The organism is Photobacterium kasasachensis (assembly GCF_050336885.1).
Taxonomy (GTDB): domain Bacteria; phylum Pseudomonadota; class Gammaproteobacteria; order Enterobacterales; family Vibrionaceae; genus Photobacterium; species Photobacterium kasasachensis.
Genome location: NZ_JAKJSH010000009.1, coordinates 168670 through 223537, shown reverse-complemented (window position 1 = coordinate 223537; position 54868 = coordinate 168670). Strand labels below are relative to the sequence as shown.

Genomic DNA, 54868 nt, shown 5'->3' with positions numbered 1-54868 from the left:
GTCGCTTTGAGATGGCCGGAGCTGCGCGAGAGCAGTTTACGGCAGAGAAAGGCGCCGAGCGCGATCGTATGTTTGCCGACGCGTTTGCCTTTATCTAACGCCAGGGCAAAATCCCGTCACAAGAAAGGCGAGACAGGTGTCTCGCCTTTTTAGTGGGTGTTACTTAAACGAGGCGCTGAATACGGGCGCTAGATTCTCGCCAGCTCGACCTTGCGTTTTACCCAAGTCTCGTTGACCCATAGCGAGGCCATAATAATGAGCCCGCCGATGATCAGGCGCGGGTAGTCGACATCGCGGTTCCAGATGACGATATTGACGATAAGCCCGGCCGGAACCAGCGCATTGTTCATAATGGCCAGGGCACCGGCATTGACCAGGGTCGCTCCCTTGTTCCAGATGAAATACCCCAGACCGGACGCGATGATACCCAGGTAGATAAGAATGCCCCACTGGGTGTTGGTGGTCGGCAGCTTGTCGAGGTTGCCAAACAGCAGGAACATCGGCAGGGCAACGCAAATTGCCCCGAGGTAGAACAGCCCGAATACGGTATGTTGAGGCAGTTCGGCCTTTTCCTGCTCCATGGTGCGCTTGTAGCCGACCTGACCGATGGCAAAACACAGATTGGCGCCTTGTACGATGAAAAAGCCGATAATGAAGTTCTCGTTGATCCCTTCAAACTTGATGACTGCTGCGCCCAAAACGGCAATGGCGGCGGTGATCAGGTACCAGGCCGAGAACTGCCGATGCAGCAGATCATAGATCAGGGTGACATAAATAGGGGTAAAGATGGTAAACAGCAAGACTTCCGGCACGCTGAGGTACAGGAAGGACTGGTAGTAGAAGCAGTACATCAATCCGAGCTGGAAGGCTCCGACAACCATCAGCTTGACGGCCAGTTTTGGGTGGAGGTGCTGTTTGCGCAGAAATGGCAAAAAGACCAGTGCTGCGAGTGCTACCCGGGTTAAAACGGAAAACCAGGCATCGACTTGGCCAGCCAGGTAAACGCCGATCAGGCTAAAGGAAAATGCCCATAGCAGGGTGATAGCAGATAGATATCCCATATGAATAAGTAACGAAGTTGCATTGAATAATGCCGTTAGTGTAACTGATTGCAGCGGAATGAAATATCGCCAATTTGTGTGGGATTAGGTCCCGAGGGCCCACTCGCCGTGAGCACTCGGGTAAGGATAGGAAACGATGGCGTTTATTTTAGCGGTACCATCAACAGGTCGACCGGGGTGTGGTTGATCAGTTGTTTGGCAGAAGACAGTATCTTGCTCCAGAAATCCTGATGGTGGCCGCATACTACCAGCTCCACGTCGATATCATTGATGGCGTGGCAAATTTCGTCGCTCAGATCGCCGCTGCCAACCAGGGTATGCGATACCGGATAATTGGCTTTGGCAGCCAGGGAGTGCAGCTGCTTTTGGGCGTCATCGGCCATACGATGCTGGGCTTCGGACAGGTTGATATCGATGAGTCCGGTATAGAGCTCGGCATAGTTCACATCAATGTGGATAAGGGATAGTTTGGCATCAAGTGACTTGGCTAACTGGGCAGCCTTGCTTATCAGAGTGTAGCTGTCATCAGAGAGGTCGATTGCGACCAGAATATGTTTATACGCCATACAGTGAACTCCTTATCATATGTTTTTTTCCATGCTAGCACTGAGTATAACGGAAAAATATCGGCCAGATCCCATCCTGGCAGGCCTGGATACACGGTGGACGCGATAAATGGATTCCTTTGAGTTGCATTCTCAATTATGCATTGTGACAATGGGTTATCGGCGATTTCAAACCGATCGGTGAGATTGGTATACACTAGAATAGATAGGAGTAGTGCGATGTTAGCTCACGCTATGGTTGAAAAACTTAACGAGCAAATCAACTTGGAGTTCTTTTCCTCTAACCTTTACCTGCAGATGAGTGCCTGGTGTGAGGACAAGGGCTTTGAAGGTGCGGCTGAGTTTCTGCGCGCCCATGCTGTCGAAGAAATGGAACATATGCAGCGTCTATTCACTTACGTGAGTGAAACGGGTGCCATGCCAATCCTGGGTGCGATTGAAGCACCTAAGCACGAGTTCGCATCGTTGGGAGACGTATTCCGCGAAACCTATGAGCACGAGCAGCTAATCACTGACAAAATTAACAAACTGGCTCATGTCGCGTTTACGACCCAGGACTACTCAACCTTTAACTTCTTGCAGTGGTATGTTGCAGAACAACACGAAGAAGAAAAATTGTTTAAAGGTATTCTGGATAAGATTGAGCTGGTGGGTGAAGACGGTAAGGCATTGTTCTTCATCGATAAAGATCTTGCCGCGATGGCAAAAGCTGAGTCTACATCGGTAATGGATACTCAGGCTGGCTAACAATGGCCGAGGGCGTGCCTGACACGCCCTTGAATCGCCCGGCCAGCATCTGAGAAAGTTGTTCGGGGGTTATTATGATCATTAGTGGTGATGCACTTTTATTCGCTCTCTTTTTGGTCGCAGTCGTTAATGTGTCTCGCTATATCAGTACGTTACGTACTTTGCTGGCGGTGATGCGCGAGTGTGATCCTCTTCTCTACCAACAGGTAGACGGCCGGGGTTTTTTCTCCTCCCAGGGCAATGTCACCAAGCAAATTCGGCTGTTTCACTATATACGCAGCCAGCAATATCAGAATCATCATGATCCGGTATTCATGGAAAAATGCGTCAAAGTCCGCAAGCTTTTTATTCTGGCAAGTACCTATCTGATGGTATTTTTTATTGCCATTTTTGTGGTGGCCTATCTGGGGATCTAGCCGCCGCGTCAACAAGCGATACCACTCTGCAGTCCTTATGACGCGGAGCGTGGTTAACTGTACGACATAGATTCAATTTGGTATTCAGTACCGGGGTAGGTAGAATAGCACCGGTTTTGAGGGATGCAGGCTGCTTGGCTCTGGCATCCCTTTTTCATTGCTTTGCAGAAACTGCAAAGCGCAATAACGGGTGAGTGAAGAGCGGTACTGACATGGCAGACAAGTTTGATGTGGTGGTGATAGGGGCAGGCGCTGCAGGACTGATGTGCGCGGCAGAGGCCGGAAAGCGCGGTCGTTCGGTGCTGGTGGTGGACCATGGCAAAAAGCCGGGACGAAAAATCCTGATCTCCGGTGGCGGTCGCTGTAACTTTACCAACTACGATGTTGCAGCCAACAACTATGTCTGCCGTAATCCTCACTTTGTTAAGTCGGCGCTGTCGCAATATACCCAGTGGGACTTTATCGCTATGGTGGCCAAGCATGAGATTGCCTATGAAGAGCGCGATCACGGCCAGCTGTTCTGTGAAGACTCCGCCAAGGACATCGTCAATATGCTGCTGGCTGAGTGCGACCAGCCGACGATTGAACAGCGTTACCGTTGCGATGTCCACGATATTGCCAAGACCGAAACGGGCTTCAGCCTCAAGCTAAATACGACAACGGTAGAGTGTGAGTCGCTGGTGATTGCTACCGGTGGACTGTCGATGCCGAAGTTAGGGGCGACGCCGTTCGGCTATCAGGTGGCCGAGCAGTTTGGCCTTAAGATGGTGTCGACAACGGCCGGGCTGGTGCCGTTCACTTTGCACAAGGAAGAGAAGGAAGCCTATGCAGAGCTGTCGGGAATTGCGATCCCGGCGGTGGTCGAGGCCGAAGACGGAACCACCTTCAAAGAGAACCTGTTGTTTACCCACCGCGGCTTGTCTGGCCCGGTGATCCTTCAAATTTCTTCATACTGGACGCCGGGACAAAAGGTGACGGTTGACCTGTTGCCGGATCTGGAACTGGCTGACACCTTGGCGACCATGCGCGAGAAGCACCCGAACCAGAGCCTGAAGAATTCACTGTCCCGCCTGTTGCCAAAGCGCCTGATTGAGGTGCTGATTGAGCGCGGAGATATTCAGGACAAGCCGCTCAAGCAGTTCAACCCGAAAGAAATCGCCGCGATGGCAGTCTATTTCCACCAATGGCAGGTCGCACCGAACGGTACCGAAGGCTACCGTACTGCCGAAGTGACGCTCGGTGGGGTCGATACCGACGAGCTATCGTCAAAGACCATGGAAGCCAAGCAGGTTCCCGGGCTGTACTTTGTCGGCGAGGTGATGGACGTTAGCGGCTGGCTCGGTGGTTATAACTTCCAGTGGGCCTGGAGCTCGGGTTTTGTAGCCGGGCAATATGCCTGATTAAGAAATATTACTCGACTTATCAACGGCGCGTTCGCGCCGTTTATTATATCTACCCCACCAATAAAACAGTCCGCTCTAGCGGGGCAAACAAGTAACCGGTTACCCGGCGTTTACCTTTCCCTAACAGCCGAGAAATGTCGGTGATATTTTAGAAAAATTCAGCGAAAAAAACCTAGCCAGTGCAGAGAAAAAACCTATAATCCGCGAGCTTTTTTACCTGCACTAAATATCGGAGTTGATCGGAAATGAAAAAGACAGCATTTAAGGTTGTGGCGATGGCTGTACTGGCGACGTCGCTGACAGGGTGTATTGGCCAGATGGGCACATCCCAGTTGGTTACCAAGGCTAACCTGAGTGCCGTGGATAACCGTTATGGCCGTGCCGGGCTGTTTGTTCTGATGAGCCCGGTTTATGGCCTGGCGGCAACCGCCGACCTGTTTATCTTCAATACCATCGAGTTCTGGACCGGCAAAAACCCAATTACCGGCAAGTCGCCGGCGGTGGCGGATCAGCCTGTGGAGGCAATCTTCAAGGTGAACGGCAGTCTGGATCAGTCGATGACCTCGGCGCCGTTGGCGAGTGTTCATCACAGCAATATCGAAGCGGCGAGTTTGCGCCAGCTGGACGAAAAGACGCTTGAGATGAACGTGGTCTATAGCAATGGAGAGCGTGCGGTGCTGCGCGGCGAAAAAGCCGGTGAGGCAGTAAACTTTTATCTGGATGGTGAGTTTGTGGCAGCAGTCAGCATTGACGAGCTGAACCAGTATGCCCGAATTCAGGCATAGGATTTAGGTATACGCCTAGGGTAGGCTGGTATTGCTAGCTGGGTAGGGTGAATCATAAAACGGGATCTGGGATCCCGTTTTTAGTTTTTGCGGCGTTAAATTGGCTTAAGGCGCAATCGGTGCCAGTCCCCGCCATAAAATTTGAAAAGCACCCTCCTGATAGTCGGACTGGCTGGCGAAGTCCGGGCGTTCGGCAAACAGGTTGGCGGTTGCCAGAAAGTGGCTGTGACAGAAATTGAGGACCAGCTCCAGCGGCAGTGGTGCCAGTTGCTGCCTGGCTTGTGCTTGCTGAATATGCCCAATTAAAAAGCCCATTGATACAGCCATGAGCTCCTGATGCAGACTGATCTCAAACGCCGGGTCATGGGCGATTTGCTGCATGAACTGCAGTTTGTTGGGGTTGTCCTGTGCCCACTGCAAGGCTTGCTGCCAGAAGTGCCGGACCTGCGCCTGAATATCATCATGGTGGTGCTGAGGCTGCATAGCCTGGCCGAGTTCGGTCTTGATATTACTGTAGAGGGTAATGATCAGGGCCTGTTTGCTGGCAAAGTGGTGAAACAGGGTACCGGTGGCTACATTGGCCTGCTTGGCAATGCTGGCGGTCGAGGTTGCCTGGATGCCGTTGCGGACAAATAGGCTCAGGGCGGCATCGAGAATGTTCTGCTGTTTGGTTTTGGTCATACTGGGTTTACTTTAGGTTTAGCGATTCGCTAATTATTGTTTGTCACTGTACCAAGGATAGACCCGACCACCCGAGGCAGGTGGCCGGAAGGTAGGGGGTTAGCGCAGGAAGAAGGCCAGCATCAACTTCTGAATCCAGCCGCCATAGGGGGGCGTGGCGAGCTTGGTGGTGGTGAACTTGCCGCGGCTAAGTACCGTCTTGGCCTTGGAGAAGGTCAGGAAGCCTTCCTTGCCGTGGTAATGCCCCATGCCTGACGGACCGATACCGCCGAATGGAGCATCATCTGCGCCGACGTGCAGCACCGAGTCATTGATGCACATACCGCCGGAGTGGGTGGTGGTTTTGACCTCGTGTTGCAGCTCGGCATCGAAACTCATCAGGTACAGGGCCAGCGGGCGAGGGCGCTGGCGAATGTAGTCCAGTGCCTGGCTGACTTTCTGGTACGGGATCACCGGCAGCAGGGGACCAAAGATTTCCTCCTGCATCAGGGTCATGTCGTCTGTGGTGTTGAGCAGCAAATGGGTGATCATCCGGTGCTGCTGATCATCTCGGGACTGGTTGTGGCAGGGGATCACCTTGGCTCCCTGCTCCTTGGCCTCGTCCAGCCACTGGCTGAGGCGCTCATACTGGCGCGCGTTTACCACCGAGGTGAAGTCCCGGCTGGCCACGCCCTGCGGGTACATTTTGCCAAACTGCTTCTGGTACTCGGTGACAAAGTCATCGACTTTTTCCTCGGGAACCAGCACATAATCCGGCGCGACGCAGATCTGTCCGGCATTGAGGCTCTTGCCATAAATCATTCGCTCAATCGCCAGTTCTAAAGGCATATCCGGGGCGATCAGGGCGGGTGTTTTGCCGCCCAGCTCCAGAGTTACCGGGGTCAGGTTATTGGCTGCAGCATGCATAACATGGCGTCCGACCGTGGTTGAGCCGGTAAAGAGCAGGTGATCAAACGGCAGGGCGGTAAAGGCGGCAGCGGTGTCGGCCTCGCCTTCAAAGACGGCGACTTCATCGTGGCTGAAGGTGTCCGACAGCAGGCCTCGCAAGACCTTGTTGGTGTTCGGGGTGAATTCGCTCAGCTTGAGCATGGCCCGGTTGCCGGCTGCCAGTGCGGTGATCAGCGGGCCGAGGCTCAGCATGACCGGAAAGTTCCACGGCACCACTATTCCGACTACACCCAGGGGCTGATAAATGACCTCGACCTTGGCCGGGGCCAGCATCAGGCCGCTATGACGGCGGGAGGGCTTCATCCATTTCTTCAGGTGCTTGATTGTGTAGTTGATATTGGTCACGCACGGCAGGATATCGGCCATCAGGCTGTCGTGGGTACTGCGCTGGCCGTAGTCCTGGCAGAGTGCCTCGCACAGTGGCGTTTTTGCGCTGAGCAGGGCACGTTTCAGTGCGTTAAGTTTATCGAGGCGCTGCTTGAGAGACGGCATGGGATCGGCCAGGAATTTGTCTCGCTGAGACTGTAAGGTCTTTTCCATTACGGCACTATCTATGTGATGTGTCTTGATCTCTTCAATTGCTGTCATTGCCTCTCTCCCTCTTTTGTCCTGCAGGACGATCGATAATTATTTCAACAAAACCGACTAGTCAGTCGGTTTTAGTATAGCCGAAGAATCTGAACCGGGCGTAACCAGGAATGCCAATGGTTCGATTGGCGCTGATGACGAGCTCGGGAGCCAACTCTAGGTGTGTTTGGCATGGCCGCTTTTATCGGCATGAAAGGTATCGATAAAAGCTTGAAAATACTCGTTTAACTGTGCGGCCTGATCCACTTCGCCAAGAAGTTCTAGTAACGCGATACCGGCTTCACAGGTACAGAGGTTACCGGTCTGTTGGTTACGGCGAAGCTGGTAGGCGGAGGCCGATGTCGGGGTCAGGCTCAGGCGTGGCTGCTGGGAAAGCCAGGGGCTTTTTCGTACCATCTTTCTTGCTTCCTGCCAGGTGGCATCGAGCAGGATGAACAGCGGTTGTTTGTCGGATTCGGGCCGGTAGGCTGTGGCCGGGTGTTCTTCGTCACTGGGAAACAGCAGCCACGGCTGGCTGCCGGGTGCCCGGAGCTCATCAAGCAGTGCGGCGGGCGGGTTAACCCTGTCCCAGGTGTAGCGCTGGCTGTTAGGTAGGGTACGGAGCATAAGCTCGCCGGTATTGGTATCCTTGCCAAGCTCCTTGGGGTGGGTCAGCAGTATAAAGTGGGCCTTGCTGTTTAATCGGGGTTCGGCATGGCAGATGCAGTTGTGCTGAAAGCCGCAGCGGGAACAGGACATAGAGAGTACTCGTGGTTGTTTTGGCTGGCGGGAGTGTGACATATCCCTGCCGGCCAAAACAACCATGCCAAACAACTATGCCAAATAACTATGATAGCTAGCTTCGCGCCTGGTGATCCGGCTATTGCCTTTCCAGACTTAGCCCGTCACCGCCGAGGCTAAAAGTCTGACCGTTGACGGTCTCTTCCTTGACCGTGATCCGGTTGTCATCAAAGGTAAATACCCGCTCGCTGATCAGACGTCGTCCCTGATGCTGGGTCATGACAACCTGTACGGTATTGTCACTGGCCTGTTGCCAGAATCCAGTCTCATTGAGGCTGGGCTCGCCAGATGGGTAATCATAGCGGGTGGTCGCCGAGTGATCCGGGTTAAGGGTGACTGTGGTGGTCAGCACCGGGGTATTGTCGATATAGGATGTTCCCTGGTAACGACCGGACCAGCTCAGGGTAATATCGGTTGCCCCTAGTGTTGCGCAGCCTTTGTAACTGCTGCCTTGCCAGTTTAGCGTGGCCTGCCAGCCAAATAGCGAGTCGCTCATGGTGTCGTTGCATTGGCCCTTTGTTAGGATCAACGAGAAACCCTGCCCCTGATAATGCTGCCTGCCGGCAACAATCTCTTTGTTGGTAATTGTTTGCTGCTGGCGTTGCTGGCCGGGGCGGATCAGGTTGGCTTTGTCGCCGTCCAACTCGATCACCCAGCCTGGCTCGTTACCGAAGGCCCGTGTCGCATGCGGGGGCCGCTGGCAACCGCCGAGCATTTCGGCCGAGATTAGGTTAATTTGCTTGACCTGGAAGCGGCCGTCATAGGCGGCCGCGAAGCCTTCATCGGGAGCTGGCTCGAGATAGCCGATAAACTCCCCGTACATTGGCTCGTAGCCAGGACGGGTGATTTGGGCTATCGCCTGACGATCGGTTATCGGGGTATTGAGCCAGTATTGCTGGCTGCTGCCGCAGGGCTGGATGCTGTTGGATTCATGGCCAAGAACGACATTGCCTCGGAGCATAAAGGCCTGCACCTTTCCTTGCTCGGTGGTGGCTGTCGGGGTGCTGTCGTCAGGCGTGATCTCAATCGGCCCGGAAGTTGGCGAGGGTGATGAAGTGGTGCAGCCGGCTAGAGCTGCCAGTAGTGCTGCCGCAGGTAAAGCCTGTCTCAAGTGTGTCATTCGATTCCCTCGGTATGTTAGGCTGAGCCGTCGTAAAGTCATTATACCGCTGCTGGGACACCCGGTTTGTCCGTAATAGGATTTGGGTGATAGCGCAGCACAATAACTATAACGAGAACGATTATGGCCAATTGGTTATTTAAAACAGAGCCGGATACATTTTCGATAGACACTCTGAAACAGCAAAAAGTTTCCTGCTGGGAGGGTGTTCGTAACTATCAGGCCCGTAATATGATGCGGGACGAGATCAAAACCGGCGATCAGGTGTTTATTTATCACTCATCCTGCAAGGATGTCGGGGTGGTCGGTATTGCGACCGTAGTTAAGGAAGCCTACCCGGATCATTTCCAGTTTGATCCGGAGGGGCCGTATTTCGATCCCAAGTCCGATCCCGATAATCCGCGCTGGGTGATGGTTGATATTGAATATCAGCGCCACCTGCGTCTGGTGTCGCTCAAACGGATGAAAGCCAATCTGCTGCTGGCCGAGATGCCGCTGGTCAAGCGTGGCAACCGCCTGAGTATTATGCCAGTGACCGACGCGCAGTGGCAGGAAATCCTGCAGATGACGGGGCAGTTTTAAAGCGGGTGGTGATAGTAAGGCCGTGATAACAACAGGCTGCCAGGCAGCCTGTCGGATATACATTTGGTTTACAACAGGTTGTCGGCAAGATAGTGGGCTACGGCTTCTTCGCTGCAAGGACCGATAATTTCATGGTTCGGAAGAGCCTGCTTGACCCTGTCGTGCGCCGTTTCCATGATCACTCCCTTGCCAGCCATGCTGAGCATTTCGACATCATTCATGCCGTCGCCAAAGGCGAGGCAGTCTTTTAGCTCGTAGCCTTTTTCTTTTGCTACCGCTTCAAGCGCATGTCCCTTCGAGACATTGGCATCCATCACTTCCAGGCACCAAGGTGTCGAAAAGACGATATTGGTCTGCTGGCCGAAAGCGGCGTTGAAGCGCTCCTCCCACTCCACCATTTTTTCGTGATCCTGGTCGTCGCGGATAAAGAAGACTTTGGCGATGCCTTCTAATGGCGGATTGTCGACATCAAATAGTTGATACTGGAATGTCTCGTGAAAATCTTTCAGGTATTCGCAGTCGATATTTAGCAGCCAGTCATCGTTGCGGTAGATATGGATTTTCAGCTCGGGATCCTGCTTCGCCATGGCAACAATATCGCGGACTACACTCGGCTGCAGATCCTGCTTATAAATGACTTCACCCTTGCAGTTATGCACTCGTGCACCATTAGAGGTGATCATATATGCGGGGATCCCCAGTTGTTCGCGCATATCGGCGACATCAACATGGTGGCGGCCTGTGGCAAAGATGAAGGCTTTATCCTGACGATGAAGCTGGTTAATAACATCTTTGGTAAAAGGGGCAATTTTGTGCTCGGGGGTGAGTAAGGTACCGTCTAGATCTGAAGCAACTATCTTATACATGGAAACTCTCGGAACAATGAATAGGACTCTCACCACCCCAGGGGATAGGGAGTAATAAGATTCATATTAAACCAGATCGCCTGCGAAAAAAGGGGTTAATTTATCCTACAATCTCTTCCGCCTTCCAAAAATGGTTGATAATTGCCGCAAGAACGGGGTGGCGGTATTTGTCGACCTCGAACAGAAGTTCGTGGCGGGCTCCTTCGATAACGGTTAGCTGGCATGAGCGATTAGCTTGCTGCATCGCCTGACAAAACAAGTTATGCGCCTGGTTATCGACAATGTTGTCGTCACTTCCCTGCAGCAGCAGGATTGGGGTAGTGATATTGGGGGCCTGCTCGATGCACTGCTTGGCCGCTGCGATCCCCTGCCATACCCAACGGGCACTAGGTCCGCCGATTTTGAGCTCGGGTTTGTGCTCGTATAGATCGCGAAACCACTGATAGCGGATTTGGCTTTGGCAAAGCGGGTTGTCGACAAATGGCTTGGGATAATACGGGACTTGGCCGGGCGCGTAGTCTGGCTGGCGCTGGAGCTGTTCGACGACACGGGCCAGTGGTGAGGCGATGGGCTTCATCCAGTTGTTGATATTGATCCCGTGCATCGGGGCGCTGAGTACTGCACTGTCTATCAGGGAAGGGTGCTTGGCCATGAACAGGCTGCCGATAGTACCGCCCATTGAGTGGGCCAGCATAAAGTGTTGCTGGTAGCCTTTGGGAGCAATAACAGTATCAAAGAAGGTCTTGAGATCGCTGACGTAGTCGTCAAACTCTTCGATGTGGCCCAGTTCGGTGTCTTCGGCCAAACGGTCTGAGACGCCTTGACCGCGATGATCCAGGGCAAAAACATCATAGCCTTGTTGCACCAGATCATAAAAAAGCTCCTGGTATTTCCAGTAGCTTTCGATCCGGCCGTTGACCACGATAATAGCCTTGTCATGATTGTATCCGGTGAGGCTGACCCAGCCGACATTAAGCTGATCAACTCCCTGAAACATGCCCTCTAGGCGGTGTTGCCAGAGTTCGGCAACGGGACCTGCCATGGTATCGCAGAACTGAGATTCCTGTGAAAAATTAAAGTAGTGCGGTGGTTGAACAGTCATGGCTTTTCTCAGCGTAATGAAAATAGAAAATAGGGTGTTGCGTGCGGTCAGTCGCTAGGGCTTATGGCAAATCTAAGTTCAGTATAACGTAAAGTGGTCGCCTTCTTTAAGCGAGTGTGAGTTGCTTTAGTGATTGAACTACTGTTAACTTGTAGCCGTTTTATGCATTAGAGAAGAATAATGCCTGATTAACTGGGCAATTATTTTGCATAATAGGCGTTTCACAGGGTAGGGAGAGCAAGAGTGAGTATCGAAGTTTGGTTGGCTTATCTGGCGACAGCGATAGTATTTAGTTTGGCCCCGGGCTCAGGTACGGTCAATTCAATCAGCAACGGCATGGTTTACGGCTGGCGCAAGTCTCTGGCTTCAATTCTGGGGCTGCAGGTCGGCCTGGCGTTTCACCTCTTGCTGGTGGGTGTGGGATTGGGCGCGATTGTGGCCAAGTCTGCGACGGCATTCGCTCTGATCAAATGGATCGGGGTGGTTTATCTGGTCTGGCTCGGTATTCAGAAGTGGCGGGAGAAGGCATCGCTGAACGTTGAGGCGAATGTTGTCCAGGTCTCAGCTTGGCAGTTGTTTCGTCAGGCTGTCATGGTGAATTTGACCAACCCCAAAACGATTGTTTTTCTGGTTGCCCTGTTTCCTCAGTTCCTGAACCCGGCCGAGCCGCAGATGCTGCAGCTAACGGTGCTGGGGATCACAACCTTGGTGATTGATACTGTTGTAATGTTGTTTTATGTCACCCTGGCGTCAAAGCTCACAATGTATATTCGCTCAGCCAAAGTGATGGGCGGATTAAATCGTCTGTTTGGTTCGATGTTTATTGGCTGCGGCGCCTTGCTCGCTTCGGCGAAAGCGTGACTATTCAGTCCACAGGTCTGGGGCTGTTATAATTAGATTCGATATTTTAATTATATTTCAAACCATTAAGGAACCACGCAGGCATCATGTATTCCTATGTCGCACGTCAGCCAATTTTTAACCGCCAGCAACGGACCGTCGGGTACGAGCTGCTGTTTCGCGACGGGGAGAGTAATGCATTTCCTGTTATCGAGGCGAACAAGGCGACGTGTCGGCTGCTGGTGGAAAATTACATGGCGGTTGGCGATAACCCGGCGACTGCCGGTCAGCGCACGTTTATCAATTTTCCCTATGAGAGCCTGATCCGCCTGCTTCCTATGCTTCTGCCGAAGCGAAAAGTGATCATTGAGGTGCTCGAGAGCTGTACGCCGGATGAAGAGCTGTTTGTGGCGATCAAGTACCTCTATCGCCAGGGCTATGTGATCGCCCTGGATGACTTCGAGATGGCACCGCAGTGGCAACGGTTCTTGCCCTATGTGCACATTATCAAGCTGGACTTGATGAAAATCGGCATCGAGCAGGCGTGCGAGTTCGTCAATCAGCACCGTGACCGCAAGCTTAAGTTTCTGGCCGAAAAAGTGGAAACCCATCAAGATTATGCTGCCGCCTATGAGGCCGGCTTTCAATTTTTCCAGGGCTATTACTTCAGCAAGCCGGAGATGCTCAAAAATCGCCAAGTCGAACCGGAAAAGCTGACCACTGTGCGCCTGCTGCAGGAGATCTGCCGCGAGCCGGTGGACTTTAACCGGGTCGAGAAGATTATCATCAGTGACGTTTCACTGTCCTACCTGCTATTGCGATACGTCAATGCGGCCACTCATCGCACCATTGAACCAATCAGCTCGTTTAAGCAGGCACTGGTTTATCTCGGTGAGGAAAAAATTAAAATGTTCGTCAGTGCCGTGGCAACGGCACATGCGGCGATCGATAAGCCGAAAGAGTTGTACTCGCTGTCACTGCAGCGGGCCAGAATGTGCGAGATGCTGGCGGCTAGTAGCCAACTGGCTGTTGAAAAGGACAAGGCGTTTCTGACCGGACTGTTTTCACTGCTCGATGCCTTGCTGGATAACTCGCTGGAGCAACTGCTGACCCTGCTGCCGCTTGAGCCGGATGTGCGGGAAGCCCTGCTAAATCATCAGGGAGCGCTGGGCCAGATTCTGTCCTTGCTTGATGCCTACGAGCAGGCTGACTGGGAGAAGATCAGTGCTTGTTGCCAGGTGCTGGGGATAGGTGAGGAGCTGGTGGCGAAAAGCTATCAGCATGCCCTGCAGTGGTCTTCCCTGTACCTTGATACTTCTCCCAACCCGGACTCAACTGCCTGATTGTGGCTGTTTGATGAATCATTATTGAAAAGGCGGTGGCATTGCTGATGTGCTACCGCCTTTTTGTTTACACTGGGTCTTTTGGGACTCGACCAAACTTCACAACTCAGCAGGAGATAAATCGACAGTGTCTGTGTTTGCCCTTGTGCTGGTCGTGCTTTCTGCCGTTATCCACGCCAGCTGGAATCTACTGGGAAAATCCCGAACACCGACACCGGCGTTCTTCTGTGTTGCCAGCCTCGGTGCCGGACTGCTTTTGGTACCGGTGATCTGGGTGGTACTGACCTCGGCCTCGCCGCTTCCCTTTACGTACTGGCTGTTGCTGACGGTCAGTAGTTTTTGTCAGATGGTGTATATGGCCAGCCTGGCGCGCGCTTATCAGCTGGCGGATGTCGGCGTAGTTTACCCGATAGCGCGGGCGCTGCCGGTGTTGATGGTGGCGGTGGCCAGTACCTTGCTCGGGCAGTCGATGCCTTTATTGGCCTGGGCCGGGATGGTGCTGGTGACCTTAGGTTGCCTGATGGTGCCGGTAGTCAGCTTTCGTCGCTGGCAGTGGCGTGCCTATTGGCAGGGCGGGTGTCTGTGGGCACTGCTGGCTGCGATGGGCACGGCTGGCTATTCGGTCCTGGATAACCACGCGCTGGCAGTGATGACGGGGCATTATCAGCATGCCTTGCCGTCATTGTGGATAGCGTTTGGTTATCTGGGTATGCAGTTTATTGTAACGGGCCTGTGGTTGTTGCTATGGTGCTGCAGTGATGCAGGGCGCCGGCAGTTGAGGCAGGGTTGGCAGGACAGAAGGGTTGCCCTGCTGACCGGGAGCATGATGGGTGGCACCTACGGGCTGGTATTGCTGGCGATGACGTTGACCGAGAATGTCAGCTACGTGGTTGCCCTGCGTCAGCTCAGCATCCCGGTTGGCATCGGGCTGGGGATCTGGCTGTTGCGCGAGCCGGCACACCGGCCCCGGTTGGTCGGTGCCGGATTGGTGTGCCTGGGGCTGGTTGCAGTGTCGCTGCGTTAGTTAGTCTTCGCTAACCGGTGAGACTAGCGCTTTTCCACGGCATATTGACTCAGCACCTTGACGGCAGCCGTCAGTGCTGGGTTGAGGGTTTTGTTAGACGGGTAGCATAGCCCAAGGCGGCGGAACATTCGTGGCCCGTCCAGCGGGACGGTGACTAGCTGGTTGGCCGTTTCCAACACCCCGGTCGGCAGAAAAGATATCCCCAGCCCGGCCTGTACCAGATGCATCACCTGGGTTTTGTGCTCGGCCTTGGCGACCAGATTTACGGCAAGGCCATCACAGGCCAGTAAGCCGATGGTCTGCTGGTGGGCTTCGCAGGGCGGACATTCGATGAAATCATGCTGGTGGAGCTGCTCCGGTGGTACCTTTTCCATGCTTGCCAGCGGGTGCTCGGGTGGCATGCACAGTACATAGTCCTCATCCCACAGCGGCAGGAAGATTTCGTCTTCAGCCTTGAACATATCCAGCGTCAGACGCGCATCGGCAGGGGCATCGTGATCGACCAGCTCCATAAGCAAGTTAGGGATTTGCTGCTTGAGTTGGGCAAGTACCCGTGCCAGTTGCGACTGGCTCAGATCGGGAAAGTTGGCCAGTTTGAGCGGCAGGCATTCGGTGCGCTGTTGAAACAGCTGCGGCAGGCGGTTGATATCGCCCAGCAGCCGGATCGCCAGCGGGTAGAGGTAGTGAGCCTCGTCGGTCAGATCGACCCCTTTCTTATGGCGGACAAACAGCGGGGTGTTGAGCTCGGCTTCCAGTTGCTTGATGGCGTTGGAGATAGAAGGTTGCGAGACAAAGCAGCGTTCGGCTGCGAGAGTGATGTTCTTCTCTTCGTAGACGGCAACAAAAAAGCGTAGCAGGCGTAAGTCCATAAGGGAAAACTCGTTGGGGATCAGATGGTCATGATACCAAACAGAATAGCGCAATCTATCCATAGCTAAAATTTATGATAAGCAGAAAAAAAGGATATTTTTCCTGAGCAGCACAGCCCGATATAGTAGCGCCATCAACTAAATGCCGGCTGTTGATGACATCTCTACTATCTACTAGCAAAGGGTTTCATTATGTCTAAGTCTCTAATTGTGATCACAGGTGCAAGTTCAGGTATCGGCGAAGCAACCGCACGTAAACTGTCTTCAGAAGGCCACCCTCTATTGTTGCTGGCTCGTCGTATTGAACGACTAGAAGCCTTGCAGCTGCCGAATACAGTGTGCCGTCAGGTGGATGTCACAGATGCTGGTGCCTTCGCTGCAGCGATCAAAGAAGCCGAGGCACAGTTCGGGCCGGTAGATTGCCTGATCAATAACGCAGGAGTGATGTTGCTTGGCCTGGCCCATGAGCAGGATCCGGCTGAGTGGAAAGCCATGTTCGATGTAAATGTGATGGGACTGTTGAACGGTATTCACGCTGTACTGGCCGATATGAAGGCGCGCCAGCACGGTACCGTCATCAATATCAGCTCGGTTGCCGGTCGTAAGACCTTTCCGAGCCACGCAGCCTACTGCGGCACTAAGTTTGCTGTTCATGCCATCACAGAGAATATCCGTGAAGAAGTGGCCGATGACAACGTACGCTTTATCACGATTGCACCGGGTGCGGTTGAAACAGAACTGCTAAGCCACACGACCAATGATGATATCAAGGCGGGCTACGAAGAGTGGAAAGACGGCATGGGCGGGGTGATTGCACCGCAGGATATTGCCAATGCCATCAGCTTTGCCTATCAGCAGCCACAAAACTTGTGTATTCGCGAGATCGTTCTGGCTGCAACCCGTCAGCAGCCATAATGTCAGCATTCTGTGAGTAATTGATGAAAGCCGGAGCAAGTTCAGGTACTTACTCCGGTTGACTGCTATATTAGACAGTATTGGCAAGCCATTAGGCTCACTGCCAATACTGGATGAGAAGCTGGCTTAATACTTACAGGAGACCAACGGGTGAGGCAGAAGGTTGTCTTTTTCGATTTACTGCGTTGTATTGCGGCAATTGCTGTTGTTGTTATCCATGTTCTCGGCCCCTACCGTGATCAGTTGGGTGTGATCTCCGACAGCGCCTGGATTACTGCCACGAGCTTTAATAGTTTCAGCCGCTGGGCTGTCCCTGTCTTTATTATGATCACCGGTGCGCTAATGCTGAGTGATACCCGTGAGTTTGATGCGAAATATTATGTCAAACGGCGCCTTGGCAAGGTACTGGTTCCCTTTTTGGTATGGTCTGTCTTTTACGCACTGTTATCAGGCCTGACCTCGGCTGGCTATGATGGGGCGACCGCACTGGAGACGCTGAAAGCCCTGCCTGAGTACGAAACCTATTACCATCTTGGTTTCTTCTACTATTTTATCCCGTTGTATTTTGTGGTGCCGTTTCTTCAATACTATGTCCGGCAAACTGATCGAACGGGCACAATCGCACTTACTCTTATCTGGCTAGTGTTGACTACCTTGTTCCTGTTTAGGGTTGATGGTTTCTGGAGTCATCAGCTGGTTTTGTATAGCGGGTACTTACTTCTCGGTTACTGCCTGTTCCAACTTCAGTGGCCGGCATTGAAATGGTTGGTTGTTCTGGGGGGAGCGGGACTGCTGCTGACCGACTATATGGTGGTGAGTAACAGCTTCTCGGCCGGGGAGTATACCGTTGGCCGCTGGATGTCCTACAAGACACTCAATACCGCCTGTATCGCGGCGATGATTTTTGCCTTGTGCCGTCATTATTGTGACCGCTTAAGTCAGGCTTGGCTCACGCGCATTGCATTCATGAGTCGTTATAGCCTTGGCATTTATCTGTTGCATCCGATTTTTTTGTGGCCGGTACGTGAGTATGACCTGTATTTTGCCCATCCGCTGATCATGATCCCGTTCTGGACCCTGATTTGCACCGGATTGGCACTGACGGCCAGTTGGTTGCTGGCAAAGAGCACTAAAACAGCATGGCTGGTGCCCTAGAGCCTCCTGCCAGGTGGTAGTAGAACTAATCTCGGATCAGGGCGAAGTGTATAAATGACAGCCCTTTATAGGTCATGATGCCGCGATCGCCCGGATTGAGAGCATGGTAGTAATGTATGCCGACCATGAATTCGCGTTTGGGGCCGCCTTTGGTCGGCTGAACATAAATCCAGTACTCTTCGTTGTCATCACCGGGTTGGGCACCGATAACCGGCACGCTTTGCTTGGCGAGGATCTCGACCTCAACTTTCTTTTCGGGGGCGTTTTCTCCTTGTACGTGGCGGCGATAGAAGCGAATGAAATAAACAAATGAAATTACGAACAGGATGGCAACAGCCAGCACAATCCCTATTGGCATCAATGTACTCCTTGGTTAGCCGGACAATCCGGGTGAGAGTATTATTATGGAATGCCGTGTCCGGCAGTACATCCGAAGTGATAAATCGTGACTGCTACAGGGTTTTCTCTGTAGGGAAAGAAACGGTTATTCCCTGAAGCAATACAATTAGTTAGTTATCGCTGTAAGGAAACCGGTGTAAATCAGTGTCAGCAGGCTTTGCAAGGACTTTAAGTCACGATAAGGTAAGTAGAAAGAGCAGAAAGGAGATCGGCGTATGGCCAATATTGAGTTAGTTGTTACGCGCTCAAGGCGGATTGAGCACTTACTGCGTGAGCATTATCATGCTGAAGGCAAGGGCCTGCACCAGCTTATTACCAGCTGTGAGGAGCGCCTGCCTCATGAAATAATCCCCAAACTCCGTTTTGTGGCATCGGTGCGGAATAAAACCGTGCATCAAGACGGGTATCAGTTGGATGACAAGCCGGGCTTTCTGGCTGCTTGCCGGGATTGCGAAGATGAACTGACGCCCCGTAGCGGTCGCTTTGTCTGGACGGTGGCTGCCTTGGTCGTGTTGGGGTTTACCGCATTGGCTGTCTGGTTCTATTCAGAGCATTGGCACCGTATCAACCTTACTCCCTGATGCGAATCATGAACACCACCAACGGTTAATTGCTTACCCCTTTCCGCTGTTTGCCCGATGTTGCGGGCCGAATCTTCCTGCCGTTACCTGCTAAAACGAAAAAAGGTGCCAATAGGCACCTTTTTTTGAATTTTGTATTTTGCTTAGTAGATAACAGGCAGCGTCATTAAACCGACAACCACTGCGATCATCATAAGCCCTTGTTTTTGAGATGTTGTGAACATAGGTAAGATCCTCGTGTTGCTGCTGATTATGTGTTGATAAATACAATAGCATTGTTTTTGGCCTTTAGGCAAGCTCAACTGCTAAATTGTCAGGATAAGTTAAGTTAAAGGTGCTTTTAATGGTGCTCATTGGCTAAATAAACTGTGTTTTTTGCGTGGATTAAATAGTGTGCGCATTGTCTTGTTTCTGTTTTTTATGCCTATAAGTATTTGTTTTGTATTTGTTTTAATGTGTGTGATCGTGGTTTTTATTGTCTTTTTTTGAGTTTTTTATAATTTGTCGATCATATGTCGTTCTGCGTCGTCTGTGATTGCTTTTATGTGGTCTTGGTAAGTGGTGATGATGTTGGGATCGATAAGGTGAAGTGGTAGTTAGATAATTATGCTGTTTGCTCAGCTGCTTATAATGTTTATGTCTGGTTTTTAATGAAATTAGCAGTGTAAAAGTCCTGCGCTATATATTTTGTATTTTATTGAAATATTTATCTGTAACTTGTTGATATTTATCGGTTGTTTTTGTGGGGTTAACCGTGTGGTGATGTTGGGATTACCGGCCTTACAGGCTGTGATGGATTTGAGTAATTTGAATGAGGGGATTATTCATTACCTTGATATAAGGCAACCGTTTGCTATTTTTGTTTTGCTATCCTGAGGCTTATCGCTCATGGCGTGAAGTATTTCGCAACAAAGCTTTAGTGAATTTCCAATACTGAACGGTTTAGCGACTGATGTCTTTGTGTTTTTATAAGCGGGGTCTAGTTCTCGGGGATCCCTGCTAGACAATCCTGTTTGGGTTTCTAAACTGTCCCTGCTTATAACTATAATGATACTGGTGATGTTATGTGGGTTTGGTTAGCCATATCTTTATCTGCTTTATTACATGTTACAGCTGCGTACCATGGCCCTAAGTGGCAGTATTACTTTTTCAAGCCATTTACCATGGTGTTGTTGTTGCTCCTGGCCTGGCAAACTGGGCTTGAGAGTGTGTACCACCAGGCCATTTTTGTCGGGCTCGGGCTGTCTGTTGTCGGTGATGTTTTCCTGATGTTACCCAAAGACCGATTTGTTCCTGGCCTGATCAGCTTTCTTCTTGCACACCTTGCCTATTCATTGGCATTTTGGAGCCAGCTAAATGGCGATATGGTGTGGTGGTTGCCGGCGATGTTGGTCGGTGGCGGCGTTATCGTATTTTTGCTGTTGCTACCGTCATTGGGAAAGATGATCTTGCCGGTTGCCGTTTATATTGCGGTTATTGTTCAGATGACCTGGGCGGCGGGGGAGTTCTGGTTAACCGTGGGCTCAACAGCAGGGTTGCTGGCGTTTATTGGTGCCCTGGTCTTTATTGTTTCCGACACTGTCCTGGCCGTTGACCGTTTCCGGGGGCCTTTCAAGCCATCAACGATGGTTATTATGTCCAGTTACTATCTGGCGCAGTCTCTCTTTGTGGCGACACTGCTGGTCTAGGACCAGTAACCCGGCACTATGAAAGAAAAACGTTGCTGCAAAGGTCTGTGTCAGTGACGTTGTCGTGGCCCGATAATTAATCATAAGGAGCATGTGATGGGCAAACCATGGGTCAAGGTATATGATGCAGCCAATAATCTGGAGGCCTATAGTCTCAAGGGCATGCTGGAGAGCGAACATATCGAGGTACAGCTCAGCGGTGAATGTCTGTCATCGGCGACGGGGGAGTTGCCGACAGACGTGCTGCAGGTTGGGATCTGGGTAAGGGAGGAGCAGGTGCCGTTGGCAAGGCAGCAACTGGCACAATATGAACACACAGCTGCCAGTTGCTGGAACTGCCCGCAATGCGCCGAGCATAACGAAGGCCAGTTTGAAATTTGCTGGCAGTGCGGATGTGATAGACCTTAAACATATATTTTAAATGCTCTTAGTTGTCCTGAGTCAACTCCGCGCGTTGTGCTTGTGGTTTAATACTGGCATATTTTCCAATGGCTGCGAGAGATCCTATGACCCAGACCCATGCTCACAATGTCTTAAATATGCTGCTGGCTGCAGAGATCCCCTATACGGTTGAGTCTCTAAAACAAGCCGTTATTGCCGAATACGGTGAAGAGGTGCGTTTTCATACTTGTAGTCAGCAGGATTTGACTTTTGATGCGCTGTTAACGTTTTTGCTTGATCGTCGCAAGGTGATTCAAGATGGCGATACAATCACGGCCAATCGTGAACGGATGTGTAGCCACTAAGCGCCTACCCAAAAAATAGATTGCGTTAAAAGTGGTAAATTTATCGCCACCTTTTTGTTCGTTTGTTATACTTTCCCGCTTCTAGTCAGCTTTCTGGCTGACACCGTTATTTTTCTTAATCTTCTTACGATTAATCTCTGTCTGAGGTCTGCTTTGTGGAAATAATCTCTGCAGCGGTCATGCTATTTTTGATCATGGATCCGCTCGGCAATTTGCCGGTAATGTTATCGATCCTGCGGCATATTGAGCCGAAAAGGCGACGAGTCATTATGGTTCGTGAGCTGCTGATTGCCCTGGTTATTTTATTGGCATTTTTATTCGGTGGTCAGAGCCTGCTGAATTTCCTCCATGTCTCGGCGGAGACGGTCAGCATTTCAGGTGGCATTATCCTGTTCTTGATTGCAATCCGGATGATTTTCCCTCAGCCGGGTGGTGTGACGGGACTGGCTGCCGGTGAGGAACCGTTTATTGTGCCTATGGCAATACCGATGATTGCCGGACCGTCGGTGTTGGCATCCTTGCTGCTGTTGTCTAACCAGGAACCGGGCAGAACTTGGGACTGGGTCCTGGCTGTGTTGTTGGCATGGGGAGCCTCATTTGTCATTCTGATGTTCTATGAAGTCTTTAACCGTCTCCTGGGTGAGAAGGGGCTTAAGGCTGTCGAGCGCCTGATGGGCTTGCTGCTGATCATGATGTCGACCCAGATGTTTTTGGACGGGATACGCAATTTCTTCCAGATTGGGGGATAACAGGCGCGTCGCAGAAACGAGCATCTTGAGGTAGATTGGGTATATAGAAAAAGCGAGAGCAGGGGCTCTCGCTTTTTCGTTTCTGGCTCTGTGCCGGCTTACATCATGTGCTTGCGGCGGATGTCGAGCAGGGAAAAGATGCCGAAAATCAGTATTGACCACTTCTCCCAGCGGCTCATCTTGATCTTGTCGCCGAAGGCACCGATGAAAATCAGCATCTGCAGGCCGTGCATCATCAGCAGGAAGCCCGTCATAATGTACAGTGCCATGGCGGCCACACCCGGGAAGGGGTGGAAAATATTGACCAGCAGGACCAGCCAGACAAATCCGATGGCGGCTTTCGCCAACAAAATTAGCGTTTTCATGCTTCCTCTCTCTCATATAGCCGGTAGCTAACCTGTCCGGCGGTTTTTTCTTTGTGCAAATGCCAGTGGGGTGGCGTGTCGGGATCACCCAGCTCTTTCTCGGCTTCAATATAAATGATGGCACGGGGTGCCAGCCAGCCATTGTTTTCCAGCAGGGCTATCACCTCCTGTAGCAAATTCTTACGAAATGGCGGATCGATAAAAACGATATCGTAGGGAGTGCCAGGCTTGCTGAGATAGGCCAGGCTATCGGTATTGTGGATATGCGCATTGTCGGCACCCACGGTTTGACGGTTTTTTTCCAGTTGCTCGGCAGCTTTTTTGTCCAGTTCGAGCATGGTCACACTTTGTGCCCCGCGTGACAGGGCCTCAAAGCTCAGGCTGCCGCTGCCGGTAAAGAGATCCAGGCAGTTTGCCTCATAGAGGTCTTGCGCTAACCAATTGAAAACTGTCTCTTTTACACGATCTGTCGTGGGTCTGAGGCCTTCAACATCATGGACCGGAAGTTTTCGTCCGCGCCAGCGACCACTGATGATTCTTACGAACCCTTCCCGGCGGTTATTTGGCATATTTCGCCCTGATTGTTGCCTGCGTCTCGTCATAGATTTCTTCGACCGTTTAGAAAATGATAGTATACACCTGTTTTTAGGCTGCAAATTGTACCAATCAAGCTCTAGGATTTGCCAATGGCAGAAAAAAAGAAACGCGGATTATTTTCGTGGCTGGGTTTTGGTTCTGAAGAACAGACCGAGCAAGTTGAACAAAACAAAGACCACCAAGAGGTGGACACACAGGCTGAAGCGACTCAAAGCGAGGTAGCGGCGGCGGAAGAGGCCGAAGCTCAGGCGGCTGCGAGAGCGGCAGAAGAGGCTGAAGCTCAGGCCGCGGCGAAAGCGGCGGAAGAGGCTGAAGCTCAGGCCGCGGCGAAAGCGGCAGAAGAGGCTGAAGCTCTGGCTGCGGCGAAAGCGGCAGAAGAAGCTGAAGCTCAGGCTGCGGCGAAAGCAGCAGAAGAGGCCGAAGCCCAGGCTGCGGCGAAAGCGGCAGAAGAGGCTGAAGCTCAGGCTACCGAGCATACGGCGCAAGAAGCGGTTGTAGGTGAAACCACTGTTCACGAGCAGGAAAAACCGAAAAGTGAAGGCTTCTTCGCCCGCCTTATGCGCGGCCTCAAGAAGACCAAGACAAATTTCGGTACCGGCTTTGTAAGTTTGTTCCGTGGCAAGAAGATTGATGACGATCTGTTCGAGGAGCTGGAAGAACAGCTGCTGGTGGCCGATGTCGGTATGGACACCACGCTGAAAATCATTGAAAACCTGACCGAAAAAGCAGATCGCAAAGATCTTAAAGACGGTGAGGCGCTCTATGGATTGCTCAAAGACGAGCTGGGTGAGATGCTGGAGAAAGTCGAGCAGCCACTGGTCGTCGATACCAGCAAGAAGCCTTATGTGATCCTGATGGTCGGGGTCAACGGGGTGGGCAAAACTACCACGATTGGTAAGCTGGCCAAGCAATTCCAGGCTGAAGGCAAGTCTGTCATGCTGGCGGCCGGTGATACCTTCCGTGCAGCAGCGGTTGAGCAGTTGCAGGTATGGGGTGAGCGAAACAATGTGCCTGTCGTGGCCCAGCACACCGGAGCCGATAGTGCGTCAGTTATTTTTGATGCGATTGAGTCGGCCAGGGCCCGTAATGTTGATGTCGTGATTGCCGATACGGCAGGCCGTCTGCAGAACAAGGGCAACCTGATGGAAGAACTGCGCAAGATTGTGCGCGTGATGAAGAAGGTTGATCCGCAGGCTCCGCATGAAATTATGCTCACCGTCGATGCGGGTACCGGTCAGAATGCGATCAGCCAGGCCAAATTGTTCAGCGAGGTTGCTCCGGTATCGGGGATAACGATCACCAAACTGGATGGTACGGCGAAAGGTGGGGTGATCTTTGCCGTGGCAGATCAGTTCAATATCCCAATTCGCTACATAGGTATTGGCGAAGGGATCGATGATCTGCGTCCGTTTGCTGCCAATGAGTTTATTGCAGCACTGTTTAGTGACGAGGAATAAGTCGTGATTCGGTTTCAGCAGGTAAGTAAGGCTTATCGTGGCGGGCGCCAGGCCCTGCAAAAAGTGGATTTCCATCTGCAACAGGCAGATATGGCGTTCTTGACCGGCCACTCCGGTGCCGGTAAGAGTACCCTGCTGAAACTGATCTGTGCGATTGAACGGCCGAGTGATGGCCAAATCTTTTTCAACGGTCATGAAATTACCCGGATTGATAATAAGCAGATCCCTTTTCTGCGCCGTAATATCGGGATTATTTTTCAGGACCACAAGCTGCTGATGGACCGTAGTGTCTATGACAATGTTGCGATGCCGTTGCGGATTGAGCTGGCGTCGGAAAACGAGGTCAAGCGGCGGGTTTCGGCCGCGCTGGACAAAGTGGGCCTGCTCGACAAGGCACGCTGCCTGCCGATGCAGCTGTCCGGCGGCGAGCAGCAGCGGGTGGGCATAGCCCGTGCGGTGGTAAACAAGCCGCGGCTGTTGCTGGCTGACGAACCAACGGGCAACCTCGATGCTGCGCTGTCTCATCAGGTGATGCAGCTGTTTGAAGAGTTCAACCGGGTAGGGGTGTGTGTGTTGATGGCAACCCATGATACCTCCTTGCTCACAACCCATAACTATCGCCGCTTTGATCTTCAGCAGGGGCATTTGAGGGAGGTAGCACGACGTGGCGCGTAAGCAAACGGGTTTCTTTGCGGTGCACAAACAGCAATGCAAGGGCGCATTGGTCGAGTTGATGCGACGTCCGCTTGGCAACATTCTGACCCTGGCAGTATTGGCCTTTGCGCTGACGTTGCCTGCCAGTTTTTATTTACTGGCCAAAAATGTCACTCTGGTGGCACAGGCATGGCAAAATCCGACTCAGCTGACCCTGTATCTCGAGCAGGGCACCCCGGCGTCGGCTGCTGCCCAGTTCAGTGAGCAGATGCAGGGCTGGCCGGAGGTTGATTCGGTCGATTATATTTCTCCCCAGCAGGGGCTGGAAGATTTTCGCGAGCATGCCGGTTTTGACCAGGCCCTGACCCTGCTGGACGAGAACCCGCTGCCGTCGGTGGTTGTGGTTCGCCCGGTGACGGCATGGCAAAGCAATGACAAGGCGGTGGCACTGGCAGCCAAGATCCGCAGTGAGCCGCAGGTCGATGAAGTGAGACTGGACAGTGACTGGCTGCAGCGGCTGGCAGCCATTAAAGATCTGGCAATTACCATGGCATTGCTGATGTCTGGACTGATGCTTTTTGCTGTTTTCCTGATTGTCGGCAATACATTGCGGCTGCAGGTGCAAAACCAGAAGGACGAAATTCAGGTGATGAAGCTGGTCGGTGCAACCGACAGTTTTATTCTTCGGCCTTATCTCTATACCGGGGCCTGGTACGGCCTGATAAGCGGGACCGTGGCTTGGGTATTGACGGCGATTGTTACTATACTGCTGGATGGCGCGGTGGCGAAACTGGCGGCACTGTATGACAGCAGTTTTCGCCTAGTAGGATTACGTTGGGACGAAACCCTGATTTTGCTGATGATTGCCTCGTTCCTCGGCCTGCTTGCAGCACGTTTATCTGCCGGACGCCATTTGAAAGAAATTGAACCTATCTGACGTTTTTGAATCTATAAATGGTGTAAATTACGCGACCGACTTGCAAAGGTGGCTGTTTTCTGGGCATCATTACAGGTTCAGGTAATTTCCCATTGGTTTAAAAAACACACGAGGTTTGTTGAATGGCACAAGAGATGACTTCAATGGCTTTAGTTTCTGCCGATAGTCTGGATGGATATATCCAGAGTGTTAACAGCTATCCGATGCTGTCGGCCGAGCAGGAACGCGAGTTAGCTGAGCGTCTGCATTATGATGGTGATATTAACTCGGCGAAAAAGCTGGTTATGTCCCACCTGCGCTTCGTTGTGCATGTTGCACGTGGCTATTCAGGCTACGGCCTACCAATGGCAGATTTGGTCCAGGAAGGTAATATCGGCTTGATGAAGGCGGTAAAGCGCTTTAATCCTGAAGTTGGTGTTCGCCTGGTGTCCTTTGCCGTCCACTGGATCAAGGCTGAAATTCATGAGTACGTGCTGCGTAACTGGCGTATCGTGAAAGTCGCGACCACCAAGGCCCAGCGTAAGTTGTTCTTTAACCTGCGTAAGTCCAAAAAGCGCCTCGGCTGGTTCAACAATGATGAAGTGCAAATGGTCGCCGAGCAGCTGGGTGTCGAGGCAAGCGAGGTCCGTGAGATGGAGTCGCGACTGGCGGCGCAGGATCCGACGTTCGAAATGCCATCTGAAGATGATGATCGCGATAGCGGTTACACGGCACCGGTGTATTACCTCGAGGACAAGTCGTCCGATGTTGCTCTGAGCTATGAAGAGAACAACTGGGAAGCGCATGCAAATAACCGCTTGTCCCTTGCTTTGGGCAGTCTGGATGAGCGTAGCCAGCATATTGTCCGATCTCGCTGGTTAGATGAGCAGAAGACTACCTTGCAGGAGCTTGCTGATCATTATGGGGTTTCTGCAGAAAGGATCCGCCAGCTGGAGAAAAATGCGATGAAGAAACTGAAAGAAGCGGTCGGAGACGCGATCTAAAGATCCTCGCAAACTATCCACAAAGATGAATTTTTGAAAACCGGCCTGGGGCCGGTTTTTTTGTACCTGATTTCTGAGAGATACCTCACATTTGTGGGTAGAATTGTGTACTACAAGGTAAGTTATCCACAGCTTTCGATCGGATCCGATCTACATGTAGTGGATCCAAATGTCGGGAAACACATTATCAACGCTATTCACAGTTTTTTCCACAGCTGGTGGTAAATTGATCAGTTGCTGGGGGCGGGGTTGTGGACCGTTGATCTGACGCCTTGTGGTGCCTGGTGTTGCAGTAGGTTGTTAATGGCGGTTAAAGCCCTACTTTCTGTGCAAGGTTGTGAGTAACTTTGTGCGGTACAATAAATGGCAGCAAAAATACGGCTGGTTTTTTTGTCGGGATCCCAAACCGGACGATCGTCACGTTTTCGGGCCTGTCGGGAAGATCCGGCCATTTGGATCAACAGAATAACAAAGCAGGCTATCGTGACAGGTCGCTTGCGGCAGACAGAGTGAGGCAGTCGATGGAACAGTTTGAGCATATTTCGGTAGAGCAGGCATATACATTATTACAACACGCCGATTCAGAGGCTGTACTGGTCGATATCCGCGATCCGCAGTCATTTGCCTTGTCACATCCGGAGCCTGCTTTTCACCTGACCAACGATACCGTGGTCGAGTTCATGAATGAGGTTGATTTCGAGCAACCTGTGATTGTCATGTGTTATCACGGTATTAGCAGCCAGGGGGCGGCACAATACTTGATTAATCAAGGCTACGAAACAGTGTATAGTCTTGATGGTGGTTTCGAGGCCTGGCGACGTATGGCGTATCCTTATATTGAGTAGGCGCACTCTCTATAGCGGAGCCACAGATGCATCGGTTAGCCGGATTAAACAATGCCCGTCAGGCCCAGGCCTTTATCGACTATATGGCGTCCCGCGGAATCGCCTTGGTATTGGCCCCGGAGCCGGAGGGAATGGTTGCTATCTGGCTGAAGGAGTCCGAGCATCTGGTGGAAGCACAGGTTGAGCTCAATTTGTTTTTGGCCAATCCGCACGACAGGAAATACCAGGCCGCTTCGTGGACCGTCGCCGAATCGCGGACGGCGAAGTTTTACTACAATAGCCCGGGCTTGTTGGCTCTGGTCAAGTCTGGGGCAGGCCCTTTCGGCCTGATAGTCATGGTCGTTGCCATTGTTATCTACGGGCTTTGGCTGTTCGGGCTGCAGCAGCCGGTGTTTGAGCTGCTTCATTTTCCGGTTATGAATGGCGACCAGTGGCAGGTATGGCGTTTCTTCTCCCATGCCCTTATCCATTTTTCGACACTGCATATCATCTTTAACTGTCTGTGGTGGTGGCTTCTGGGCGGGCAGCTCGAACGTCACAGCGGGAGCTCGAAGCTGGTTCAGGTGTTTCTGGTTTCGGCTCTGATCTCCGGTTTTGCCCAGTTTTGGCTCCATGGGCCGAATTTTGGCGGCCTGTCAGGTGTAGTCTATGCATTGATGGGTTACATCTGGTGGATGGGCTGGCTGGCGCCGCAACGGGGATTGGTGCTCCCTAATTCATACGTCGTCTTCATGTTGGTTTGGCTGGTACTGGGCTTTGCCCAGCCGTTTGGGATGTCAGTCGCCAATATGGCACACTTGTTTGGCCTGTTCAGTGGCTGCGGTTTGGCGATTGTCGATGCCAAACTGCATAAAAAGGCGAATAATTAACCACTTTTAAGATCAAGCTTGTCAGCCTTAGTTAACTTAATCTGTTGATTGGCCTATCTGTATCAATTTTTTTTGAAAATTTTAGAGTAAAAGCACCAAAGCTGGAAATTAAATCTTCGTTTTTGATTCTTTTCACATTTATTTATCTTCATTCGCGCAATAATTTGCATACCTTGAGCGATATTGCTTATTTTCGCTCGCCCTATATTGCGTTTACGCAAACCATCGCTAAAACAACAACAACATTTTAAGGAACATCTTATGTTTGGCATTTTTAAACCCGCCTTGCATACGGAGCGTCTGGCTGATGGCCAGGTCGATCCCGTCTACAAGCGACTCCGTTGGCAACTATTCGCTGGTATTTTCTTTGGCTATGCTGGTTACTACCTGGTCCGTAAAAACTTTAGCCTGGCAATGCCTTTCCTGATTGAGGAATACGGGTATAGCCGCGGTGATCTGGGTGTGGCACTTGCCGCTGTTTCCATCGCCTACGGTTTATCCAAGTTCTTGATGGGAAGCGTGTCGGATCGCTCTAACCCACGGTATTTCCTTGCTGCCGGTCTGACGATGTCAGCCTTAGTGATGCTGTGCTTCGGCTTTATGCCATGGGCGACCAGCAGTATTGCTGCCATGTTTATCCTGTTGTTCCTTAATGGTTGGTTCCAGGGTATGGGCTGGCCGGCCTGTGGGCGGACAATGGTGCACTGGTGGTCACGCAAAGAGCGTGGTGAGATAGTATCGGTCTGGAACGTTGCCCACAACGTGGGTGGTGGTTTGATTGGTCCTATGTTCCTGCTTGGTTTGTGGGCATTTAATGACGACTGGCGTACGGCCTTCTATGTACCGGCTTTCTTTGCCTTGCTGGTGGCAGCCTTCACCCTGTTGGTGATGCGTGATACCCCGCAGTCTTGTGGCCTGCCTTCGATTGAAGAGCATAAGGATGATTACCCGGACAACTACGATGAATCTCATGAGAAAGAGATGACCGCGAAGGAAATCTTCTTCAAGTATGTGTTTAACAACAAGCTGTTGTGGTTTATTGCGATTGCCAATGCGTTCGTTTACCTGATCCGCTACGGTGTACTTGACTGGGCTCCGGTATACCTGAGCGAAGTCAAAGACTTCACCGTTGATAAGTCTTCCTGGGCTTACTTCCTGTACGAGTGGGCAGGTATTCCGGGTACGCTACTGTGTGGCTGGATGTCGGATAAGTTCTTCAAGGGACGCCGTGCACCTGCCGGGATCCTGTTTATGGCGCTGGTTACCGTGGCTGTTCTGGTCTACTGGTTCAACCCGGCCGGTAACCCTATGATTGATATGATGGCACTGGTTGCTATCGGCTTCCTGATCTACGGCCCGGTAATGCTGATTGGTCTGTACGCGCTGGAGCTGGCTCCGAAGAAAGCGGCGGGAACTGCAGCGGGTCTGACCGGCCTGTTTGGTTACCTTGGCGGTGCGGTAGCGGCAAATGCGATTCTGGGCTACACCGTGGACCACTTCGGTTGGGACGGCGGCTTCCTGGTCCTGACCTCGGCTTGTGGTCTGTCTATCTTCTTCCTGACACTGGCCTTGATCGGTGAAAGTAAGCTTCACAAAGAAGCTATTGCAGGACAAGTAGAGCAAAATGCGTGATTGAGATCGCCATCATTGGCATCTTGGTAACGCTCTAGGTAATATGACAAGGCTTCGCATTCGCGGAGCCTTGTTGCAACTAGGAGCAGCGTTAGTCGTGAAGCAAAGCAAACGTCACCAGGAAATCATCGATCTCGTTAAAACCCAGGGCTACGTCAGCACTGACGATCTGGTAGAGCGTTTTAATGTCAGCCCGCAAACTATTCGTCGCGATCTCAATGAATTGGCAGCAGATAACAAAATTCGCCGTCATCATGGAGGCGCCACCATCCCGTCAAGCTCGGTAAACACGTCATACAACACCCGCAAAGTGATGCAGCTGGCCGAGAAAGACTGTATTGCCAAGGCCATGGTGGAGCATATTCCTGATGGTGCCACCCTGTTTATCGATATCGGCACCACACCCGAAGCTGTTGCCCGCGCTTTGCTTGAGCATAACGATCTGCGCATCGTAACTAACAACCTCAATGTTGCCAGTATCCTGACCGGCAAAGATGATTTCCGCGTTATCTTGGCGGGTGGAGAGGTCCGTAACCGGGACGGTGGTATTGTTGGCGAGGCGACCCTCGATTTTATTTCTCAGTTCAGGCTCGACTTCGGCATCATGGGGATCAGCGGGATTGACCTGGATGGCTCCCTGCTGGACTTCGACTACCATGAAGTACGGGTAAAGCAGGCAATTATCGAAAACAGTCGCTGTGTCATGCTGGGGGTCGATCATACCAAGTTTGGCCGTAATGCGATGGTCAACCTCGGTGATATCAGTCAGATTGATATGCTGTTTACGGATCAGAATCCGCCAGAAGAGCTGGCTAAGCGCCTGGTTGAAAATGAAATTCATATCGAAATTATTAATTAGTGCGGGGTCAGCCTAGTCGCTGACAGCTAATTAAATCAATATCATAGCTGCGGGCTGCCATAATGGCAGCCCGTTTTTTTTGTATCAAATATGTTACCTACATCGCTTTGGTGTAACAACTCGAAAATAAAAATGATGATCTTCCGCAAAATCTCGTCTATTATGCTCGATAACGAACATTAGTGAGCGTTTGTGAACTTTTTATTTTCGATTGAGGTGGTGGTATGAGGGTAGCAGCAACTGAAGTATTGGATCTGATTGTCGTTGGCGGCGGAATTAACGGCGCAGGTATTGCGGCCGATGCGGCCGGACGTGGCTTGCGGGTCGGGCTGTTTGAGGCCAGTGACTTTGCGTCGGCAACGTCATCTGCCAGCTCCAAGTTGATCCACGGCGGCTTGCGCTATCTCGAGCATTATGAGTTTCGTTTGGTGGGTGAGGCACTGGCAGAACGCGAGGTGTTGCTGCGCAAAATTCCGCATATTGCCCGTCCGATGCGCTTTCGCCTGCCCCATCGCCCCCATCTGCGCCCGGCCTGGATGATCCGTGCTGGTCTGTTTCTTTATGATCACCTGGGCAAGCGGACAACACTGCCGGCAAGCCAGGGACTGAAATTTGGCCCAGAGTCGGTATTGGTGCCGGAAATCACCAAGGGGTTCGAATATTCCGATTGCTGGGTTGATGATGCCCGCCTGGTGGTGCTTAATGCGATGGAGGTCGCTGCCCGAGGCGGCGAGGTGCGTAACCGCTGCAAGGTGGAAAAGGCTGAGCAGCATGATGATCTTTGGCAGGTCACCATTCGCGATATGCTGACTGGCGAGACATTCGAGCGTAAGGCGCATGCGCTGGTCAATGCTGCTGGCCCGTGGGTGAAGGCATTTTACGATCAGAGTCTGGAGGCGCCGTCTCCGCGCAATATCCGCTTGATCAAGGGCTCGCACATTGTCGTTCCCCGTGTTCACGACGAGCCTCAGGCGTATATTCTGCAAAACGAGGATAACCGCATTGTCTTTGTGATCCCTTATTTGGACCGGTTCTCGATTATCGGCACGACTGATGTTGAGTACCAGGGCGATCCGCGCGAAGTGGCGATTGACGACAATGAGATCAACTATTTGCTCGAGGCGTATAACCATCACTTCGTCAGCAAGCTCAAGCGCGAGGATGTGGTCTGGACCTACAGTGGGGTAAGACCGCTTTGCGATGATGAGTCTGACTCACCACAGGCCATTACCCGTGACTATACACTGGAGCTGGAGCAGGAAGGCAATCAGCCGCCGCTGCTGTCGATCTTCGGTGGCAAGCTGACGACATACCGTAAGCTGGCTGAGGCGGCGATGACCAAGCTGGCACCTTTCTTTCCGCGTATGGGCCAGAGCTGGACGGCAGAGTCCTACCTGCCGGGTGGCGAGGCTGATTTTGACGGTGAGCAATTGGCAACCCGCCTGAAAATGCAGTGCCCGTGGCTGTCGCGTTTTACCGTAGAGCGATTGGCAACCAACTACGGTAGCTATGCGGTTAAAGTTCTTGAAGGGGTAACCTCAGAAGCCGATATGGGGCAGCACTTTGGCGAAGGTCTGTATGCCCGCGAGCTGGATTATCTGATGGAGCATGAATTTGTCCAGGTTGCCGAGGATGCACTGTGGCGCCGCAGCAAGTTGGGTTTGTATCTGAGCACTGAGCAGCAGTTGGCCGTGGCGGACTATATTCAGACAAAGCGGCCATCACATGCGGTTGCCGCGGCATAATCAATAGATCCGGATAGTAAAAAAGCGCTCGATGAGCGCCTTTTTTAGTTTTTGGGGTTGGTTCAGGAGCCTGGAATGTCCGCGATCACTGGTACAGATACTTGGTAAACAGCAGCTCGGTGAGGATGCGTTGTTTTGTTTCCATGATCAGCAACTCATTGACCTTATTCAGGCAGGCCAGGCGGATTTCCTCTCTGCCGGCCAGGGATTTGATCCTGGCTTCGGGCTGCTGGCCGATAATGTTAATAATGGCATCGCGGATCAGCGGTGCATGGTGCTCCAGCTTGGCAATCAAATCCGGATCGGACACCATCAGGTCAACCTGGAGTCTCAGGTAGCCGATTTTCTTCCCTTGGGTGACATAGTTGGTGGTGATGTCAGGCTCAAGAGTAAAATATGTATATTGAGGGGTTGCCGTTTCGGCATCTTCTGCCGAGGCATAAAATGGGGCCATCAGGGCTGCAATAAATAGGGTAAAGCCAAAGATTGTCGGTTTCATTATTTTACTCATGGATTTACAGCCTTTTCAGGCAATGAATTACTTTCTTTCGATCGTAACGATATTCGTACCCGTTACAGCTTGCTACAATAGTGTTTCCTTATGGTAATAAATTAACCTGATTCTACCAAGTGTTAGATAACAGTTTGGTGGGGTTTATATTAGAAAGATGTCGAAATTCAAGCAGTTGTATAAGCCCTTGCTGGATCGTGCCCAGTGGCAGGCACCGGAAGAGACAGCCTTGGAAGGGACGGGGTTTGGGCATTGGTTGCTAGAACCGGATTCATTGTCACGACGTTTTCAGCGTCATTGCGACCATTTCACAGTGTCTTTGATTGAACAGACAAGAATTCATAAGTCACAGCTATCGGATGATGAAAGAGCATTAATCGGTGATGTTGACTGCCTGTTACGTAAAGTGGTGTTGATGGGAGACGGGATCCCCTGGGTGTTTGCCCGCACACTGATCCCGGCATCGACGCTGACCGGACAGGAGAGTGATTTGGAACAGCTTGGCGAGATGCCGCTAGGGCTTCGGGTGTTCACCGATCGCAGTGCCCGCCGGGATGCACTGGTTGTCGCCAACGTCGGTACTTGCACTGACCCTCTGTGGGCCCGACGCTCGAGGTTGTGGATTAACGAAAAACCGCTACTGGTCGCGGAGCTGTTTCTGGAAGCAGCCCCGGTCTATGCAAAGGAGAGTCAGAGTTGGAACTGAGCAAAGCAAAAGCGTATTGGCAACTGGCACGGTTTGACCGCCCCATCGGCAGCCTGCTGCTGCTTTGGCCGACGCTATGGGCATTGTTTCTGGCCGCCGACGGGTTTCCCAATCCGCAGGTGTTGGTCGTATTCGTTTTCGGCGTGATTTTTATGCGGGCGGCAGGCTGTGTGATCAATGACTTTGCGGATCGGAATTTTGATGGCCACGTCAAGCGTACGGCCCAGCGCCCGATGCCGTCTGGCAAGATCACTGAGCGGGAGGCGCTCGGCCTGTTTGGGCTGCTGGTCCTGATTTCATTCTTGTTGGTGCTGACGATGAACCGGCTGACCATTATGCTGTCGGTGGTTGGTTTGCTGCTGGCAGCGGCCTATCCGTTTATGAAGCGCTATACCCACCTGCCTCAGTTGGTACTGGGAATGGCATTTGGCTGGTCTATTCCGATGGCTTATGCGGCACAGGCCGGTGAGCTGCCTGTTGTGGCCTGGTTGCTGTTTGTTGCCAATATTTTGTGGACCGTTGCCTATGATACCCAGTATGCAATGGTGGATCGTGATGATGATTTGAAGGTCGGCATTAAGTCGACGGCAATTTTGTTTGGCCGTTCCGATAAAATTATTGTCGGGCTGCTGCAGCTCGGGGCCTTGGTTCTGCTCATTGCGATAGGTGCCATGATGGGATTGCATCAGTTGTACTACTGGTTTTTGCTCCTGGCAGCTGGCCTGTTTGTCTACCAGCAGATGCTGATCCGCGAGCGTGAGCGCGATCCGTGCTTCAAGGCGTTTCTCAATAATAACTATGTCGGTATGCTGGTGTGCATCGGTATTGGTGCCGGTGTGAGCCTGGGGTAATGCCCCGTTACGGATGATGAAAAGCGCCGAAAGGCGCTTTTTTTATGCCTGGATTCCGGTGGGTGGAGGGGGGCCGCTGTGGCGGAGCATCTCGTGGGAAGGTTTTTGACCTCAGGTGACCCAAAAGCTGTACAAGCTGTCAGGTGTCAGTTTGCTTTTTTATGTGCTGTATTTGCCACGTTTAAAAACAATTGCTTAGCGTTTATCTTGCCGTCTGGACAGCTTTTCGAGCAATTGTGCTACGGTAGGTAAAAAGCTGTACATGCTGCACTCTTGTCCCTGTCATACAAGTTGGCGGGCTTTTGGATGGGTAACATGGTTGCACGATGTTGATGCTCTGGCCGTTGTCGGCAAAGCTAAAAAAAGCTGGCCTGCAAGGCCAGCTTCGTGTCTGTGGGATAAGTTGGGGCCGGTGCGACTTAGGCGCTCGGCTCAACCTCTTCCACTTTGTCTTCCCGGTTCATTACGGCCTGAATGGTCAGTTTGACTTCCGGAGAAACCAGGGCGGCGAGCAGTTCGGCCAGGGTTTCAACCGGACGGGACACCGCATGGCATTCATCGTTGAGATAGCCTTCGCTACGCAGCGTCTTGACTAATGTGGCGAATACCCCTTTGTCGAAGAATTCCGGTGCATTGATGCCGTGAAGTCGGCTCAGGCGCTGGGCCATCATCTGGCTTTGCTGTTCCAGATCGCTCTTCATCAGTTGAGGCTCGGAACGCAGCAGCGTCAGGGCGATAGCATAACGCTGAAGAGTTTCCGAGATGGTACGTGCCAGCAACTGCAGCGGACCGATACGGGCATTGTTCAGCTCAATATACTCACCGTCAGTCAGCACCAGACGCTGGCGTACCAGTTCGGCTATCTGACTGTCGATGACTTCACCCAGCGATTCCTTATCGTGACGCAGGAAGAGCTCGGACTTGAGGAACGGATACAGCAGTTCGACCTGCTGGCGGAGCGCTTCCAGGCTCAGGCGCTGATGCTGCACCACGATGTGGGCGATCAGTGACGGCAGGGCGAACAGATGAATAATATTGTTGCGATAGTAAGTCATCAAAATCGACTGCTGACGGTCAAGGGAGATGATATCCCCAAGGCTGTCACGCTCGACAATAAACTTGTCCATTTCGACGGCATGCGCAACTAGGGTTGCTGCATCTGACTCCGGCATGGTGCACTGCTCGGAATACGGCACATTGCGCAGCAGCTGCAGGTAGCAGTCGATTTGCTGTTCCAGTTCCTCGCGGCTCAGGGCACGTTGGCGGGCAGCCAAGAGTGCCAGTGCACATAGGGTCAGGGCATTGGCTGCCGCTGCATCATTGATGTGAGTCATCATCTTGTTGGCCAGGTCGTTGACCACCGGGTTGAGCCATTGTGGTCGCTGCGGTTCAATCGGATCGATGTCCTGGTGCCATTCCGGAGCATTTTCGTTAAGGTAATGGTTCAGGGAAATCGGTTCACCGAAGTTAACATAGCCCTGGCCGAGGTTGCGCAGCTTGCGCAGGGTACGCAGTACCTGCCCGACATTTTCCTTTTCCTTGCGCTTGCCGCGCAGTTCCTTGGCATAGGTGGCCACTTCCATTACGTGCTCGTACCCGATATAGACAGGGACCAGGGTAACCGGGCGGTTCAGGCCGCGCAGCATCGCCTGAATGGTCATCGACAGCATACCGGTTTTGGCCGGCAGCAAACGGCCGGTACGTGAGCGGCCGCCTTCGCTGAAGTACTCCACCGAATAGCCCTTGGCAAACAGCTCTGCCAGGTATTCGCGAAAAACAGTCGAATACAGGCGGTTGCCCTTGAAGCTGCGGCGAATAAAGAAAGCGCCGCCACGGCGGAAGATCGGACCGGCCGGGAAGAAGTTCAGGTTGATACCTGCCGCTATGTGAGGCGGTACCAGGCCTTCACGGTACAGCACGTAGGACAGCAGCAGGTAGTCCATATGGCTGCGGTGGCAGGGAACATAGACAATTTCGTGGCCGTCCTGGGCCAGCTTCCTGACGCGCTGGGCATTGTGGATGTTCAGGCCCTGGTAGAGCTTGTTCCACAGCCAGCCGAGGAAGCGTTCGCCGCGCTTGATCAGCGAGTAGGAGAAGTCTGCCGCAATTTCTTCCATCATATCAATGGCTTCTTTGCGTACCTTTTCTACCGGCACATCGCGGCTTTGGGCTTCTTCGGCCACGACTTTTTCAATGGCCTTGGAGGCCAGCAGGCGTTTGAACAGCACATGGCGGTCCGGCAGCTTCGGACCGGAAGCGGCCAGCTGTTGACGCGAAAAGTGGATCTTGGCCACCCGTGCCAGTTTGTGGGCGATGGAGTCATCGGTACCGTGGTGATCGGCCATGTAGCGCAGGGAAACCGGGGTGCTCAGGCGCACCATACAGTCCCGGCCGCGACCCACGATAGTGAAGAACTTTTCCGGACCGTTGAGCGGTCGCAGAATCGGTTTCTGGTTTTCTTCCTTGCCGGGCTTTCGGCCCCAGAGAATCGCTGCCGGAACCACCTGGAGATCGAGCTCGGCATCCTGCTTGTGCTGTTCAAGCAGTGCGGTAAACAAATCGATGGACTCCTGCGGGAGCTCGCCGTCTGAGCCGAAGACGCTCGGACCGTCGGAGATATAGACATAGCGTTTGTACGGCCTGCCGTCGATTTCCAGTGGTGACAGCGGATCGGGCAGTCCCAGCTCCTCGGTACTGCTGCGCAGCGTCATCAGATCGGTATTGGAGCGAAACGGTAGAATATAGATAATCGGTCGTTCTAAATCGAGTTCCAGATCAGCGACCGGATCAGAAGGTATTGAATGGGTTTTAACCAGCAGAGAAAGCGGCAAATTCAATAATTTTCGATAGATTTTCTGCCAACTTGACATATCTTTTACTAGCCTCGAAGTCTTAATGCGAGGCAAGGATAGCAGAAAATGCGTGTCGTTTTGCAGCGATATACCACATACTTGCAGTTAAATATCTCTTTGAATGACATTTTGTACTAGGTCGGCGGGTTAGTTTTTGCCTATTTGTTGGTCCACCGGTTTTGACGGCAAACCATGATGAAAACCGGACCTATTGATCACAGGTCAGACTTTCCGGGCAGGTAATGGAATCGAGGAAAATTGCTCTTTTCGTAAACAATTGTCTTTTCAACTTTGTTAACACTGGATATACTCACAGTGAACTGTATAAAAAGACAGGGTGAGTCATGAAGCCGTTAACGCCGCGCCAACAAGAAGTCTTTGATTTGATCAAAGCAAAAATTGAAGATTCTGGAATGCCGCCTACACGCGCTGAAATAGCCCGTGAACTTGGCTTCCGTTCTGCCAATGCTGCCGAGGAGCACCTTAAAGCACTGGCACGTAAAGAAGTGATAGAGATTATTCCGGGGGCATCCCGCGGGATCCGTCTGCTTGTAAATAATGACGATGTGTCAGAGCAGGGCCTGCCGCTGATCGGTCAGGTGGCTGCGGGTGAGCCTATTCTGGCTCAGGAGCATGTCGAGACACACTACGAGGTGGATCCGGCGCTGTTTAAGCCTCGTGCCGACTTCCTGCTTCGGGTTAATGGCATGAGTATGAAAGATATCGGTATTATGGATGGCGACCTGCTGGCTGTGCATAAGACCCAGGATGTCCATAATGGTCAGGTCGTTGTCGCCCGTGTCGAGGACGATGTCACTGTAAAACGCCTCGAGAAAAAGGGTGCCCAGGTTCTGTTGCATGCGGAGAACGAGGAGTTTGCCCCGATAGTCGTTGACCTGAAGCATCAGCAGTTATCGATTGAAGGTATTGCTGTTGGTGTGATCCGCAATGCGGACTGGATGTAGTTTTTTGTCCGGTAGCAGCATCAGCCAGTAGCATATAATTAACGATTATTGCGCTATGTGAAAAACTGCTCATTATTTGTGTAGAATGCTTTGCAATAGCTAATGATAGTCATTATCATCTCCAAATGATCAGACGGAGGTGATAATGACCAACTCTTCTCGGTACCACATACCCACGGCCTTGCTCCAACCTCTCTGGCTGCGTAGCCGCGAGAGCCTGGAGGATGATGGTCTGATCTATGATCCTGTTGCCGCCGCCGCGTGCAGCCAGTGCTACCTTAAGCCGGACTGCCTGACGGGCAATGTAACAGAGCGCCAATTGCTCCATGCGACACTGACTCTGCAATGTGACCGCCAGGTACAGCAATTTTTGCGTCGTCATCCCAACGGCTGGATCATCAATGTCGGAGCCGGTCTCGATACCCGCTTTTATCGCCTTGATAACGGTCGCTGCCGCTGGTTCGAGCTAGACACCGATGAAAACCTGTTATGGCGTGAGCGCCTGTTCCACCGCAGTGAACGCTACACGATGCGTCCCGGCTCGGTGACCGATCTTTCCTGGCTCAAGTCGCTGCCTGCAATGAATAATGCGCCGGTACTGCTACTTTGTGATCAGGCCTTGCTGGAGTGCAATAACAGTGAGTTGGTGCACTTTGTTCAGCGAATTGGCTGCCATTTTAGCCAGATTGAAGTGTGCCTGGTGATTGCCGGTGATCGTTGTGGCTCGGCCATCGCGAACAAGATGGGGGCGGGCGATTATCACCATGGCTATAAAGATCCGGTGCGTCAGGTCTTGAACTGGCTGCCCTGGGCGGAGCTGATCAGCAGTCACAGTCCGCTGGACCACGATTGTACCCGCTGGCGGTCCTGGCAGCGGTGGATCGCAAAAATTCCTAGTTTAAAATATCGCCTGACACCGGTATTGGTACATTTTCGCTTGTAGATTCGAGCTTTGTCCTACGAACACCCTCTCTACGCCTGTCATTTGGCTGTGATACCTCTTTTGCGTACTGGATTTTTTTCCGGGTAATTTATTGCTCCTTTTTTCGATCCTGTCCTAAGTTAAATGTAAACAAAGTGTTACTTGGTTCGCACTATTTTGCCCATTAGAAGAGGGACAAGTGCATTTATTGACCTGCTCTTGAAGTAAATCAGGACGATGGAAAGGAGGGATCCGGGTGAAGAATCGCCATTTGATCTGGGGATCGCTGGTTGCGGCGCTGTCGCTTCCCGTGACAGCCGAAACCGAAACAATGCGCTTGAATATGACGCAGGGGGTCACTGAGGTGAGCCAGCGTGTGTTTGATCTCCATATGACCATTCTCTATATCTGCATTGTCATTGGTGTGGTGGTATTTGGTGTGATGTTCTGGGCCATTATTCACCACCGCAAATCCAAAGGGGCTGTGGCCGCCTCCTTCCATGAAAGTACCAAGGTCGAAATCCTCTGGACCATCATTCCCTTCGCGATCCTGATTGTGATGGCGATACCGGCTACCAATACGTTGCTGGCGATGGAGGATACCTCGGAATCCGATCTCACCATTCAGGTCACCGGTTCGCAATGGAAATGGCACTATCGCTATTTTGGCGAAGATGTTGAATTTTATTCGCTGTTAGCAACAACAACGGCTCAAATCGAGAACCAGCGTGAAAAGCGGGACAATTACCTGCTTGAGGTCGACAGGCCGTTGGTGGTGCCGATCGGCAAGAAAGTGCGCTTTTTGATCACCTCGCAGGACGTGATCCACTCCTGGTGGGTACCTGACTTTGCGGTGAAGAAAGATGCCAACCCGGGCTTTATCAACGAGGCCTGGACCCGGATAGACAAACCGGGCATTTACCGCGGCCAGTGTGCCGAGCTATGCGGCAAGGACCATGGTTTCATGCCGATTGTGGTGATTGCCAAGACGCAGGTCGAGTATGACCAGTGGCTGCAGGGAACCAAGGTCGCCCAGCAGGAGGCGTATGAAGAAGAACAGCGGCTGCTGGCTATGGAAATGTCGATGGACGAGCTGATGGAGCTGGGTGAGCAGGTCTACGGCACCCGCTGTGCGATGTGCCATCAGCTTAATGGTAACGGGATCCCCGGTGCCTTTCCTGCCCTTGCCGGCCAGGGCGTGTCTATTGATCCGGCGAAAAAGCTCGAGCATATCAGTGTTGTCGTCCATGGCAAGAGCGGTACGGCCATGCAGGCATTCGGGCCGCAGCTGAGCCTGAAGCAGCTGGCGGCGGTCATTACCTATGAGCGTAATGCCTGGGGCAACAATACGGGCGAGACGGTTCAGGCGGCAGAAGTTCAGGCTGTCCTCAATGGTGAAGAGCTTTAAGGGAGATTGAGAGAATGACGGATATGCTGCGTGAACAGACCGAGGTCGAAGAGACTCAGACCCATCACGAACATCATCAGAGTGGGCTGAAACGCTGGCTGTTTACCACCAACCACAAAGACATTGGCTCGCTGTATCTGATCTTTAGCTTCGCGATGTTTCTGGTCGGCGGTGCTATGGCGATGGTGATCAGGGCCGAGTTGTTCCAACCGGGCCTGCAGCTGGTCGAGCCGAACTTTTTCAACCAGATGACGACAGTTCACGGCCTGATCATGGTATTTGGTGCCGTAATGCCGGCCTTTACCGGGCTGGCTAACTGGATGATCCCGATGATGATCGGGGCGCCGGATATGGCACTGCCGCGGATGAACAACTGGAGCTTCTGGATTTTGCCCTTTGCCTTTTCGTTGCTGCTGGCTTCGTTGTTCATGGAAGGGGGCGGCCCCAACTTTGGCTGGACCTTCTATGCGCCGCTGTCGACGACGTTCAGTCCGGAAAGTACCGGCTTGTTTGTGTTTGCTATCCATATCATGGGGATCAGCTCCATCATGGGTGCCATCAATGTGATTGTCACCATTGTCAATCTCCGGGCGCCGGGGATGACCTATATGAAGATGCCGCTGTTTGTCTGGACCTGGCTGATCACCGCCTTCTTGCTGATTGCCGTGATGCCGGTGCTGGCCGGGGCGGTGACTATGGTGCTGACTGACAAGTATTTCGGCACCAGCTTCTTCGATGCCGCCGGTGGCGGTGATCCGGTAATGTTCCAGCATATCTTCTGGTTCTTTGGTCATCCGGAAGTCTACATTATGATTTTGCCGAGTTTCGGTATTATTTCCGCTATTATCCCCGCATTTTCACGTAAGAAGCTTTTTGGTTACAGTTCGATGGTGTATGCCACGGCCTCGATAGCCGGTTTGAGCTTTTTGGTATGGGCGCACCACATGTTTACCACCGGGATGCCGGTGGCGGCCGAGTTGTTCTTTATGTACTGCACTATGCTGATTTCGGTGCCGACTGGGGTCAAGGTCTTTAACTGGGTGGCAACCATGTGGCGAGGGTCGCTGACCTTCGAGATACCGATGATGTTTGCCATCGCCTTTATCGTGCTGTTTACCATCGGTGGCTTCTCGGGCCTGATGCTGGCCATTACCCCGGCCGATTTCCAATATCATGATACCTACTTTGTGGTCGCACATTTCCACTATGTCCTGGTGTCGGGAGCAATCTTCTCCATCATGGCGGCGGCCTATTACTGGCTGCCCAAGTGGACCGGCTACATGTTCGATGAAAGGCTGGCGAAATGGCACTTCTGGTGCTCGATTGTCTCGGTCAATATTCTGTTTTTCCCGATGCACTTCCTTGGCCTGGCCGGGATGCCGCGCCGTATCCCGGACTATGCGCTGCAGTTTGCCGATATTAACGCGGTTGTCAGTATCGGCGGATTCCTGTTTGGCCTGTCACAGCTGATTTTCCTGGCCGTGATCATCAAATGTGTCCGTGGCGGCGAGAAGGCATCGGCCAAGCCGTGGGACGGGGCCGAGGGCCTGGAGTGGACCGTGGCCTCTCCGGCGCCGCACCATACCTTCTCAACACCGCCGAAGATTGACTAGGGGGCATTATGAGCAAGCCGTCCGAACCGTCACGGGAGACCAACAACACCCGGCGATCTACATGGTCGCTGGTGGTCATGGCCGTTGCCATGTTCGGCTTCGCCTTTGCGCTGGTGCCGCTGTATGACGTCTTTTGCGATATTACCGGCATCAATGGCAAGACGGCGGATACCCCGGCCGTATCCAGCATGAAGGTCGATACCCAGCGGCAGGTGACGGTGGAGTTCGTGGCCTATATCAACCCGGGAATGGAATGGACCTTCGAGCCCGAGGTGCGCCGGATGGTGGTCCATCCCGGCGAAACCCAGACTATCAACTATGCCGCCCGCAACCTGACCCGGCAGGCGAGTATCGGCCAGGCTGTGCCCTCGGTCACGCCCGGTCTCGGTGCCCAGTATTTTAACAAGATTGAATGCTTTTGCTTTAACCGTCAGCCGCTTGAAGCGGGGGAGTCGGCACAGCTGCCTCTCATATTCTATGTTGACCCGGAACTGCCCGAGGACATCAATACCCTGACGTTGGCATATACCTTATATAACGCCCAGCCGACAGCCACGGCACAAACGCAATGAGGTAGAAAGATGGCGAATCCTTACACTGAACATGATCAATCAATGAAAACGCCCCATGAAAACTACTATGTGCCGGAGGCTAGCGTCTGGCCCATCGTCGGCGCGGCTGCCCTGTTTCTGATTGCCCTTGGTGCCGGCGCGACGGTTGGCGATCTGTTTAACGGCCAGGGACCGTGGATCCTGTTGTCCGGTGTCGGCCTGTTGCTGCTGATGCTGGTAGGCTGGTTTCGGGATGTTATCCGCGAGTCCATGGGCGGGCTGTACAGCAGCCAGATGGATCGTTCGTTCAAGCAGGGGATGAGCTGGTTCATCTTCTCGGAGGTAATGTTTTTTGCCGCCTTTTTTGGGGCGCTTTTCTATGCCCGGATGATAGCCGTGCCCTGGCTCGGCGGGGCGGGAAATAACGCGATGACCCATGAGGTACTGTGGCCGGAATTTATTGCCCAGTGGCCTCTGGTACTGACGCCGGGCGGCACCGAAACCCAGGGGATGGGGCCGCTGGGACTGCCGCTGTATAACACCATGATCCTGCTGACCTCGTCGGTAACGGTCCATATTGCCCATACCGCCCTTGAGCAGGGTGACCGGCAGCGGCTGACGCTGTTCCTGCTGCTGACGGTGTTGCTGGGTTCACTGTTTGTCTACCTTCAGGGGGTTGAGTATATCCACGCCTATCAGGATATGGGACTGATGCTGGATTCCGGTATTTACGGCAATACCTTCTTTCTGCTTACCGGATTTCACGGCCTTCATGTGACGCTGGGGACCCTGATCCTGTTTATTGTCTGGCTGCGGGTGCTAAGGGGCCATTTCACGTCCGAGAAGCATTTTGCCTTTCAGGCCGGCGCCTGGTACTGGCACTTTGTCGATGTCGTATGGCTCGGGCTGTTCGTCTTCGTCTATATCCTCTAGGAGACCATAAAAGGGGACGAGAGGCTCAATACGGCCTTGGGTTCGGTGAGATATACCCGCTGGCGATCGCGATCAGCAGCAGGGCAAAAACGATGACAGAAATCATCACCCGCCGCCCGAGGTAGTGACTCATCGGCTGTTTGCCCTGGCTTTTGAGCATCGCGGGCAGGGCACGGAACAGGTTCAGAACAATAAACACCAGCAGGCAGACGATAATGGCTTTCAGCAGCATAGGTACTCCAACAGATCACAGGTGAACATGCGAAGGATAGGTTTCATACTTTTTACTGTGGCGGTACTGGTGACATTGGTCAAGCTTGGTTTTTGGCAACTGTCGCGGGCGCAGGAGAAAGAGGCATTGAGCTCGGCGCTGAAATACCGCAGCGACCAGATGTATTACAGCCTGGCCAGCCTGCCCGGCGATCCGCGCTGGTACAGCCTGACCCTGCATGGCGAGTTTGACCACAGCAAGGCGGTGCTGCTCGACAACCAGCTTTACCGCGGCAGGCCGGGCTATCATGTGTTGTATCCCTTCGAGGCTGACAACGGCTGGGTGCTGGTGAATCTTGGCTGGATTGCGGCCCCAGATTATCGGGAGCAAACCCCGGTGCTGCCCGAACATCATGGCGAGCTGAGAATTTCCGGGGTGATTGCGCCCCCGTCGTTATTGCTGGAATTGCGTTCGGCCCCGCTGGAATCCGATTGGCCGATACGGGTGCAAAATCTGCATATCGACCAGTTGAGCGAGAAGATGGCATTGCCGCTTAAGCCATGGGTACTACAGATCGACCCTGACAACTCGATAGCCCTGCAACAGACATGGACCCCGGTTGTTGTTGGCCCCCAGAAGCATTACGCCTATGCGGTGCAGTGGTTTTTAATGGCTGTTGCCATAACCGGGCTGGCTGCCTGGTGGTTGAAACGGAGCAAGGTATGAAGAAACACGGAACGTTGTTGTTGTTACTCAGTGCGTTTTTGCTGCCGGTGGCACTGGCCAAGCTGGTGCTCGATTTGAACTGGTACCAGGGCGGGGTGACCAACCGCGGTGAGTTGCTGTCGACGCCGGTCGCCGCTGACTGGCTCGGCCAGAAAGGTAAGTGGCAGCTGGTTTACCTGATGCCTGACGAGTGCGATGAGCTTTGTGCCGGTGCACTGTTTAACCTGAGGCAAATACCGCTCGCCGTCGGGGCCGGGCAGGACCGGGTGGGAAGTGTGCTGCTGGTGACTGAGGCGAACCAGCCGGAAGACGACCAACTGCAGGGTGTGGAGCAGGTGCTGGCGCCAGATCATATAATAGAGCAGCTCCGGACGCTGGAATACGGTGCCCGGGCTATCTACATTGCCGATCCCCTCGGCAATGTCATGATGGCCTATCCCCTGGTCAAGGGACGCGCTGCGATTCTTGCTCAGGGCAAGGATTTGCTCCGTGATCTGAAGCGGTTGCTGAAGGTATCAAAGATTGGCTAAGGAGTGGCTATGGGGTTGTTTCGTTTTAAATATCTTGTCTATGTAACCTTTGCGCTCTCTCTCTGCGTGATTGCACTGGGTGCCTATACGCGGCTGACTGAAGCCGGACTCGGCTGTCCGGACTGGCCGGGATGTTATGGCTTTGCCACCGTTCCCCAGACCAGTGAGCAGCAACTTCAGGCGCTGGCGGCATTTCCCGACAGCCCGGTCGATATCGAGAAAGCCTGGAATGAGATGCTTCACCGTTATCTGGCCGGTACGCTGGGGATCTTTATCCTTCTCATTAATCTGATTGCCTGGCGGCGCCGGAATACCCCGCGGGGCCTGCCGGCGCTGCTGCTTGGTACGGTGATCTTCCAGGCCGTGCTCGGAATGTGGACGGTGACGATGTCATTGATGCCGGTGGTGGTGATGGGGCATTTGCTAGGAGGGTTTACCACCGCGGCCTTGCTGCTGTTGCTGGCGCTGCGGGTACGCCGCCGCGAAGCCCGGATTGTTAGCCAGTTTCACCGGCATTCCTCATCCCATTCATTGACGGGCGCATCACTGCTGGCGGCCGCGGCCTTGGCGGTGACTATCGGCCAGGTGGCGCTAGGGGGCTGGACAGCAGCCAACTATGCGGCTGTTGTCTGTACCCAGTTGCCGATATGCGAAGTGGACTGGCAGCAGCATTTCGATCTCTCGGCTTTTAATCCGATCCAGCCAGAGCACGACAGTTACCAGTATGGCGTCCTGAATTTTCCCCAGCGCGTCTCTATACATGTCGCACACCGGCTGGGGGCGGCGCTAACCACCGTGGTCTTGCTGGTACTGGTTTGGCGGTTGTGGCAGTTCGCTATCTTGCGCGGGCTGGCACTGGCCGTCAGCGGTGCCTTGCTGCTACAGCTGTCACTGGGGATTACCAATATTGTTGCCAGCCTGCCGCTGCTGGTGGCCGTTGGGCATAACGTCGTCGGGGCAATGCTGCTGCTGACGCTGGTGGCAGCAAACTATCAAATTTACAGCTATCGGACACCGCTTCGAAGTCATTGGAATAATGCTAGGGAGGGCTGAAATCATGGCTAAAGTACAGTTGGCTGGCAGCGCCGGCCTTAAATTAGCCCGTCATCGCCAGCGGGTTTGGCAGGATTACCTGACCATGACCAAACCCAAGGTGGTGGCGATGTTGCTGCTGACAGCACTGGTCGGAATGTGTTTGGCAGTCTCGGATATCCCGCCGCTGAAGGCTGTGGTCTTTGGTCTGGCGGGTATCGGCTTGCAGTCGGCGGCGGCCGCCGCCTTTAACCATGTGCTGGACCGGCGTTTTGACGCCCAGATGGCCCGGACACACCACCGTCCGCTGGCCAAGGGGCGGATCGAAACCCCCAAGGCGGTTGCCTTTGCTTCTGTCCTGATGGTGGCCGGTTTTGCCTTGCTGTGGCAGTTGAATGCCCTGACGGCCTGGCTGACCTTTGCCAGCTTAGTTGGTTATGCGGTTATCTATACGGTGTGGCTGAAACATGCGACGCCGCAGAATATCGTGATCGGCGGGCTGGCCGGGGCGGCACCGCCGCTGCTGGGCTGGACGGCGGTAACCGGGCAGCTTGACCCGCATGCCCTGTTGCTGGTGATGCTGGTGTTTACCTGGACTCCGCCGCACTTCTGGGCGCTGGCTATTCACCGCCGGGATGACTATGCCAAGGCCGGGATCCCTATGTTGCCGGTTACCCATGGGATTGCATTCACCAAGACCATGGTGCTGCTTTATACCGTTTTGCTGGCGTTGGTTGGTTTGTTGCCGTGGCTGACCGGAATGAGCGGCGCCCTGTATCTGGTCGGTAGTACGGTGCTGAACCTCGGTTTCGTGGCCTATGCCGTCAAGTTGAAGTTTGCCGACTCTCCCGGTCACGCATGGGCAACGTTCAAGTATTCCATCTGGCACCTGCTGGCGTTGTTTGTGGTCTTGCTGGCCGATCACTGGTTACAGGCCTGGTGGTAAGCCTTGTTTGTAGGCAGCTATGTAAGTCTTTGCTGACACTGGGTGATATCTGTCTACAAGCAATAAAAAAACTTATCCATGGCGCATCAAGAAGCTGTTAACGCAAACAAAGAGTTATATTTTTTCAACTCTAATTGGTCAATTTTGCAGCAAAAAAGGGCTACACATGGGGCTGGCTATTTGTTTAAATGCGCTCAATTATTGAACAGGTAGTGTAAATGAAACAAGCAATAGTTGGCTTCATATTGGCCGTTATGGCGCTGGGCTGGGGAACCTCCGCACTGGCGAGTATGCAGGGCAAGACGTTAAAAGTAACGGCGACAGCCTATAATTCTGTTCGTGCTCAGACCAATAGCAATCCGACTATTGCGGCCTGGGGCGATCGCCTGAAGCCGGGGATGAAGGTGATTGCTGTATCCCGTGATCTGCTGAAGATGGGGATCACCCACGGGACCAAGGTGAAGATTTCCGGGTTGCCGGGGGAGTACGTGGTGCTGGATAAAATGAACAAGCGCTGGAGCCGTAAGATTGACATCTATATGGGCAAAGATATTCAGGCAGCCAGAAACTGGGGCCGCCGCTCGGTGACAATTACGATAGTCGAGTCGTAATAGCCAAGCTGAAAAGCAACAAGGCAAAGAACATACAGATACAAAAAGCGAGAGCCTCGGCTCTCGCTTTTTTTATACTGCGGTTGGGCAGTTAGTAGTAAGAGTGCTCACCACGGGCGTGTTCAGTAACATCACGCACACCGGTCAGCTCACCGCTGAACTGGGCCAGCAGCTCTTTCTCGATCCCTTCCTTCAGGGTGACATCGACCATTGAGCAGCCGTTACAGCCGCCACCGAACTGAAGGATAGCGACACCCTCTTCGGTGATCTCTGCCAAAGAGACATGACCACCGTGGCCTGCCAGCTGCGGGTTAACCTGAGTCTGGATAACGTAGTCGACACGCTCCATCAGCGAGGCATCGTCAGATACCTTGCGAACTTTGGCGTTTGGCGCTTTTAGCGTCAGCTGCGAGCCCATTTTGTCGGTGACAAAGTCAATTTCCGCTTCTTCAAGAAACGGTAGGCTTAGCTCGTCGATGAAGGCAGAGAACAGCTCAAGCTTAATCTCAGTATCGCTGGCTTCGACGGCTTCCGGTGGGCAGTAGGACACGCCGCACTCTGCGTTTTGAGTACCAGGATTAACCACGAATACTCGGATGTTAGTGCCTTCCGGCTGCTGGGCAAGAAGTTTGCCAAAATGCTGTTGAGCACTTTCAGAAATAGTAATCATAGACACGACGTAATACCTGACTTATTTAGTAAGACTAATTCTATTCTACTCTTAGACGCCCTTTGTATCACCCCCTAATCGTTGTGACTATGCTTTAATCACATTTCTGGCTACATTCTGCGATTATTTCCGTGGCGGGGTATAGCAGAGACAGTAGATATCGACCTGCCGGACTCCGCCGCGCAGGAGTAGGCGCGTCAGCTCTGCCACAGTACTGCCTGTGGTGACGACATCATCGACGATGGCGACATGTTCAGGCAGCTGCTTTGCTTTAAGTATAAAGGCTTGGTTGAGGTTTTTCTTGCGCTCGCTTTTGCTCAGCTGGCGCTGGGCCGGGGTATGGCGGGTTCGGCTTATCGCATTGTACAGGCACAGGCTGTCTGTTTCACGGGCCACTGCCCGGGCCAGCAAGGTACTTTGGTTGAAGCTGCGGGAAAGTCGGCGCAGCGGGTGAAGCGGGACTGGGATGACGGCGGGTGCCGGGTGGGTGATGTGTCGGCCAAGCAGGTGTCCGAGCGGCTCGGCCAGCCAGAACTTACCGCCGAACTTGAGCTGGTGTACCAGCTGGCGCAGGGGAAAGTCATACTCGCCGAGCCGGTAGAACTGCTGCCAGGGCGGCGGCTTCGACAGACAATGGCCGCATTGGCTGGATGGCTGCAGTGTGGTGGCGCCGCACCGGGCGCAATAGGGAGGCCGGGGAAAGCGGTCGAGACAGTGCCGGCACCAGAGTTGTTCATGCCGGCATAGCGGCAAGTGGCACAGCTGGCAGTGCTGGTTGGGCCATTGAAAGATTGATCTTAGCGAGAAAGGGGATAACATCCTAACTATCCTGTCGGGCTGATTATTGCCTGTTCGTGCGATTCATAGAGGGAAGTGTAAATGACTGCCAAGCTACACTGGCAAACTGAAGGCCAAGGTTCGGATCTGGTTCTCATTCATGGCTGGGGCATGAACGGGGCCGTTTGGCAGCAGCTATTGCCATTGCTGACACCGCATTTTCGGGTGCACTTGGTCGACTTACCCGGCTATGGTCACAGTCGTGAACATCATGCTGGCAATATTGAAGAAATGGCATACCAATTGCTTGAAAATTCACCAGAGTCTGCAATTTGGTTGGGCTGGTCCCTTGGCGGGCTGGTGGCTACCCAGGCTGCCATTCAGGCACCTGAGCGGGTGAATGCACTGGTAACGGTTGCCAGTTCCCCGCGTTTTGCAGCCGAAAACACATGGCGAGGTATTAAGCCCCAGGTATTGAACGATTTTCAGCGCCAGCTGAGTGATGACTTCCAGCTGACCGTTGAGCGCTTTATGGCGCTGCAGGCAATGGGAAGCCCGACGGCAAGGCAGGACATCAAACTGCTGAAGCAGGCGGTGCTATCGCGTCCCCAGCCCAATCCAAAGGCGCTGGCGTCCGGATTGCAGCTGTTGGCCGATGTCGATTTGCGCGAGCAGCTGGATCAGATCTCTCAGCCCTGGCTGCGCTTGTACGGGCGGCTTGACGGCCTGGTGCCGGTGAAGGTTGCTGCCGAACTGGATGCGCTGGCACCCCGGTCCGAGCGGCAAGTGTTTGCCGCGGCATCGCATGCCCCGTTCATCTCGCACCCCGAGGAGTTTGTGAAGGCACTACGGACCTTCATCGGGTAGGCTTAACGAAATACTGGTCATGTGTGGCGCATCGGTAACATTTTATTAAACTTTTCGAAAATGATGCCGATACATTAAAAATGGAGTTGCTCTGTAAAGGAGAGAGGCCATAATGACAGTAGGAAGTGTTGCGAATACAACTGTTTATTCGCCTGCGACGCTAAAAGCGTCGGCTGCAGCTTCAGCCAAGACCAATGAAGGGAGTCAGACGGCTGAGCAAACCCGTTCCGTGAAAACCGGCGAAAGCTCCGTATCGATCTCCGAGGAGGCGAAACGGATGCAGGCGGCAGACACGGGCAAACAGAAAACTGAAGCTGATGATGGTACGCAAACGACGCAGCTCGCTGAGTCGTTCGCCTATGGTGCATTGGGTATGGATCACCCCGATGAAGTGAAGCAAAATACCGATGATTTCTATACTGCAGGGCAAGTGCTGTCAGCCCTGGGTACGGTAGCGACGGTGTTGCTTGCAATCGCCTGATTGACCCCGTCAGCTGATGCCCGGAGAAGAGCGTCAGCATGATTGTTTCCCCAATACAGGTAGGAGCGCCAACCGTAGCTCCTTCAGTGAACCCGCCTACCGAACAGGTCGCGCGGGATAATCGCGTTCGTGAAAAAATCGTCCCACCGACCCAAACCGCCGAATCTGCGCGGGAGAAACCACTCAGCAGCGATGAAAAACAGTTAAAAAAGCCTTCCTGGGATCCGAGCGAGCACCCCGACTATCATGAGCTTGCTGTTACCGAGCAACAGTATGGCTATCAGGAGGACTTCGAGCAGCTGGTCAAGGCGCTGTCAGCCGATAGCTATATGGCCGATGTAAGCGAGCTGGGCTATTCCATGCACATTCAGCTGCCGAGAGACTTGCTTGAGGAGCTGGAGAAAATCAGCCAGGTCGAGCGCACCAAGGGGGTTGTCGCCCACCGCTACGCACAGGCCACCGTGCCTAACCCGCCGACGGAATATCTGGTGGTGTTATAGGAATTGATTCAGCCCCTAGAAAGAGCAGGTTCGAGGAAAAGCAAGAGCAGAGTACTTCTTGCAACTTTTGGATCTTGGTCTGCAGAAGCCATATAAAAAGAGCCAGCATGAGAATGCTGGCTCTTTTGCTTTCACTCTAGGCTCGTTGTTAGCCCTTCGTTACTGCTTATTTCTTTTTCGCGTTGGCAAAGGCTGCGGCAAAGGCACCGCCCATCGCGCTGTTATTGCCTTGGCCTTGTTGATGACCGCGGCTGCTATTGCCTCGCGGTTGGCGCTGTTCACGAGGCTGCTGGCGCTGGCCTTGCGGTTTGCGGGCCGGTTTCTCTTGTCCCGGCTCATCGTTGAGGCGCATCGACATGCCGATCCGCTTGCGTTGCAGGTCGACCTCCATCACTTTCACCTTGACGATATCACCGGCTTTGACCACCTCGCGCGGATCCGACACAAACTTGTCAGACAGCGCCGAGATGTGGACCAGTCCGTCCTGGTGGACACCGACATCGACGAAGGCCCCGAAGTTGGTGACATTGGTGATCACGCCCTCGAGTACCATGCCCGGGATCAGATCTTTGACCTCGTTGACGCCTTCGGCAAATGTAGCTGTCTTGAACTCCGGACGCGGATCGCGGCCCGGCTTGTCCAGTTCGCTGATGATATCGGTGACTGTCGGCAGGCCGAACTTCTCATCGGTATAGTCGGCAGGCTTGAGTCCGCGGAGGAAATCGCTGTTGCCGATAATGGCATCGACCGGCTTGTCATTGCTGGCGGCAATAGCTTTGACAACGGCGTAGGATTCAGGGTGTACCGCCGAGCTGTCGAGCGGGTTCTTGCCGTTCATGATGCGCAGGAAGCCGGCACACTGCTCGAAGGCTTTCGGCCCGAGGCGCGCCACTTTCTTCAGGGTGGTACGGGCATCAAAACGGCCGTTCTCGTCGCGGTAGCTGACAATATTCTGGGCAATGGTGGTGTTCAGGCCTGCAACCCGGGTCAGCAGCGCCGGTGAGGCGGTGTTGACATCGACACCGACGGCGTTTACACAGTCTTCCACGACCGCATCCAGACGCTTGGCCAGCATGCTTTGGCTGACATCGTGCTGGTACTGGCCGACACCGATGGATTTCGGGTCAATCTTCACTAGCTCAGCTAGCGGGTCCTGCAGGCGGCGGCCGATAGACACGGCACCACGCAGGGAGACATCCAGGTTAGGGAACTCGTTGGCTGCCAGCTCCGAGGCCGAGTAGACCGAGGCACCGGCCTCGCTCACCATGACGCTCTGGACTTTCAGGTTGTTGTCTTTGAGCAAGTTGGCGACAAAGCTGTCTGTTTCACGTGAAGCAGTGCCGTTACCAATCGCGATCAGGTTGACGTTATGCTTGGTGATCAGCGCTAACACCGTTGCTTCTGACTGGGCAACCTGACGCTGCGGCTGATGCGGGTAAATAGTGGCAGTATCGAGCAGCTTGCCGGTCTGATCGACAACGGCTACCTTACAGCCGGTACGCAGGCCCGGATCCAGTGCCAGGGTGATACGCGGCCCGGCCGGCGCTGCCATCAACAGGTCTTTGAGGTTGTCGGCGAATACCTGCATCGCACCGTCTTCGGCTTTCTCGCGCAGTGCGCTCATCAGCTCGGTTTCCATGTGCATCAGAATTTTGATCCGCCATGCCCAGCTGATCACCTGTTTGCGCCAGGTATCAGCAGGCTGGCTGCCGAGGGTCACGCCATAGTGATCGGCAATCATGATTTCGCAGTAAGAGCCGCGGACACCTTCTTCCTGCTGGGGATCGGCGTTCAATGATAGCTGCAGAAAACCTTCGTTCCGGCCTCGGAACAGGGCCAGGGCACGGTGCGACGGAATGTTTTTCAGCGGTTCGTTGTATTCGAAGTAATCCTTGAACTTGGCGCCTTCCTGCTCTTTGCCATCAACCAGGCGGGAAGTCAGCTCGGCATTGCTTTGCAGGTGGCGGCGGACTTTGTCCAGCAGCGCGGCGTCTTCGGCAAAGCGTTCCATCAAAATGGCACGGGCACCATCAAGGGCAGCCTTGGTGTCGGCCACGCCCTTGTCGGCATCCACATAGCCTGCTGCTGTGGCTTCCGGTTCCTGGCTCGGTTGCTGCCACAGGGTGTCGGCAAGCGGAGCCAGGCCGGCTTCAATGGCAATCTGTCCTTTGGTACGGCGTTTTGGCTTATAAGGCAGGTACAGATCTTCAAGGCGGGTTTTGCTGTCGGCCCCGGTGATTTCTGCTTCTAGCTCTGGGGTCAGCTTGCCCTGCTCGGTAATGGATTTGAGGATAACCTGGCGGCGATCGTCCAGCTCGCGCAGGTAACCGAGGCGGGATTCCAGGTTACGAAGTTGGGTATCGTCCAGTCCTCCGGTGACTTCCTTACGGTAGCGGGCAATAAAGGGCACCGTGTTACCGTCATCTAACAGAGTGACTGCTGCCGTGATTTGCTCGTTGCGAACATTCAGCTCGCTGGCAATCATCTGATTAATAGCGTTGCTCATCCGTTGTATCTCTTGGTTGTCGTTAACCCGCCCATTCTACGGAGGAATGGAGGAGTAGCAAGGCGTGATCTGTTAAGAGTGTGTCAGTGCCCGTTAAGCGTAGGCGGTTGGGAGCAAGAATACGATATGGCTTCAGAGCGAGGGGAATCGCGCTTTACTCACGAGTCAGCGGTAAGGACAGGCACCAACTCGTGAAAAGCGGGGGAAAGGGTTACAGAGACGGTTCCGATTCACCAGCACCGCGGCGGGAGGTATCGCTGGATTCGACCAAGATTGCGCCAGCAGCCTGTTTGATCCGCTGCCAGTGTGTTTCATCGACGGTGATGCCTTCCTGCCAGGCTTGCGCCTGGGTTTCAGCCAGGGTCTGCGACGAGATATGGTGATCGAACTCGGCGCTGGAAGGCAACGGGATAGGCTGGGTGCTGATCTCAATCCTCAGGCTGTGCAGGCACGACGGCTGCTTTGCTGGCAGAGCAGAGACAAATAGCTCGGGGCTAACGCAGCCTTTGTTGAGGACATACACGACATGCTTGGGATCATGGCCGTTATACCAGGTCGCTTTAACCGATAGCCCCTTGGCTGCCAGCTTGACCAGTTCACCAAAGGCCAGCCAGCGGTTATGGCATTGCTGGATATCGAGGGTAATGTTGTTTCGGCCAATCAGCTTTTCAAGGGTGAAATCAAGCACTGTCGGCAGGTGGCAGAGAATGCTGCAGCCATGCAGGTTGGCTGTGAGCTGGGCTTCAGAGGTGGCTTCGACATCCACCGGACAGTCGCGCTCCTGCTGCAGAAAGTCCAGCGC

The 54868-nt window shown here is 53.2% G+C and carries 61 protein-coding genes (2 of these 61 running past the window's edge); 42 read left to right on the top strand and 19 right to left on the bottom strand.

Annotated features, from left to right (window positions below):
• Positions 1–98 carry the 3' end of an NAD(P)H-flavin reductase gene (fre, locus tag L4D19_RS14580; protein WP_428453044.1) on the top strand. It extends 613 nt beyond the left edge of the window, so the window shows 98 of its 711 coding nt (coding positions 614–711); its start codon lies beyond the left edge, outside the window; its stop codon occupies positions 96–98.
• 90 nt (positions 99–188) lie between these two features.
• Here the strand turns inward: fre and L4D19_RS14575 are convergent, their stop codons facing one another.
• Together L4D19_RS14575 and L4D19_RS14570 are read right to left on the bottom strand one after the other, a co-directional pair.
• Entirely contained in the window at positions 189–1061 is an 873-nt protein-coding gene (locus L4D19_RS14575) for a carboxylate/amino acid/amine transporter (RefSeq protein WP_428453043.1), read from the bottom strand.
• Positions 1062–1204: 143 nt separating this feature from the next.
• Positions 1205–1627, bottom strand: a complete 423-nt coding sequence (locus tag L4D19_RS14570; RefSeq protein WP_075763273.1) for a universal stress protein — start codon at positions 1625–1627, stop codon at positions 1205–1207.
• 219 nt (positions 1628–1846) lie between these two features.
• Here L4D19_RS14570 and ftnA point away from each other — a divergent pair, with 219 nt between their 5' ends.
• From ftnA to L4D19_RS14550, 4 genes are all read left to right on the top strand, one after another.
• On the top strand, positions 1847–2374 hold the full coding sequence (gene ftnA / locus L4D19_RS14565; RefSeq protein ID WP_160652402.1) for a non-heme ferritin: 528 nt from the start codon (positions 1847–1849) through the stop codon (positions 2372–2374).
• Between the two features lie 77 nt (positions 2375–2451).
• Complete coding sequence (gene uspB / locus L4D19_RS14560; RefSeq protein ID WP_239409627.1) at positions 2452–2790, top strand: universal stress protein UspB; 339 nt, start codon at positions 2452–2454, stop codon at positions 2788–2790.
• Positions 2791–3002: 212 nt separating this feature from the next.
• Positions 3003–4190, top strand: a complete 1188-nt coding sequence (locus tag L4D19_RS14555) for a BaiN/RdsA family NAD(P)/FAD-dependent oxidoreductase (protein ID WP_428453042.1) — start codon at positions 3003–3005, stop codon at positions 4188–4190.
• Positions 4191–4438: 248 nt separating this feature from the next.
• Positions 4439–4978 (top strand): DUF3332 domain-containing protein, encoded by a 540-nt coding sequence (locus L4D19_RS14550; RefSeq protein ID WP_428453041.1) that lies wholly within the window; start codon positions 4439–4441, stop codon positions 4976–4978.
• Between the two features lie 105 nt (positions 4979–5083).
• Here the strand turns inward: L4D19_RS14550 and L4D19_RS14545 are convergent, their stop codons facing one another.
• From L4D19_RS14545 to L4D19_RS14530, 4 genes are all read right to left on the bottom strand, one after another.
• Positions 5084–5659, bottom strand: coding sequence for a TetR/AcrR family transcriptional regulator (locus L4D19_RS14545; RefSeq protein WP_428453040.1), 576 nt, complete (start codon positions 5657–5659; stop codon positions 5084–5086).
• A 99-nt stretch (positions 5660–5758) separates the two neighbouring features.
• Positions 5759–7195, bottom strand: coding sequence for a coniferyl aldehyde dehydrogenase (locus L4D19_RS14540; RefSeq protein ID WP_428453039.1), 1437 nt, complete (start codon positions 7193–7195; stop codon positions 5759–5761).
• A 156-nt stretch (positions 7196–7351) separates the two neighbouring features.
• A complete protein-coding gene (locus tag L4D19_RS14535) occupies positions 7352–7933 on the bottom strand; it encodes a tRNA-uridine aminocarboxypropyltransferase (RefSeq protein WP_428453038.1) in 582 nt (193 codons plus the stop codon).
• A 121-nt stretch (positions 7934–8054) separates the two neighbouring features.
• Positions 8055–9095, bottom strand: coding sequence for a COG3650 family protein (locus tag L4D19_RS14530; protein WP_428453037.1), 1041 nt, complete (start codon positions 9093–9095; stop codon positions 8055–8057).
• Positions 9096–9218: 123 nt separating this feature from the next.
• Here L4D19_RS14530 and L4D19_RS14525 point away from each other — a divergent pair, with 123 nt between their 5' ends.
• A complete protein-coding gene (locus L4D19_RS14525) occupies positions 9219–9677 on the top strand; it encodes an EVE domain-containing protein (protein WP_428453036.1) in 459 nt (152 codons plus the stop codon).
• A gap of 68 nt (positions 9678–9745) precedes the next feature.
• On the opposite strand, the gene L4D19_RS14520 is transcribed toward L4D19_RS14525, so the two are convergent.
• Positions 9746–10543, bottom strand: coding sequence for a Cof-type HAD-IIB family hydrolase (locus tag L4D19_RS14520; protein ID WP_428453035.1), 798 nt, complete (start codon positions 10541–10543; stop codon positions 9746–9748).
• 100 nt (positions 10544–10643) lie between these two features.
• Positions 10644–11645 carry an alpha/beta fold hydrolase gene (locus L4D19_RS14515; RefSeq protein WP_428453034.1) on the bottom strand — a complete coding sequence of 334 codons (1002 nt, stop codon included), beginning with the start codon at positions 11643–11645 and terminating at the stop codon, positions 10644–10646.
• Between the two features lie 243 nt (positions 11646–11888).
• Between L4D19_RS14515 and rhtB the strand changes: the two genes are divergently transcribed.
• The 3 genes from rhtB (at position 11889) to L4D19_RS14500 (ending at position 14852) form a co-directional block, all read left to right on the top strand.
• Positions 11889–12506 (top strand): homoserine/homoserine lactone efflux protein, encoded by a 618-nt coding sequence (gene rhtB, locus L4D19_RS14510; protein WP_428453033.1) that lies wholly within the window; start codon positions 11889–11891, stop codon positions 12504–12506.
• A gap of 86 nt (positions 12507–12592) precedes the next feature.
• Entirely contained in the window at positions 12593–13828 is a 1236-nt protein-coding gene (locus L4D19_RS14505) for an EAL and HDOD domain-containing protein (RefSeq protein ID WP_428453032.1), read from the top strand.
• A 127-nt stretch (positions 13829–13955) separates the two neighbouring features.
• Positions 13956–14852, top strand: coding sequence for an EamA family transporter (locus L4D19_RS14500; RefSeq protein ID WP_428453031.1), 897 nt, complete (start codon positions 13956–13958; stop codon positions 14850–14852).
• Positions 14853–14875: 23 nt separating this feature from the next.
• Here the strand turns inward: L4D19_RS14500 and L4D19_RS14495 are convergent, their stop codons facing one another.
• Complete coding sequence (locus L4D19_RS14495) at positions 14876–15721, bottom strand: LysR family transcriptional regulator (protein WP_428453030.1); 846 nt, start codon at positions 15719–15721, stop codon at positions 14876–14878.
• A gap of 192 nt (positions 15722–15913) precedes the next feature.
• On the opposite strand from L4D19_RS14495, the gene L4D19_RS14490 reads away from it, so the two are divergent.
• Positions 15914–16636 (top strand): SDR family oxidoreductase, encoded by a 723-nt coding sequence (locus tag L4D19_RS14490; protein WP_428453029.1) that lies wholly within the window; start codon positions 15914–15916, stop codon positions 16634–16636.
• Positions 16637–16786: 150 nt separating this feature from the next.
• Complete coding sequence (locus L4D19_RS14485) at positions 16787–17791, top strand: acyltransferase (protein ID WP_428453028.1); 1005 nt, start codon at positions 16787–16789, stop codon at positions 17789–17791.
• A gap of 25 nt (positions 17792–17816) precedes the next feature.
• Here the strand turns inward: L4D19_RS14485 and L4D19_RS14480 are convergent, their stop codons facing one another.
• Positions 17817–18149 (bottom strand): DUF2500 domain-containing protein, encoded by a 333-nt coding sequence (locus tag L4D19_RS14480; protein WP_428453027.1) that lies wholly within the window; start codon positions 18147–18149, stop codon positions 17817–17819.
• Between the two features lie 256 nt (positions 18150–18405).
• On the opposite strand from L4D19_RS14480, the gene L4D19_RS14475 reads away from it, so the two are divergent.
• From L4D19_RS14475 to L4D19_RS14455, 5 genes are all read left to right on the top strand, one after another.
• On the top strand, positions 18406–18771 hold the full coding sequence (locus tag L4D19_RS14475) for a DUF4145 domain-containing protein (protein WP_428453026.1): 366 nt from the start codon (positions 18406–18408) through the stop codon (positions 18769–18771).
• Positions 18772–19835: 1064 nt separating this feature from the next.
• The gene (locus L4D19_RS14470; protein ID WP_428453025.1) at positions 19836–20459 is read left to right on the top strand and encodes a lysoplasmalogenase; all 624 of its coding nucleotides are present in this window, start codon (positions 19836–19838) and stop codon (positions 20457–20459) included.
• A gap of 96 nt (positions 20460–20555) precedes the next feature.
• Positions 20556–20867, top strand: a complete 312-nt coding sequence (locus L4D19_RS14465; RefSeq protein WP_428453024.1) for a putative signal transducing protein — start codon at positions 20556–20558, stop codon at positions 20865–20867.
• Positions 20868–20965: 98 nt separating this feature from the next.
• Positions 20966–21205, top strand: coding sequence for a YecH family metal-binding protein (locus L4D19_RS14460; protein ID WP_428453023.1), 240 nt, complete (start codon positions 20966–20968; stop codon positions 21203–21205).
• Positions 21206–21360: 155 nt separating this feature from the next.
• Positions 21361–21954, top strand: a complete 594-nt coding sequence (locus tag L4D19_RS14455; protein ID WP_428453022.1) for a YhgN family NAAT transporter — start codon at positions 21361–21363, stop codon at positions 21952–21954.
• Between the two features lie 98 nt (positions 21955–22052).
• Here the strand turns inward: L4D19_RS14455 and L4D19_RS14450 are convergent, their stop codons facing one another.
• Together L4D19_RS14450 and rsmD are read right to left on the bottom strand one after the other, a co-directional pair.
• On the bottom strand, positions 22053–22319 hold the full coding sequence (locus tag L4D19_RS14450; RefSeq protein WP_075766257.1) for a DUF1145 domain-containing protein: 267 nt from the start codon (positions 22317–22319) through the stop codon (positions 22053–22055).
• Positions 22316–22921 carry a 16S rRNA (guanine(966)-N(2))-methyltransferase RsmD gene (rsmD, locus tag L4D19_RS14445; RefSeq protein WP_428453021.1) on the bottom strand — a complete coding sequence of 202 codons (606 nt, stop codon included), beginning with the start codon at positions 22919–22921 and terminating at the stop codon, positions 22316–22318. The genes L4D19_RS14450 and rsmD overlap by 4 nt, the downstream gene beginning before the upstream one ends.
• 84 nt (positions 22922–23005) lie before the next feature.
• On the opposite strand from rsmD, the gene ftsY reads away from it, so the two are divergent.
• The 9 genes from ftsY (at position 23006) to glpD (ending at position 32897) form a co-directional block, all read left to right on the top strand.
• Positions 23006–24373 carry a signal recognition particle-docking protein FtsY gene (ftsY, locus tag L4D19_RS14440; protein ID WP_428453020.1) on the top strand — a complete coding sequence of 456 codons (1368 nt, stop codon included), beginning with the start codon at positions 23006–23008 and terminating at the stop codon, positions 24371–24373.
• A 3-nt stretch (positions 24374–24376) separates the two neighbouring features.
• Positions 24377–25048 carry a cell division ATP-binding protein FtsE gene (ftsE, locus tag L4D19_RS14435; RefSeq protein WP_075766261.1) on the top strand — a complete coding sequence of 224 codons (672 nt, stop codon included), beginning with the start codon at positions 24377–24379 and terminating at the stop codon, positions 25046–25048.
• Entirely contained in the window at positions 25038–25964 is a 927-nt protein-coding gene (ftsX, locus tag L4D19_RS14430) for a permease-like cell division protein FtsX (RefSeq protein WP_428453019.1), read from the top strand. Before ftsE ends, ftsX begins: the two co-directional genes overlap by 11 nt.
• A gap of 122 nt (positions 25965–26086) precedes the next feature.
• Positions 26087–26947 (top strand): RNA polymerase sigma factor RpoH, encoded by an 861-nt coding sequence (gene rpoH / locus L4D19_RS14425; protein ID WP_160652468.1) that lies wholly within the window; start codon positions 26087–26089, stop codon positions 26945–26947.
• Between the two features lie 521 nt (positions 26948–27468).
• A complete protein-coding gene (gene glpE / locus L4D19_RS14420; protein WP_428453076.1) occupies positions 27469–27792 on the top strand; it encodes a thiosulfate sulfurtransferase GlpE in 324 nt (107 codons plus the stop codon).
• A gap of 26 nt (positions 27793–27818) precedes the next feature.
• A complete protein-coding gene (gene glpG / locus L4D19_RS14415) occupies positions 27819–28661 on the top strand; it encodes a rhomboid family intramembrane serine protease GlpG (protein WP_428453018.1) in 843 nt (280 codons plus the stop codon).
• A gap of 261 nt (positions 28662–28922) precedes the next feature.
• Positions 28923–30293, top strand: a complete 1371-nt coding sequence (gene glpT / locus L4D19_RS14410; protein ID WP_428453017.1) for a glycerol-3-phosphate transporter — start codon at positions 28923–28925, stop codon at positions 30291–30293.
• Positions 30294–30390: 97 nt separating this feature from the next.
• Positions 30391–31152, top strand: a complete 762-nt coding sequence (locus L4D19_RS14405) for a DeoR/GlpR family transcriptional regulator (protein WP_160652477.1) — start codon at positions 30391–30393, stop codon at positions 31150–31152.
• 224 nt (positions 31153–31376) lie between these two features.
• Entirely contained in the window at positions 31377–32897 is a 1521-nt protein-coding gene (gene glpD / locus L4D19_RS14400; RefSeq protein WP_428453016.1) for a glycerol-3-phosphate dehydrogenase, read from the top strand.
• A gap of 85 nt (positions 32898–32982) precedes the next feature.
• On the opposite strand, the gene L4D19_RS14395 is transcribed toward glpD, so the two are convergent.
• Entirely contained in the window at positions 32983–33408 is a 426-nt protein-coding gene (locus L4D19_RS14395; protein WP_428453015.1) for a flagellar basal body-associated protein FliL, read from the bottom strand.
• A gap of 157 nt (positions 33409–33565) precedes the next feature.
• On the opposite strand from L4D19_RS14395, the gene L4D19_RS14390 reads away from it, so the two are divergent.
• On the top strand, positions 33566–34114 hold the full coding sequence (locus L4D19_RS14390; protein ID WP_428453014.1) for a chorismate--pyruvate lyase family protein: 549 nt from the start codon (positions 33566–33568) through the stop codon (positions 34112–34114).
• Entirely contained in the window at positions 34105–34965 is an 861-nt protein-coding gene (gene ubiA, locus L4D19_RS14385) for a 4-hydroxybenzoate octaprenyltransferase (protein WP_160652484.1), read from the top strand. Before L4D19_RS14390 ends, ubiA begins: the two co-directional genes overlap by 10 nt.
• A 419-nt stretch (positions 34966–35384) precedes the next feature.
• On the opposite strand, the gene plsB is transcribed toward ubiA, so the two are convergent.
• Positions 35385–37835 (bottom strand): glycerol-3-phosphate 1-O-acyltransferase PlsB, encoded by a 2451-nt coding sequence (plsB, locus tag L4D19_RS14380; RefSeq protein WP_428453075.1) that lies wholly within the window; start codon positions 37833–37835, stop codon positions 35385–35387.
• 326 nt (positions 37836–38161) lie between these two features.
• On the opposite strand from plsB, the gene lexA reads away from it, so the two are divergent.
• From lexA to L4D19_RS14350, 6 genes are all read left to right on the top strand, one after another.
• Positions 38162–38782, top strand: coding sequence for a transcriptional repressor LexA (gene lexA, locus L4D19_RS14375; RefSeq protein ID WP_428453013.1), 621 nt, complete (start codon positions 38162–38164; stop codon positions 38780–38782).
• A 145-nt stretch (positions 38783–38927) separates the two neighbouring features.
• The gene (locus L4D19_RS14370; protein WP_428453012.1) at positions 38928–39725 is read left to right on the top strand and encodes a class I SAM-dependent methyltransferase; all 798 of its coding nucleotides are present in this window, start codon (positions 38928–38930) and stop codon (positions 39723–39725) included.
• Positions 39726–39990: 265 nt separating this feature from the next.
• Positions 39991–41112, top strand: a complete 1122-nt coding sequence (gene coxB / locus L4D19_RS14365) for a cytochrome c oxidase subunit II (RefSeq protein ID WP_428453074.1) — start codon at positions 39991–39993, stop codon at positions 41110–41112.
• Positions 41113–41126: 14 nt separating this feature from the next.
• Positions 41127–42725, top strand: coding sequence for a cytochrome c oxidase subunit I (gene ctaD / locus L4D19_RS14360; protein WP_428453011.1), 1599 nt, complete (start codon positions 41127–41129; stop codon positions 42723–42725).
• An 8-nt stretch (positions 42726–42733) separates the two neighbouring features.
• Complete coding sequence (locus L4D19_RS14355; RefSeq protein WP_428453010.1) at positions 42734–43297, top strand: cytochrome c oxidase assembly protein; 564 nt, start codon at positions 42734–42736, stop codon at positions 43295–43297.
• Positions 43298–43306: 9 nt separating this feature from the next.
• Entirely contained in the window at positions 43307–44209 is a 903-nt protein-coding gene (locus L4D19_RS14350; RefSeq protein ID WP_428453009.1) for a cytochrome c oxidase subunit 3, read from the top strand.
• 25 nt (positions 44210–44234) lie between these two features.
• Here the strand turns inward: L4D19_RS14350 and L4D19_RS14345 are convergent, their stop codons facing one another.
• Positions 44235–44441, bottom strand: a complete 207-nt coding sequence (locus tag L4D19_RS14345; protein WP_428453008.1) for a DUF2909 domain-containing protein — start codon at positions 44439–44441, stop codon at positions 44235–44237.
• Between the two features lie 69 nt (positions 44442–44510).
• Between L4D19_RS14345 and L4D19_RS14340 the strand changes: the two genes are divergently transcribed.
• The 5 genes from L4D19_RS14340 (at position 44511) to L4D19_RS14320 (ending at position 48265) form a co-directional block, all read left to right on the top strand.
• The gene (locus L4D19_RS14340) at positions 44511–45146 is read left to right on the top strand and encodes an SURF1 family protein (protein ID WP_428453007.1); all 636 of its coding nucleotides are present in this window, start codon (positions 44511–44513) and stop codon (positions 45144–45146) included.
• The gene (locus L4D19_RS14335) at positions 45143–45676 is read left to right on the top strand and encodes a cytochrome oxidase (RefSeq protein WP_428453006.1); all 534 of its coding nucleotides are present in this window, start codon (positions 45143–45145) and stop codon (positions 45674–45676) included. The genes L4D19_RS14340 and L4D19_RS14335 overlap by 4 nt, the downstream gene beginning before the upstream one ends.
• Positions 45677–45685: 9 nt before the next feature.
• Positions 45686–46729 carry a COX15/CtaA family protein gene (locus L4D19_RS14330; protein WP_428453005.1) on the top strand — a complete coding sequence of 348 codons (1044 nt, stop codon included), beginning with the start codon at positions 45686–45688 and terminating at the stop codon, positions 46727–46729.
• A 4-nt stretch (positions 46730–46733) separates the two neighbouring features.
• Positions 46734–47654 (top strand): heme o synthase, encoded by a 921-nt coding sequence (gene cyoE, locus L4D19_RS14325; RefSeq protein ID WP_428453073.1) that lies wholly within the window; start codon positions 46734–46736, stop codon positions 47652–47654.
• A 218-nt stretch (positions 47655–47872) separates the two neighbouring features.
• The gene (locus L4D19_RS14320) at positions 47873–48265 is read left to right on the top strand and encodes a 3D domain-containing protein (protein ID WP_428453004.1); all 393 of its coding nucleotides are present in this window, start codon (positions 47873–47875) and stop codon (positions 48263–48265) included.
• 91 nt (positions 48266–48356) lie between these two features.
• Here L4D19_RS14320 and nfuA read toward each other — a convergent pair whose 3' ends face one another.
• On the bottom strand, positions 48357–48935 hold the full coding sequence (gene nfuA, locus L4D19_RS14315) for a Fe-S biogenesis protein NfuA (protein WP_160652728.1): 579 nt from the start codon (positions 48933–48935) through the stop codon (positions 48357–48359).
• Positions 48936–49058: 123 nt separating this feature from the next.
• Complete coding sequence (locus tag L4D19_RS14310; RefSeq protein WP_428453072.1) at positions 49059–49145, bottom strand: hypothetical protein; 87 nt, start codon at positions 49143–49145, stop codon at positions 49059–49061.
• A gap of 39 nt (positions 49146–49184) precedes the next feature.
• On the opposite strand from L4D19_RS14310, the gene L4D19_RS14305 reads away from it, so the two are divergent.
• The 4 genes from L4D19_RS14305 (at position 49185) to L4D19_RS14290 (ending at position 51560) form a co-directional block, all read left to right on the top strand.
• Positions 49185–49682: a hypothetical protein gene (locus L4D19_RS14305; RefSeq protein WP_428453078.1), complete on the top strand. Its 498-nt coding sequence runs from the start codon at positions 49185–49187 to the stop codon at positions 49680–49682.
• Positions 49683–49814: 132 nt separating this feature from the next.
• Positions 49815–50579, top strand: a complete 765-nt coding sequence (bioH, locus tag L4D19_RS14300) for a pimeloyl-ACP methyl ester esterase BioH (RefSeq protein ID WP_160652525.1) — start codon at positions 49815–49817, stop codon at positions 50577–50579.
• A gap of 112 nt (positions 50580–50691) precedes the next feature.
• The gene (locus L4D19_RS14295) at positions 50692–51060 is read left to right on the top strand and encodes a hypothetical protein (RefSeq protein ID WP_160652529.1); all 369 of its coding nucleotides are present in this window, start codon (positions 50692–50694) and stop codon (positions 51058–51060) included.
• 38 nt (positions 51061–51098) lie between these two features.
• Positions 51099–51560, top strand: coding sequence for an ATP-dependent Lon protease (locus tag L4D19_RS14290; protein WP_075766315.1), 462 nt, complete (start codon positions 51099–51101; stop codon positions 51558–51560).
• Between the two features lie 166 nt (positions 51561–51726).
• On the opposite strand, the gene L4D19_RS14285 is transcribed toward L4D19_RS14290, so the two are convergent.
• Entirely contained in the window at positions 51727–54066 is a 2340-nt protein-coding gene (locus tag L4D19_RS14285) for a Tex family protein (protein WP_428453003.1), read from the bottom strand.
• Between the two features lie 211 nt (positions 54067–54277).
• A protein-coding gene (locus L4D19_RS14280; protein ID WP_428453071.1) for a DUF3726 domain-containing protein crosses the window boundary here: on the bottom strand, positions 54278–54868 show its 3' portion. Its footprint extends 147 nt past the window's final position; 591 of the gene's 738 nt are visible here — the last part of the coding sequence; the start codon falls outside the window, past its right edge; its stop codon occupies positions 54278–54280.

Excerpts from the sequence above, each read along its gene's own strand:
- L4D19_RS14575 (WP_428453043.1), bottom strand. The coding sequence starts at position 1,061 with ATGGGATATCTATCTGCTATCACCCTGCTATGGGCATTTTCCTTTAGC.
- L4D19_RS14570 (WP_075763273.1), bottom strand. The coding sequence starts at position 1,627 with ATGGCGTATAAACATATTCTGGTCGCAATCGACCTCTCTGATGACAGC.
- ftnA (WP_160652402.1), top strand. The coding sequence starts at position 1,847 with ATGTTAGCTCACGCTATGGTTGAAAAACTTAACGAGCAAATCAACTTG.
- L4D19_RS14555 (WP_428453042.1), top strand. The coding sequence starts at position 3,003 with ATGGCAGACAAGTTTGATGTGGTGGTGATAGGGGCAGGCGCTGCAGGA.
- L4D19_RS14550 (WP_428453041.1), top strand. The coding sequence starts at position 4,439 with ATGAAAAAGACAGCATTTAAGGTTGTGGCGATGGCTGTACTGGCGACG.
- L4D19_RS14545 (WP_428453040.1), bottom strand. The coding sequence starts at position 5,659 with ATGACCAAAACCAAACAGCAGAACATTCTCGATGCCGCCCTGAGCCTA.
- L4D19_RS14540 (WP_428453039.1), bottom strand. The coding sequence starts at position 7,195 with ATGACAGCAATTGAAGAGATCAAGACACATCACATAGATAGTGCCGTA.
- L4D19_RS14535 (WP_428453038.1), bottom strand. The coding sequence starts at position 7,933 with ATGTCCTGTTCCCGCTGCGGCTTTCAGCACAACTGCATCTGCCATGCC.
- L4D19_RS14530 (WP_428453037.1), bottom strand. The coding sequence starts at position 9,095 with ATGACACACTTGAGACAGGCTTTACCTGCGGCAGCACTACTGGCAGCT.
- L4D19_RS14525 (WP_428453036.1), top strand. The coding sequence starts at position 9,219 with ATGGCCAATTGGTTATTTAAAACAGAGCCGGATACATTTTCGATAGAC.
- L4D19_RS14520 (WP_428453035.1), bottom strand. The coding sequence starts at position 10,543 with ATGTATAAGATAGTTGCTTCAGATCTAGACGGTACCTTACTCACCCCC.
- L4D19_RS14515 (WP_428453034.1), bottom strand. The coding sequence starts at position 11,645 with ATGACTGTTCAACCACCGCACTACTTTAATTTTTCACAGGAATCTCAG.
- L4D19_RS14505 (WP_428453032.1), top strand. The coding sequence starts at position 12,593 with ATGTATTCCTATGTCGCACGTCAGCCAATTTTTAACCGCCAGCAACGG.
- L4D19_RS14495 (WP_428453030.1), bottom strand. The coding sequence starts at position 15,721 with ATGGACTTACGCCTGCTACGCTTTTTTGTTGCCGTCTACGAAGAGAAG.
- L4D19_RS14490 (WP_428453029.1), top strand. The coding sequence starts at position 15,914 with ATGTCTAAGTCTCTAATTGTGATCACAGGTGCAAGTTCAGGTATCGGC.
- L4D19_RS14480 (WP_428453027.1), bottom strand. The coding sequence starts at position 18,149 with ATGCCAATAGGGATTGTGCTGGCTGTTGCCATCCTGTTCGTAATTTCA.
- L4D19_RS14475 (WP_428453026.1), top strand. The coding sequence starts at position 18,406 with ATGGCCAATATTGAGTTAGTTGTTACGCGCTCAAGGCGGATTGAGCAC.
- L4D19_RS14470 (WP_428453025.1), top strand. The coding sequence starts at position 19,836 with ATGTGGGTTTGGTTAGCCATATCTTTATCTGCTTTATTACATGTTACA.
- L4D19_RS14465 (WP_428453024.1), top strand. The coding sequence starts at position 20,556 with ATGGGCAAACCATGGGTCAAGGTATATGATGCAGCCAATAATCTGGAG.
- L4D19_RS14460 (WP_428453023.1), top strand. The coding sequence starts at position 20,966 with ATGACCCAGACCCATGCTCACAATGTCTTAAATATGCTGCTGGCTGCA.
- L4D19_RS14450 (WP_075766257.1), bottom strand. The coding sequence starts at position 22,319 with ATGAAAACGCTAATTTTGTTGGCGAAAGCCGCCATCGGATTTGTCTGG.
- rsmD (WP_428453021.1), bottom strand. The coding sequence starts at position 22,921 with ATGACGAGACGCAGGCAACAATCAGGGCGAAATATGCCAAATAACCGC.
- ftsY (WP_428453020.1), top strand. The coding sequence starts at position 23,006 with ATGGCAGAAAAAAAGAAACGCGGATTATTTTCGTGGCTGGGTTTTGGT.
- rpoH (WP_160652468.1), top strand. The coding sequence starts at position 26,087 with ATGGCACAAGAGATGACTTCAATGGCTTTAGTTTCTGCCGATAGTCTG.
- glpE (WP_428453076.1), top strand. The coding sequence starts at position 27,469 with ATGGAACAGTTTGAGCATATTTCGGTAGAGCAGGCATATACATTATTA.
- glpG (WP_428453018.1), top strand. The coding sequence starts at position 27,819 with ATGCATCGGTTAGCCGGATTAAACAATGCCCGTCAGGCCCAGGCCTTT.
- glpT (WP_428453017.1), top strand. The coding sequence starts at position 28,923 with ATGTTTGGCATTTTTAAACCCGCCTTGCATACGGAGCGTCTGGCTGAT.
- glpD (WP_428453016.1), top strand. The coding sequence starts at position 31,377 with ATGAGGGTAGCAGCAACTGAAGTATTGGATCTGATTGTCGTTGGCGGC.
- L4D19_RS14395 (WP_428453015.1), bottom strand. The coding sequence starts at position 33,408 with ATGAGTAAAATAATGAAACCGACAATCTTTGGCTTTACCCTATTTATT.
- L4D19_RS14390 (WP_428453014.1), top strand. The coding sequence starts at position 33,566 with ATGTCGAAATTCAAGCAGTTGTATAAGCCCTTGCTGGATCGTGCCCAG.
- plsB (WP_428453075.1), bottom strand. The coding sequence starts at position 37,835 with ATGTCAAGTTGGCAGAAAATCTATCGAAAATTATTGAATTTGCCGCTT.
- lexA (WP_428453013.1), top strand. The coding sequence starts at position 38,162 with ATGAAGCCGTTAACGCCGCGCCAACAAGAAGTCTTTGATTTGATCAAA.
- L4D19_RS14370 (WP_428453012.1), top strand. The coding sequence starts at position 38,928 with ATGACCAACTCTTCTCGGTACCACATACCCACGGCCTTGCTCCAACCT.
- ctaD (WP_428453011.1), top strand. The coding sequence starts at position 41,127 with ATGACGGATATGCTGCGTGAACAGACCGAGGTCGAAGAGACTCAGACC.
- L4D19_RS14355 (WP_428453010.1), top strand. The coding sequence starts at position 42,734 with ATGAGCAAGCCGTCCGAACCGTCACGGGAGACCAACAACACCCGGCGA.
- L4D19_RS14350 (WP_428453009.1), top strand. The coding sequence starts at position 43,307 with ATGGCGAATCCTTACACTGAACATGATCAATCAATGAAAACGCCCCAT.
- L4D19_RS14345 (WP_428453008.1), bottom strand. The coding sequence starts at position 44,441 with ATGCTGCTGAAAGCCATTATCGTCTGCCTGCTGGTGTTTATTGTTCTG.
- L4D19_RS14335 (WP_428453006.1), top strand. The coding sequence starts at position 45,143 with ATGAAGAAACACGGAACGTTGTTGTTGTTACTCAGTGCGTTTTTGCTG.
- L4D19_RS14330 (WP_428453005.1), top strand. The coding sequence starts at position 45,686 with ATGGGGTTGTTTCGTTTTAAATATCTTGTCTATGTAACCTTTGCGCTC.
- cyoE (WP_428453073.1), top strand. The coding sequence starts at position 46,734 with ATGGCTAAAGTACAGTTGGCTGGCAGCGCCGGCCTTAAATTAGCCCGT.
- L4D19_RS14320 (WP_428453004.1), top strand. The coding sequence starts at position 47,873 with ATGAAACAAGCAATAGTTGGCTTCATATTGGCCGTTATGGCGCTGGGC.
- nfuA (WP_160652728.1), bottom strand. The coding sequence starts at position 48,935 with ATGATTACTATTTCTGAAAGTGCTCAACAGCATTTTGGCAAACTTCTT.
- L4D19_RS14305 (WP_428453078.1), top strand. The coding sequence starts at position 49,185 with ATGTTCAGGCAGCTGCTTTGCTTTAAGTATAAAGGCTTGGTTGAGGTT.
- bioH (WP_160652525.1), top strand. The coding sequence starts at position 49,815 with ATGACTGCCAAGCTACACTGGCAAACTGAAGGCCAAGGTTCGGATCTG.
- L4D19_RS14295 (WP_160652529.1), top strand. The coding sequence starts at position 50,692 with ATGACAGTAGGAAGTGTTGCGAATACAACTGTTTATTCGCCTGCGACG.
- L4D19_RS14290 (WP_075766315.1), top strand. The coding sequence starts at position 51,099 with ATGATTGTTTCCCCAATACAGGTAGGAGCGCCAACCGTAGCTCCTTCA.
- L4D19_RS14285 (WP_428453003.1), bottom strand. The coding sequence starts at position 54,066 with ATGAGCAACGCTATTAATCAGATGATTGCCAGCGAGCTGAATGTTCGC.